At 45.2% G+C, this 57,671-nt stretch carries 41 protein-coding genes and 2 rRNA genes (2 of these 43 only partly in view); 15 read left to right on the top strand and 28 right to left on the bottom strand.

Annotation, left to right across the window (positions count from 1 at the left end; translation table 11 throughout):
- The 3 genes from pheA to gyrA all read right to left on the bottom strand — a co-directional run.
- On the bottom strand, positions 1 to 856 hold the 5' portion of the coding sequence (gene pheA / locus MY523_RS05265) for a prephenate dehydratase (protein ID WP_250657755.1). 242 nt of this gene lie to the left of the window's left edge; only the first 856 of its 1,098 coding nucleotides appear in the window; it begins with the start codon at positions 854 to 856; its stop codon lies beyond the left edge, outside the window.
- Positions 857 to 858: 2 nt separating this feature from the next.
- Positions 859 to 1,938, bottom strand: coding sequence for a 3-phosphoserine/phosphohydroxythreonine transaminase (serC, locus tag MY523_RS05260; RefSeq protein WP_250657754.1), 1,080 nt, complete (start codon positions 1,936 to 1,938; stop codon positions 859 to 861).
- 138 nt (positions 1,939 to 2,076) lie between these two features.
- On the bottom strand, positions 2,077 to 4,710 hold the full coding sequence (gene gyrA / locus MY523_RS05255; protein ID WP_250657753.1) for a DNA gyrase subunit A: 2,634 nt from the start codon (positions 4,708 to 4,710) through the stop codon (positions 2,077 to 2,079).
- A gap of 533 nt (positions 4,711 to 5,243) precedes the next feature.
- Here gyrA and MY523_RS05250 point away from each other — a divergent pair.
- Complete coding sequence (locus MY523_RS05250) at positions 5,244 to 6,494, top strand: diguanylate cyclase (RefSeq protein WP_250657752.1); 1,251 nt, start codon at positions 5,244 to 5,246, stop codon at positions 6,492 to 6,494.
- A 130-nt stretch (positions 6,495 to 6,624) separates the two neighbouring features.
- Here the strand turns inward: MY523_RS05250 and purU are convergent, their stop codons facing one another.
- The 5 genes from purU to MY523_RS05225 form a co-directional block, all read right to left on the bottom strand.
- Positions 6,625 to 7,479 carry a formyltetrahydrofolate deformylase gene (gene purU, locus MY523_RS05245; RefSeq protein ID WP_250657751.1) on the bottom strand — a complete coding sequence of 285 codons (855 nt, stop codon included), beginning with the start codon at positions 7,477 to 7,479 and terminating at the stop codon, positions 6,625 to 6,627.
- A gap of 202 nt (positions 7,480 to 7,681) precedes the next feature.
- Complete coding sequence (locus tag MY523_RS05240) at positions 7,682 to 8,032, bottom strand: 4a-hydroxytetrahydrobiopterin dehydratase (RefSeq protein ID WP_250657750.1); 351 nt, start codon at positions 8,030 to 8,032, stop codon at positions 7,682 to 7,684.
- Between the two features lie 31 nt (positions 8,033 to 8,063).
- The gene (locus MY523_RS05235) at positions 8,064 to 8,396 is read right to left on the bottom strand and encodes a type II toxin-antitoxin system PemK/MazF family toxin (protein ID WP_250657749.1); all 333 of its coding nucleotides are present in this window, start codon (positions 8,394 to 8,396) and stop codon (positions 8,064 to 8,066) included.
- Positions 8,378 to 8,584, bottom strand: coding sequence for a hypothetical protein (locus MY523_RS05230; protein ID WP_250657748.1), 207 nt, complete (start codon positions 8,582 to 8,584; stop codon positions 8,378 to 8,380). The genes MY523_RS05235 and MY523_RS05230 overlap by 19 nt, the downstream gene beginning before the upstream one ends.
- Positions 8,585 to 8,713: 129 nt before the next feature.
- Entirely contained in the window at positions 8,714 to 10,228 is a 1,515-nt protein-coding gene (locus tag MY523_RS05225; protein WP_250657747.1) for a fumarate hydratase, read from the bottom strand.
- Positions 10,229 to 10,788: 560 nt separating this feature from the next.
- Between MY523_RS05225 and MY523_RS05220 the strand changes: the two genes are divergently transcribed.
- The gene (locus MY523_RS05220; protein WP_250657746.1) at positions 10,789 to 13,557 is read left to right on the top strand and encodes a hypothetical protein; all 2,769 of its coding nucleotides are present in this window, start codon (positions 10,789 to 10,791) and stop codon (positions 13,555 to 13,557) included.
- A gap of 111 nt (positions 13,558 to 13,668) precedes the next feature.
- Here the strand turns inward: MY523_RS05220 and MY523_RS05215 are convergent, their stop codons facing one another.
- The 4 genes from MY523_RS05215 to MY523_RS05200 all read right to left on the bottom strand — a co-directional run bounded on the left by MY523_RS05215 (position 13,669) and on the right by MY523_RS05200 (position 18,672).
- Positions 13,669 to 14,349: a protein-L-isoaspartate(D-aspartate) O-methyltransferase gene (locus MY523_RS05215; protein ID WP_250657745.1), complete on the bottom strand. Its 681-nt coding sequence runs from the start codon at positions 14,347 to 14,349 to the stop codon at positions 13,669 to 13,671.
- A 1,583-nt stretch (positions 14,350 to 15,932) separates the two neighbouring features.
- Complete coding sequence (locus tag MY523_RS05210; protein ID WP_250657744.1) at positions 15,933 to 16,370, bottom strand: META domain-containing protein; 438 nt, start codon at positions 16,368 to 16,370, stop codon at positions 15,933 to 15,935.
- Positions 16,371 to 16,458: 88 nt separating this feature from the next.
- Positions 16,459 to 17,673 (bottom strand): argininosuccinate synthase, encoded by a 1,215-nt coding sequence (locus tag MY523_RS05205; RefSeq protein ID WP_250657743.1) that lies wholly within the window; start codon positions 17,671 to 17,673, stop codon positions 16,459 to 16,461.
- A gap of 99 nt (positions 17,674 to 17,772) precedes the next feature.
- Complete coding sequence (locus MY523_RS05200; RefSeq protein WP_250657742.1) at positions 17,773 to 18,672, bottom strand: OmpA family protein; 900 nt, start codon at positions 18,670 to 18,672, stop codon at positions 17,773 to 17,775.
- Between the two features lie 224 nt (positions 18,673 to 18,896).
- Between MY523_RS05200 and pyrC the strand changes: the two genes are divergently transcribed.
- Positions 18,897 to 19,928, top strand: a complete 1,032-nt coding sequence (pyrC, locus tag MY523_RS05195; RefSeq protein ID WP_250657741.1) for a dihydroorotase — start codon at positions 18,897 to 18,899, stop codon at positions 19,926 to 19,928.
- A 114-nt stretch (positions 19,929 to 20,042) separates the two neighbouring features.
- Entirely contained in the window at positions 20,043 to 20,645 is a 603-nt protein-coding gene (rnt, locus tag MY523_RS05190) for a ribonuclease T (protein WP_250658777.1), read from the top strand.
- Between the two features lie 154 nt (positions 20,646 to 20,799).
- Here rnt and MY523_RS05185 read toward each other — a convergent pair whose 3' ends face one another.
- On the bottom strand, positions 20,800 to 21,402 hold the full coding sequence (locus MY523_RS05185; protein WP_250657740.1) for a peroxiredoxin: 603 nt from the start codon (positions 21,400 to 21,402) through the stop codon (positions 20,800 to 20,802).
- Positions 21,403 to 22,109: 707 nt separating this feature from the next.
- On the opposite strand from MY523_RS05185, the gene MY523_RS05180 reads away from it, so the two are divergent.
- The 4 genes from MY523_RS05180 to MY523_RS05165 all read left to right on the top strand — a co-directional run bounded on the left by MY523_RS05180 (position 22,110) and on the right by MY523_RS05165 (position 27,480).
- Complete coding sequence (locus MY523_RS05180; protein WP_250657739.1) at positions 22,110 to 22,565, top strand: hypothetical protein; 456 nt, start codon at positions 22,110 to 22,112, stop codon at positions 22,563 to 22,565.
- A 193-nt stretch (positions 22,566 to 22,758) separates the two neighbouring features.
- On the top strand, positions 22,759 to 25,569 hold the full coding sequence (locus MY523_RS05175; protein WP_250657738.1) for a caspase family protein: 2,811 nt from the start codon (positions 22,759 to 22,761) through the stop codon (positions 25,567 to 25,569).
- 104 nt (positions 25,570 to 25,673) lie between these two features.
- Complete coding sequence (locus tag MY523_RS05170) at positions 25,674 to 27,020, top strand: serine/threonine protein kinase (RefSeq protein WP_250657737.1); 1,347 nt, start codon at positions 25,674 to 25,676, stop codon at positions 27,018 to 27,020.
- 127 nt (positions 27,021 to 27,147) lie between these two features.
- Positions 27,148 to 27,480, top strand: a complete 333-nt coding sequence (locus MY523_RS05165; RefSeq protein WP_250657736.1) for a PBPRA1643 family SWIM/SEC-C metal-binding motif protein — start codon at positions 27,148 to 27,150, stop codon at positions 27,478 to 27,480.
- Between the two features lie 53 nt (positions 27,481 to 27,533).
- Here the strand turns inward: MY523_RS05165 and MY523_RS05160 are convergent, their stop codons facing one another.
- The 3 genes from MY523_RS05160 to MY523_RS05150 all read right to left on the bottom strand — a co-directional run bounded on the left by MY523_RS05160 (position 27,534) and on the right by MY523_RS05150 (position 31,502).
- Positions 27,534 to 29,498, bottom strand: a complete 1,965-nt coding sequence (locus tag MY523_RS05160) for an alkyl/aryl-sulfatase (protein ID WP_250657735.1) — start codon at positions 29,496 to 29,498, stop codon at positions 27,534 to 27,536.
- Between the two features lie 291 nt (positions 29,499 to 29,789).
- A complete protein-coding gene (locus MY523_RS05155; protein ID WP_250657734.1) occupies positions 29,790 to 30,395 on the bottom strand; it encodes a nitroreductase family protein in 606 nt (201 codons plus the stop codon).
- A gap of 201 nt (positions 30,396 to 30,596) precedes the next feature.
- Entirely contained in the window at positions 30,597 to 31,502 is a 906-nt protein-coding gene (locus MY523_RS05150) for a LysR family transcriptional regulator (protein ID WP_250657733.1), read from the bottom strand.
- A gap of 149 nt (positions 31,503 to 31,651) precedes the next feature.
- Between MY523_RS05150 and MY523_RS05145 the strand changes: the two genes are divergently transcribed.
- The gene (locus MY523_RS05145; protein WP_250657732.1) at positions 31,652 to 32,572 is read left to right on the top strand and encodes a DMT family transporter; all 921 of its coding nucleotides are present in this window, start codon (positions 31,652 to 31,654) and stop codon (positions 32,570 to 32,572) included.
- 51 nt (positions 32,573 to 32,623) lie between these two features.
- Here the strand turns inward: MY523_RS05145 and MY523_RS05140 are convergent, their stop codons facing one another.
- The 7 genes from MY523_RS05140 to MY523_RS05110 all read right to left on the bottom strand — a co-directional run bounded on the left by MY523_RS05140 (position 32,624) and on the right by MY523_RS05110 (position 44,732).
- Entirely contained in the window at positions 32,624 to 33,910 is a 1,287-nt protein-coding gene (locus MY523_RS05140; RefSeq protein ID WP_250657731.1) for a sigma-54 interaction domain-containing protein, read from the bottom strand.
- The gene (locus MY523_RS05135) at positions 33,907 to 36,957 is read right to left on the bottom strand and encodes a peptidase domain-containing ABC transporter (protein ID WP_250657730.1); all 3,051 of its coding nucleotides are present in this window, start codon (positions 36,955 to 36,957) and stop codon (positions 33,907 to 33,909) included. The genes MY523_RS05140 and MY523_RS05135 overlap by 4 nt, the downstream gene beginning before the upstream one ends.
- Positions 36,958 to 37,000: 43 nt before the next feature.
- The gene (locus MY523_RS05130; RefSeq protein ID WP_250657729.1) at positions 37,001 to 37,810 is read right to left on the bottom strand and encodes a peptidylprolyl isomerase; all 810 of its coding nucleotides are present in this window, start codon (positions 37,808 to 37,810) and stop codon (positions 37,001 to 37,003) included.
- Between the two features lie 12 nt (positions 37,811 to 37,822).
- Positions 37,823 to 39,199 carry a beta-barrel domain-containing protein gene (locus MY523_RS05125; protein WP_250657728.1) on the bottom strand — a complete coding sequence of 459 codons (1,377 nt, stop codon included), beginning with the start codon at positions 39,197 to 39,199 and terminating at the stop codon, positions 37,823 to 37,825.
- 1 nt (position 39,200) lies between these two features.
- On the bottom strand, positions 39,201 to 41,783 hold the full coding sequence (locus MY523_RS05120; RefSeq protein ID WP_250657727.1) for an FHA domain-containing protein: 2,583 nt from the start codon (positions 41,781 to 41,783) through the stop codon (positions 39,201 to 39,203).
- 46 nt (positions 41,784 to 41,829) lie between these two features.
- The gene (locus MY523_RS05115; protein ID WP_250657726.1) at positions 41,830 to 43,245 is read right to left on the bottom strand and encodes an efflux transporter outer membrane subunit; all 1,416 of its coding nucleotides are present in this window, start codon (positions 43,243 to 43,245) and stop codon (positions 41,830 to 41,832) included.
- Between the two features lie 347 nt (positions 43,246 to 43,592).
- On the bottom strand, positions 43,593 to 44,732 hold the full coding sequence (locus MY523_RS05110; protein WP_250657725.1) for a pentapeptide repeat-containing protein: 1,140 nt from the start codon (positions 44,730 to 44,732) through the stop codon (positions 43,593 to 43,595).
- Positions 44,733 to 44,882: 150 nt separating this feature from the next.
- Between MY523_RS05110 and MY523_RS05105 the strand changes: the two genes are divergently transcribed.
- From MY523_RS05105 to MY523_RS05090, 4 genes are all read left to right on the top strand, one after another.
- Positions 44,883 to 46,298, top strand: a complete 1,416-nt coding sequence (locus MY523_RS05105) for an autotransporter outer membrane beta-barrel domain-containing protein (protein WP_250657724.1) — start codon at positions 44,883 to 44,885, stop codon at positions 46,296 to 46,298.
- A 74-nt stretch (positions 46,299 to 46,372) separates the two neighbouring features.
- The gene (locus MY523_RS05100) at positions 46,373 to 47,305 is read left to right on the top strand and encodes a PP2C family protein-serine/threonine phosphatase (protein ID WP_250657723.1); all 933 of its coding nucleotides are present in this window, start codon (positions 46,373 to 46,375) and stop codon (positions 47,303 to 47,305) included.
- Positions 47,306 to 47,340: 35 nt separating this feature from the next.
- Positions 47,341 to 48,450, top strand: a complete 1,110-nt coding sequence (locus tag MY523_RS05095) for an FHA domain-containing protein (RefSeq protein ID WP_250657722.1) — start codon at positions 47,341 to 47,343, stop codon at positions 48,448 to 48,450.
- Between the two features lie 125 nt (positions 48,451 to 48,575).
- Positions 48,576 to 48,743, top strand: a complete 168-nt coding sequence (locus MY523_RS05090) for a hypothetical protein (RefSeq protein ID WP_250657721.1) — start codon at positions 48,576 to 48,578, stop codon at positions 48,741 to 48,743.
- Between the two features lie 106 nt (positions 48,744 to 48,849).
- Here MY523_RS05090 and phbB read toward each other — a convergent pair whose 3' ends face one another.
- Complete coding sequence (phbB, locus tag MY523_RS05085) at positions 48,850 to 49,605, bottom strand: acetoacetyl-CoA reductase (protein ID WP_250657720.1); 756 nt, start codon at positions 49,603 to 49,605, stop codon at positions 48,850 to 48,852.
- A 273-nt stretch (positions 49,606 to 49,878) separates the two neighbouring features.
- On the opposite strand from phbB, the gene MY523_RS05080 reads away from it, so the two are divergent.
- Both MY523_RS05080 and MY523_RS05075 read left to right on the top strand, forming a co-directional pair.
- Positions 49,879 to 50,172: a hypothetical protein gene (locus tag MY523_RS05080; RefSeq protein ID WP_250657719.1), complete on the top strand. Its 294-nt coding sequence runs from the start codon at positions 49,879 to 49,881 to the stop codon at positions 50,170 to 50,172.
- A gap of 121 nt (positions 50,173 to 50,293) precedes the next feature.
- Positions 50,294 to 53,107: an insulinase family protein gene (locus MY523_RS05075; protein WP_250657718.1), complete on the top strand. Its 2,814-nt coding sequence runs from the start codon at positions 50,294 to 50,296 to the stop codon at positions 53,105 to 53,107.
- Here MY523_RS05075 and sbcB read toward each other — a convergent pair.
- From sbcB to MY523_RS05055, 4 genes are all read right to left on the bottom strand, one after another.
- Entirely contained in the window at positions 53,104 to 54,546 is a 1,443-nt protein-coding gene (gene sbcB, locus MY523_RS05070; protein WP_250657717.1) for an exodeoxyribonuclease I, read from the bottom strand. The genes MY523_RS05075 and sbcB overlap by 4 nt on opposite strands.
- 164 nt (positions 54,547 to 54,710) lie before the next feature.
- Entirely contained in the window at positions 54,711 to 55,649 is a 939-nt protein-coding gene (locus MY523_RS05065; protein ID WP_250657716.1) for a hypothetical protein, read from the bottom strand.
- Positions 55,650 to 56,321: 672 nt separating this feature from the next.
- Positions 56,322 to 56,437 (bottom strand): 5S ribosomal RNA (rrf, locus tag MY523_RS05060).
- Positions 56,438 to 56,636: 199 nt separating this feature from the next.
- Positions 56,637 to 57,671 (bottom strand): 23S ribosomal RNA (locus MY523_RS05055); it runs 1,858 nt beyond the window's last position.

Raw genomic sequence — 57,671 nt, 5'->3', positions numbered from 1 at the left:
GTATCGACGTTTTGTCATCTCCGCTAGGAGGCACATCTTCCATCCCAACAATAAGGAAGCGGGTTGTATTATCTGGCTGATCTTCTATATTTTTTGCGATATTTACCAGACCATAAAGCTCTGCCGCCATATCACCTGCGATCGCCGCTGAGTTAGGCTCTGCTTTGACTCTACGAGCCGCCTCTGCATTACTACTTACAGCCACACGCTCAACTTTTCGCCAATTCGAATCCAGCCAGCGCCTACATTGGGCTAATGATTGCTGATGAGAGTAGATTTTTTCGACTTTAGACAGGTCTGTTTCACTACCGGCCAATAAATGATGGTGAATACGTAGCTTAACTTCACCGCAAATTCTGAGTGGTGAAGAGACAAACATATCTAATGTGTGATTAATCATCCCTTCTGTCGAGTTTTCAACCGGAACCACCCCATAATGAGCTTCTCCAGCCTCTACCTCCCGGAACACTTCATCAATCGCCATCTGGGGCACACTAATAACAGAGTGGCCAAAGTGCTTTAGCGCTGCCGCCTGAGTAAATGTACCCTGAGGCCCCAGATACGCGATGTGCATAGGTTTTTCAAGCGCTAAGCAGGAAGACATAATCTCCCTGAACAAACGAGCCATCTCTTCATTATCAAGCGGCCCCTGATTTCGCTCCATCACTTTACGAAGCACTTGCGCTTCGCGCTCCGGCCTGTAGAAAATAGCATCATCACTCTTTTTGGCTTTCAGCTTTACATCCGCCACTTTTTGGGCGCACTTTGCTCGCTGATTAATCAGGGTCTGAATTTGCTGATCGATGCTGTCAATTTCATCCCTTATCTCACCAAGCGCTTTACTTTCATCACTCATGACTAACCATTATCTCTTTCAAATTCACCCATGAAATCTACCAGAGCATCAACTGCCGCTTCCGGTACCGCATTATAAATACTCGCGCGCATCCCCCCTACAGAACGATGCCCTGCCAGGTTCAGCAGACCACGCTGCTCCGCTTGCGATAAAAACAATGAATTTAGCTTATCATCCGCCAATGTGAACGGTATATTCATCAAAGAGCGGCTGTTAGCTGCAATAGGGTTGTTATAAAAGCCACTACCATCTATTGCGCTGTATAACTTCTGCGCTTTGCGACGATTTATTTCTTCCATCGCCGACAATCCACCTTGAGCCTTTATCCACTTAAATACCAGACCGGATAGATACCAAGCCAACGTAGGAGGCGTGTTATACATAGAGTTATTCTCTGCCGCCACACTGTAATTCATGCAGGTTGGAATATCTTCTCGTGCTCGCCCTAACAATTCATTTTTAACAACAACAATAACCAAGCCCGCCGGCCCAATATTCTTCTGAGCGCCTGCATATATGGCCCCAAATTTGTTTACATCTAGTGGCCTCGAAAGAATCGTGGACGACATGTCGGCAACTAATGGGGCTGCCGTATCCGGTATCCAGTCAAACTCCAAGCCACCAATTGTTTCATTTGGCGTATAGTGCAGGTAAGCGGCGTCATTGGATTGAGCCCATAAAGCTTGATCCGGAATGAACGTAAACTGATTATCTTGTGCAGTAGCTACAACATTAACCTCACAATACCGCTTTGCCTCTGCAATGGCTTTTTTTGACCAAATACCTGTATTTACATAATCCACCCGGTCACCCGGCGAAGATAAGTTGAGCGGAACGGAGGCAAACTGAGCTGTAGCTCCTCCCTGGAGAAATAAAACGGAGTAATCATCCCCAATCGAAAGTAACTCTTTAAAGTCACTTTGAGCCTCATTGGCAATAGACACAAACTCAGGGCTTCTATGGCTCATTTCCATCACAGACAGGCCACGCCCATTCCAATCTAACAGCTGCGCCTGAGCTTCAGCCAATACTTCGGTCGGCAGTGACGCAGGCCCTGCACAGAAGTTAAACGCTCTAGACATTAACTCGACACCTTTAACCATGCTTTTAAATTCAGAAACGGAAAAAACAAAGCCTCAGAGCTGCAACTCTCAGTGAGTTACAACATCTAAGGCCGTTAACCAAACAACAATAAACAATTTATCTAGCGACCTTAGTCACTACTCTTCTGCCGCTCCTTCGGCCCCTGCGCCCTCATCTCCACTATGTGGTGCCTCACCGGTATCTGCCTCAGAAGAACCTTCAAGAAGCTCATCTTCAGCGTCTGGTTCATCAATTCGCTCAACACCTACCAGCAACTCGTTTTCTTGAGATAACTTAATCAGCCTGACACCTTGGGTATTTCGGCTAACGATAGAGACCTCTTCCGTTCTGCTCCGAACCAGCGTACCTTTGTCGCTGATCAACATCATCTCATCGCCGTCAAACACTTGAACCGCTGAAACAAGCTTGCCGTTCCTTTCAGAGCACTGCATGGCAATAACACCTTGTCCACCACGTCCGTATACAGGAAACTCCTCAATACGCGTGCGCTTGCCGTAGCCATACTCACTTGCCAACAGCATCATGCTATCCTGCTGAGGTATAATTAACGATACGACACTATGCCCTTCAGGAACTTTGATACCCCGTACACCGCGAGCGGTACGCCCCATAGCACGAACATCACTTTCGTTAAAACGAATAGCCTTACCCGCACTACTCATGAGCATGACATCTTTAGTCCCATCCGTTAGCTCAGCACCAATCAGCGTGTCTCCTTCATCCAGACCCAGCGCAATCAAGCCGCTTGTTCGTGGGCGAGAAAAGTTTTCCAGAGGTGTTTTCTTAACGGTTCCACCCGCAGTTGCCATGAATATAAAGTGGTCTTCTTTATACTCCTGTATTGGCAGGAAGGTTGTGACCCTCTCCCCCTCGTCCAACGGCAAAATATTCACCATCGGGCGTCCGCGAGCTGTTCTGCTTGCCTGAGGAATCTCAAATACTCTCAACCAGTAGACTTTGCCCTTGTTGGTGAAGCACAAAATGGTGTCATGGGAGTTAGCAACCAGTAATTTTTCTATGAAGTCTTCATCTTTCATCGATGTCGAAGACTTTCCTCTCCCCCCTCTGCGCTGAGCTTGATATGCTTCAACGGGTTGAGTTTTGGCATAGCCGCCATGAGAAATGGTAACCACAAGGTCTTCTTCATTTATGAGGTCTGCAACTGTCAGGTCACGCTTAGACATCGTAATTTCTGTGCGACGCTCATCACCAAACTCTTCTTTTACCGCTGCAAGCTCTTCACGAATGACGTTCAACAGTTTTTCAGGATTACTCAATATAGCCAAAAACTCTGCTATCTTTTCGAGAATTTCACGATACTCTTCCAACAGCTTTTCTGTCTCAAGCCCTGTAAGACGGTGTAAACGCATATTCAAGATTTCTTGCGCCTGAACGGGCGACAAGTAATATTTCTGGTCACGTAAACCGTACTGGGGCTCTAAGTCATCCGGCCTGCACGCATCTTCTCCTGCCCGCTCCAGCATTGCAACAACATTGCCTGGCTCCCAGGCAGTTTCTAGCAAACGTTCTTTTGCAATGGCTGCGCTTGGTGATGCCTTAATCATCTCGATGACAGGGTCAATATTAGATAACGCAACCACTAACCCTTCAAGGATATGACCCCGCTCTCGGGCTTTGCGTAACTCAAAAACAGTCCTTCTGGTTACCACTTCCCTGCGATGCTTAATAAAGGCAGCCAGTACCTGCTTAAGATTAAGGGTCTTTGGTTCACCGTCAATCAGGGCAACCATATTAATGCCGAACACATTTTCCAGCTGAGTCTGAGCATACAGGTTATTCATAATCACATCGGGCATTTCACCTCGACGCAGCTCAATAACGATGCGCATCCCTTCTTTGTTAGACTCATCGCGCAGCTCTGTAATCCCTTCGATTTTCTTATCTTTCACCAGCTCAGCTATTTTTTCGATCAGTCGAGCTTTATTCACCTGATAAGGAATTTCGGTTATAACAAGCGTCTGCTTGCCATTTTTAGCGTCTGTTTCAACTTCGTGTCGGCCACGAAGGTAGATGCGTCCACGCCCCGTTCGATATGCCTCAATGATCCCCGCTCGGCCGTTAATAATTGCAGCAGTAGGAAAGTCAGGCCCAGGAATAAACTCCATTAGGTCATCGACGCTCAAGTCTGGGTTATCGAGCAGCGCTAAACAACCATCGGTAATTTCATGAAGGTTATGAGGGGGGATATTAGTCGCCATACCAACGGCGATACCGGACGAGCCATTTACTAATAAGTTGGGAACTCGAGTCGGCAGGACTTCAGGAATTTGCTCTGTTCCGTCATAGTTGGGAACAAAGTCTACCGTCTCCTTTTCAAGGTCAGCTAGCAATGAGTGTGAAAGCTTCTCCATGCGAATTTCGGTATATCGCATTGCAGCGGCGCTATCACCATCAACAGAACCAAAATTACCCTGGCCATCAACCAGTGTGTAACGAAGCGAAAACGGCTGAGCCATTCGTACAATCGTGTCGTATACCGCAGAATCACCGTGAGGGTGATATTTACCAATAACATCACCAACGATACGGGCTGATTTTTTATAGGGTTTATTCCAATCGTTGCTCAGTTCGCTCATCGCAAACAAAACACGACGGTGGACAGGCTTTAGCCCATCTCGAACATCCGGTAAGGCTCGCCCGATAATAACGCTCATCGCGTAGTCGAGATAAGACTGCTTTAATTCGTCTTCGATATTAACGGGTAAAATTTCTTTGGCCAGCTCACCCATATAGCTATAGTTCCTATTGTTCAGAAGTCTTTGGGCGGTTTATGCCGAGATCAAAACCTAATACGGCACTAAACCCCTTTTTAGTTGTTATATGGCAACTCATGACATGCCTGCATAATACTGGCATGTCATAAATCTATCTTTCATACCACTCTATGTCATATGACGTTCTTCCAGCATCTGGCTATTCAACCGAGTACCTAGCTATCACGTGGTTAATATAACCACTGCGTTACAATACGGTCACAATTACGTGGCACTGTAAAATCAGACAGTACAGCAGGTCTAGCCGACCTGAAGCACCGTAACCCCGCCTTAATTTAACAAAAGGCAATCACTTAAACTAGCCGCGTATCGAGTCGGGCAAGCCCATTCCCTAGCAAAAATAGTATCAGCGATTTAAAAACCCTAAATCATAACACACTTCATGGCCATTGCGCGTTACAAAACACGTGTTTTTCCTTGCTCATCAACTATCTCCATCTAAGCTTAGGGATAACTCTATTGCATATACAACCCCCCAGATATTACTTATGAAAAAATTTATAGTTGTAGAAGACAGCCCTATAGTCATTAAGATCATCAAACACATCGCAAAGCTTGACTCCTCGCTCAGGTTTGACACCGCAACATCATTCAAAGAAGCAAAAACACTGCTGGAAAATGAAGGTGGCAAGCAGTACTTGGCCGCTGTCGTTGATCTAAATCTGCCTGATGCACCTAACGGCGAAGTTGTTGATTACACGCTTGATTTAAAGATACCTACAATCGTACTAACTGGCAGCTACGACGAGCATAAACGAGATCAAATGCTTGAAAAACCAATAGTTGACTACGTTGTGAAAGAGAGCCGTTTCTCATACGAATATGTATTAAAGCTTATTCATCGCCTGCATAAAAACCAGCATATAAAGGTACTCGTCGCTGACGACTCAGCAACTTCAAGAAAATTCATTACCACAATGCTGCAACCTCACTTATATCAAGTCATTGAAGCAGAAGACGGGAAGCAGGCATTAAACATTATAGAGAAAGACCCCAACATTAAACTTCTAATAACAGACTACAACATGCCCGTTATGAACGGGTTTGATCTAGTGAAAAACATTCGTAGAGAGGTTGATAAGAATTCACTGGTTATCATCGGCCTTTCAACGCAAGGCAGCGGAGGACTGTCAGCAAAGTTCATCAAGAATGGTGCCAACGACTTTTTATCAAAGCCCTTTAGCCACGAAGAGTTCCACTGCCGGATTATTCACAATATCGAAACCATGGAACATGTAGAAACCATTCAGCACGCAGCCTACCATGACTACCTTACAGGCTTGTTTAATCGGCGACATTTTTACGAAAAAGGTGAAGAAGCGTTAGCCGTCGCACAGAAAAAGAGCATCCCCACTTGCCTTGCACTGATAGATATTGATCACTTTAAGAAAATAAACGATGTCTACGGCCATGATGCAGGCGACCTCGCACTCAAAGAAATAGCAGCACTTATCAATCAGGCCTTTGGACGTTTTGTTTTCGCCCGAATGGGCGGAGAAGAGTTCTGCGTATTACTGCCCGGACTCGACATAAAAAAGGCAGCAACACTGCTGGAGAATTTTCGGGAACTAGTAGAGGACCATATAATTATGCTGGATAATAGCAGCGTTACTATTACCATATCGGCAGGCATCGCCGCCGATCAGAACAACACACTGGACGGACTAATGAGCGAGTCGGATCGACAGCTTTATAACGCCAAACAAGCTGGCAGAAACCAAATATGCGTAGCGGAATAAACTTATTGAGGTGATGGAGTTTTCAAAACACCCCTCTCCTCGAAGGGTATAGCCGTCAGTAAATAGAGTGCGCAAGCGCCCTATTTATTGACGGGCGCAAATGACACTAACTTACGTAAGCGCCATCACATTAATTAAACACGACTGTTTTGTTCTCGTAGATAATAACCCTATCTTCCAAATGGCACCGTAGGCCACGAGAAAGAACCATTCTTTCAACATCCCGCCCCAATCGAACCATATCTTCCGTAGAGTCACGATGGCTTACTCGAATGACATCCTGGTCAATAATAGGTCCTTCATCGAGATCCTGCGTTACATAGTGGCACGTTGCGCCAATTAACTTAACCCCGCGATCATACGCTTTGTGATACGGCTTGGCTCCAGCAAATGAAGGCAAAAAACTATGATGAATATTAATCACCCTACCCGCGTACAACTCGCATAGGTCGGGGGGCAAAATCTGCATATAACGAGCTAAAACAATGACATCCGTTTGATACTCTTCAACCAGCTTAGTGACTTGTTCAAATGCTTCAGGCTTATTATTCTTATCAACAGGTACATGATGGTAAGGAATATCATGCCACTCAACCATGCGACGAAGGTCATTATGATTTGAAATCACAGCTACTATTTCTGCATCCAACTCATTACTGTGCCAGCGATGTAAAATATCCGCCAAACAGTGTGACTCTTTTGAGGCCATCAACACTACGCGCTTTTTAACATCCGAATCAGAGACACTCCAGCACATGGAGTACTCTTTCGCAATAGGCTCAAAAGCGATACGGAATGACTCAAGGTCAAACGATATCGAACTGGCCTTTATTTCATTCCGCATAAAAAACCAACCTGTTTTCTGGTCGGCGTGATGACTGGCTTCGGTAATCCAGCCATTGTACGTTGCCAAAAAGTTACTGACCTTTGCAACAATGCCCGTGCGATCCGGGCATGAAATGATAAGACGGTAGGTTCTTTCCATTAGAATTACTTAAGAATCAATGGGGTCAGAGTCGAATGGCACTTACTTAAGACATAATGACTCTGTACTGTCATTCCCGCGCAGGCGGGAACCCATTTGGAACGGAGTCTATAAGCCTTATGGATCCCCGCGTTCGCGAGAATGACAAGCTTAAGTCAGTGCCATTCGAGTCAGAGTCTCCGACTCTGACTCCATTGATTCACTATTCCTCTTCCAATAAATCTGTTTTAGCTGCCATAATGAAATCGTTTCGATGCAGCCCATTAATTTTGTGCGTCCACCAAGTGACCGTCACCTTACCCCACTCAGTTAATAACGCAGGGTGATGCCCCATACTTTCAGCCAGACCTCCAACGCGGTGCGTAAATGCCAATGCGTGCAGAAAGTCTTTAAAGTTAAACACTTTCTCCAGTTGCATCACACCATCTCGAACCTCAACATTCCAGTCTGGTATCTGCTTAATTAGAGCCTTTAACTCTTCATCTGTAACTTTTGGCGCATCAGCCTTACAGGCTTCACAGCGCTGCTCTATTAGTTTAGCTTCATTACTCATTTAAATACCTATTAACAGGTTATTTAACCATCTAAATTTTTATCATGTCTATAATCTTATCTATCAGCTTTTTATGCGTATCTAGAGATAAGGCTGCTGCCCGCTTAACAATAATTGATTCATGTGCCGTGAATATTTTACTCGGCCTGATATAGCTTGTAAGCTTTAACGTACCCTCATCAAGGTCAGCATCGCTTATTTCTAAGCTCATCGGATCAGCATAAGGTTTGCTAGTTATTTGGCACAATATCCAATCTTCATGTAGGGCATTAGATATAATCACTGCCGGGCGTAATTTTGAGTTACGCAAATCAGAGAAAGGAAAACGAACAAAAACAATATCCCTTACTGAAAACTGCTCCATGCTTCATCTTCCTCCTCATTCGCCCAGTCAGACATTGCCTGCTCACTAAGCATAGAAACTTCTATTTTTTCTTTTTGTGCCTTTGCTAATGTTCTTTCTTTTAGTTTTATAAAATCCAACACCTCTTGCTGAATTTCATCAGGTAGTTTACGACTATGTAACTCTATTTCTTTAAGTAATCGCTGCATAACCTCACCCTCTAAAAACCAAACCCGTAGCCGTGATGCAGCGAAGCGGAATCAAGGAACACCTTAACAACACCAAAACCCTGATTCCAGTCGTTCCGACCTTCATCAAGGCTACGATTTTACATTAAACTAACTAACCGACTTAGCCGCTATAATTTTGTCATGCCATATCTGTGGCGCAGTCTGGTGCACAGAGCTTCCTTTGGTATCAACCGCAACAGAAACCGGCATATTCTCTACATCGAACTCGTAGATCGCTTCCATTCCCAGCTCAGGGAACGCAACCACTTCTGCTGACTTAATCGCCTTAGACACCAAGTATGCAGCACCACCGACGGCCATCAAGTAAACCGCGCCAAACTCCTTAATCGCATCAATCGCAACCTGGCCTCGCTCTGCCTTACCGATCATCCCCATCAAACCGGTCTGTTCAAGCATTGTATGAGTAAACTTATCCATACGGGTTGCCGTTGTCGGCCCTGCAGGACCTACCGCCTCACCCTTAATCGGGTCAACCGGTCCGACGTAATAGATAAAACGATCTTTTAAGTCGACTGGCAGCTGCTCACCATTCGCCAGCATCTCTACCATCTTCTTATGCGCCGCATCGCGCCCTGTCAACATTTTACCAGACAGTAGGAGCGTATCACCGGGCTGCCATTCTGCAATTTCTTCACGGGTCACAGTATTGAGATTAACACGGCGAGTGTTTGCGCCCTCGGTCATGGTAATCTCTGGCCAGTCTTCCAAACTAGGCGCTTTCTGCAACGATGGGCCACTGCCATCCAGCACAAAATGAGCATGACGGGTTGCAGCGCAGTTAGGAATCATAGCCACAGGCAATGAAGCTGCGTGAGTTGGGTAATCCTTGATTTTAATATCAAGCACGGTCGTCAAACCACCCAAGCCCTGAGCACCAATACCCAACTCGTTGACCTTATCCATAATTTCAAGTCGAAGTTCTTCGACTCTGTTTTTAGGGCCGCGCTCGCGCAATTCATGGATATCAATGGGATCCATTAATGATTCTTTAGCCATTACCGCCGCTTTTTCTGCAGTACCACCAATACCTATACCCAACATACCCGGCGGGCACCAACCAGCCCCCATGGTAGGTACCGTTTTAACGACCCAGTCAACAATGCTGTCACTTGGGTTCAACATCACCATTTTTGATTTGTTCTCAGAACCGCCACCTTTCGCCGCTACCTGAACATCAACCGTATCACCGGGAACAATCTCGTAATGAATGACAGCTGGCGTATTATCTTTAGTGTTTTTTCGGGCACCTGCCGGGTCATCAAGAATAGATGCCCTCAGCACGTTATCTGGATGAGTATACGCTCTGCGCACACCTTCGTTGATCATATCATCAACGCTCATATCAGCGTCCCACTGGACGTTCATTCCGACTTTAACAAAGACGGTCACGATACCAGTATCCTGACAGATTGGGCGATGCCCTTCTGCTGACATTCGAGAGTTAATCAGGATCTGAGCCATCGCGTCTTTAGCCGCCGGAGACTCTTCCTTTAAATAGGCCTCATGCACCCCTTTAACAAAATCAACCGGGTGGTAATATGAAATAAACTGAAGCGCATCAGCTACGCTCTCTATAAGGTCATTTTGGCGAATAATTGTCATCTGTAATCTCTCTATTGGTAATCCCGTCAGGCGCGATCTAATATACGGCACGCACCGTTTAACCCTAGCCAGCCACAAAGGCACCCGTGCAGGCCAAACAGTGCACGCCTTAATATTATCACTTTTTGTTATACGGAGCGCGATTGTACAGGATTTTATATACGGTTACAGGTAGATCAATCGCTAGCCTGCTTGCCAAAAAAGGTGAGCAATAATCTATCATCTATATTTACTCTGTTTTTAAGACCATATTCTCACCCAATTTAGATGAATTAACGATTAACACGTTGAAAGCGTGCTAAAAACTCGACAAATTTTGGAATGCCGTCTACGTTTATACGAGGCAATAAATAGACAGCGAAACGTTAAAGCTTATTTTCAGACTGCGAATAAGCCCGAATAGCTGGTATGAGCTCGAATTAGTGGCAAATCATACTTTAGTGCGATAAAAGTATTGACGCAGCTTGGATATAGTTCAGGCTATAAGAATTTAGGTTTAGACACTCCATACGTCTACTCCGCTTCCAGAAAACATAATAATAGGAAAGAAGGTCCTACCTATGTATAAGAAAACCCTACTGAGTTTGGCAGTGGCGTCCTCCTTGACCCTAACTGGCTGTTTAGACGACGGTGACAATTTTAGAAATGCTAATCCGGAGTATGGGATAGTAGATACAACGTTCGACACAACCAAAACCAGACCGTTGTTCCAACCTAACCCTTTCTCCCCTAACGCAGCAATTCCATCAAACTATGATTTGCTATTGCTCGCGGGAGCATCAAAATCCAATTACGATTTCACCGGCAATATTACAGACACTTCTCCAGCAACTAATGCAATTAATGACTTTGACGGTTTTTCTACAACGGGCCAATTCGATATCAAATTCAATAATTCACTTAACCCTGCAACAGTTCTAAAGGGTCAGTCTGTATTTGTTATACCTCTTAACACGCTGCCAGTTAGTGCCCTTGCGCCTCTCGCTGTCCCTAAGGCTATTGATCCTTCAAATATAGACTTATCAGACCCATTTGATGTAGCCACATTAACCGACCCAACAAAACTGAATTACAGGGTTGAAGTAGCAAGTGTTGATAGTGGCACTAACAACGCAATAAGAATTACACCACTTTTACCACTTCCATCTCAGACCAAGTTTCTTGTCTTCATGACAGATGCTATTTTGGATGCCGATGGAGTAGCGATAGAGCCTTCCTCAGACTATTCATATTATTCAACAGCAGAAGATAACGAACTCGGCTCTTCCAACTTGATAGCAGTCAGAGACTTGGTTAAGGGGCACGACACGCTCGCAAAAGCATTTGCGGAGGCAAACAGCCTTCCTAACAGCGTTGTAATGTCACATACGTTCACTACAACTGACCCGGACACGGTAATGCATGCCATGGCCTCACCGGGTACAGCTATGACGCAAATAGGTCAACAGGTTGTTCTTTTGTCTGCTCTTCAAGTAGTAAAAGACGAAAAACCAGAACTAACCTCTGCCAGTGACCAGTTTGCTGCACTTAAAGATGCAATATCTGCAACTCCAACTGATACCGATCTTGCAGCAAAAGTAACCGCTGCCATAGGGCCATATATTGCCGACCCAACACTAGCTCCAAAAATAGTTGGCGAAGCGTTTGCGGCAGGCGCCTTTTCATACCCTCAGTCAAGAGACTCGGTGTTTTATAGCGATGTAAAAGCCAACACATTAGCCACTTTCGCCGCCTTACCAGATGGAAATGCTCTTAAAACGGCGGCAAGCGTTGTTGACGTTGCTCAAGGGGCGATTGAGCTACCTTATTACAGCCCTCTACCAGAAGGAAGCGATGGCACAAATCTTGTCACAGGCCTATGGCGCGGTGACGACGGTATCGAGACAATATTGAATGCTAGAATTACTTCTCGTCAAGGCAGCATCCCTACATTGTCAAACTTTAGTTTCTTAAGGGATTCAGACAACACATTTAATGTAACCTATTCATTTCCCTACGCTAAACAACAAGCAACAACGGCTGTGCCAGTAACAGTTATAAAGCCTAGCTCTGCAATTTGTACTAGCGGTACAGTTTCTCAAGTTGCCATATTTATGCATGGAATCACGGCAGACAGAAGTGTCTCACTAATCCCCGCAATCAATATGGCTGCAAACGGATGTATAGCGACCGTTGCAATAGATCAACCTCTGCACGGTCTCGGTGGAGCAACGACTGGTACAGTAGCAGGGCTTGATGTACTAACGGCTGACGATGTAACCGGCACGAGCGTATCTGATGCTGACTATATTGGTGAACGCCACTTTATGTTTACCGATGCATCAGGAACCTTGGCTCCAGAATTACAAACAGACATCACTAATGTGACCTCTGGCAGTCTGGCGATCAACATCAAGAGCCTGCAGACAACCAGAGACGGTTTACGTCAAGCAGCTTTAGACTTGCTTAATCTTAACGCAACACTTTCGGATATGAGTATCGGCGGAAGCACTATCCTCGCAGGGAAACCAGTACACTTTATTGGTCATTCTTTAGGTGGCATCGCTGGAACCCCGTTTGCAGCAATTAATAATAACGCAACAGTTCGTGGCACTTATGCAGCATCGCCATTATTTGCGGGCCCTCCATTTTCTGGCTCGCCACTCTTTGAAAGTTTGGAGTCGGTATCATTAATGAATACTGGTGGTCAACTAACCAAGCTGGCTGAAAATTCAAGCGTATTCTCTGGCTCTATCATTAATGGGCTTGCTTCGGCAGGCGTAAATCAAGGTACTTCTGATTTCGAGTCATTCCTATATACCTGGCAAGGAGCAGTTGACTCAATTGATCCAACTAACTATGCCAAAGACTTAGGATCAACTACTACTAAAATACTAGTATCTGAAGTTCTCAATGACCTCCGTGTTCCAAATCAGGCAAACGTAAACCCATTGGGTGACGCCGGCTCCGCCCCTCTTGCAGGAACAGAACCAATGATGGCACTTATTGATCTTGGCGCTGGCGGCACCAATCTAGCGGATGGTACAACTTTAGGCTTGATTACAAGCGACAGCACGGCAACGGCAGGTCTTGCTCCTCCGCAAGCATCCTTCTTTGCTAATAGCAACCCTTGTACAGATGCTAGCCATGTCACATTCATACTACCTCAGACCCCCCCATCAGCGACTGATACCATATGCCCTGGTGGCTCTGACACAAGCGGTGCGCACGCAGAGATGGTTACCGAGGTAACAACATTAATAGCTGGTGGAGTAATACCAATTACTGTAGCCGGTCAACCATTACTTGGTAAGAGCACCACTATCGATAAAGCATTAGATCAAAATTAGTAACACTTCTTGCAAGTATTGGTATGTTTAATTAAGCCCAGCTCACGCTGGGCTTTTTTATGCCTTTTAACAAACCAAAAGGGTCAGACTAACCCTTTTGAGATGCCCTTTTTAAAAGCACTCTACCCCACCCACCATCGGCACAAATGAAACCGGTAACACATCTTTTACTATCAACTCACCTTTTTCCTTAACCCCTCTTATAAGCGATTGCCCTCCAAGTAGACTTCCAACGGGCATCACAATTCTCCCGCCGTCTATGAGTTGGTCGACCAATGATTGAGGAACGTCATCGGGAGCAGCGGTAACAACTATGGCATCAAAAGGAGCATATTCAGACCAACCATCGTATCCGTCAGCAACTTTAAATTGAATATTGCTCAAGCTTAACCCTGTTAGAACATCTTTCGCTCGCTGAGCCAACGTTGCAATCCGCTCGACTGTATATACCTGGCCCGCCAACTGCGCCAAAATGGCCGTTTGATAGCCAGACCCCGTGCCGATCTCAAGAACTCGTTGCCCTGTTTTGACATCAAGCAAATCTGTCATCAAGGCAACAATAAACGGCTGGGAGATTGTTTGCTCGCAGCCGATTGATAAAGGGTGGTTCTGCCACGCCATAGACTTATACGAATGTGGTACAAACGAAGAGCGGTCAACCTTTCGTAGCGCTTGCTTAACGTCTTCTTTTAATTTGCACCGTCCTGTATATCGCTGAGTCTCTCTCATTTCAGCGTCAACAGCACCCCAAAGCCTATCGCTCTGTTCTAACTCGTGATTCCTTGTAAACATAATAGAACCTCCGCGCGCGCTCCAGCCTCAAATGAAATCACTCGCTTAACCTAAATATAGAGGAATATAAGCTAAAATGATTGGGGAGATATTGGCGAGATGCTGTTAAAGATGCCTGTAAGCTGCTTCGCATAGAACTGTGATATAGCATGGACAAAAATTAAACTGAGTAGCCCAAACGCAAAAAGGGCGCTGCAATCCATGCAGCGCCCTATCTGTTTGATGCTTCCTTTACCATTCCTTAGGTAACCGGCCGTCCTTGCTTACTTCCTTGTCCGCATCCTTACGTTATTGCGGTTAACGAGTCGATAACCCCATGTCGTCCTGACGAAGAGAATAATACGGAACCCTAGTAGTTAGAGATAGAGGTGATCTCTTAAAAGCGTGTAGGATATATCTCACATAACTAGAGCCAATATTCTAAATCTGCATTAACCTTAATAAGCCAATTGCTTAACTCCACTTCTTGATCAACTTTCTTGACCGGGATATAAATGAGCTGCTAGCATTTGGGCTTACAAACGCTTTAAGGATAAAAGCGAATCAGATTAACTCACACCACGACTTCATCATTCAAGGAAGATTAGAATGGCTTATTGCACTTCAGATAATGGATTATTTGGAACGTTCATAGATGAAAACATGGCCTCTCTCGGCCTGCCGATGCCCTCATCAGTATTTGAAACCGAGGATCAATGACCGCAATTGCTGCCAGTATCCTTGGCTTAACATCCAGAATATTAGCCCCCCAGAACTTTTGAACAAACACTAGCAGGCCTCATCAATGAACTCTGTTACTCAAAAGCTATTGTTTCTACTGCTTGCATTATTCTGTGCTTTAGTTGCACATTCCTATTTTAATGTTACCGGGGAATATGCCTTTTTACCATTCTATGCTGTGCTCCTGTGGCGGTTAATCAGATGGTTAAAAAGTAGAATCAGGCAAATTGAATAACCCCAAACGCAAAAAGGGCGCTGCAATCCATGCAGCGCCCTATCTGTTTGATGCTTCCTTTACCATTCCTTAGGTAACCGGCCGTCCTTGCTTACTTCCTTGTCCGCATCCTTACGTTATTGCGGTTAACGAGTCGATAACCGCATGTCGTCCTGACGAAAAGAATAATACGGAACCCTAGTAGTTAGAGATAGAGGTGATCTCTTAAAAGCGTGTAGGATATATCTCACATTTGTAGAGTTTCTATTCTAGAAACAGCCAAAGAAAGTCACCATTCGTGCGGTGATTCGTAGCCTTGATGAAGGGAGGCACGACTGGAATCAGGGTTAGATTTTAAGTATCCGCCTCCCCTTCCTTGATTCCGTTGCACTGCATCACGGCTACAAGTGAGTGATTCATCAAGGCAAAGAAACAAACTTATGGGTAGCCAAAGGAAGTCACCATTCGTAAGGTGATTCGTAGCCTTGATGAAGGGAGGCACGACTGGAATCAGGGTTAGGTTTTAAGTATCCGCCTCCCCTTCCTTGATTCCGTTGCACTGCATCACGGCTACTGAGACAAGTCCATGGAGGTCATCCAGGTTCATTGAACCGATAGATGGCAAGTGGAACTATAGACAATAGATAGTTCAATTCACCCAGTCTCGAAGTCTGAATCTCAGCACATGTTGCTGCCCTGTTAGGGTAAGACGCTCTTTCGTCAGCGAAATACCGCTCCATGATGAAAGCGTCTCTGAAACGGCCTGCTCTATCTCCATTACGGACTCTGGGCACATTTTTCTAGTGAGCCCCATCTTTTCAATACGAAACTCTTTCCCTTGTCTTAGTGAGGCCTGGCCAAAAAAGCTGTTGCAGCCTGCGAGGCCATTTGCTGTAAAGTTCTCGCCTATCTCTAATCGCGGCCGTTGATGGCTTTTGTGAACTGGAATTTCTTTTCCATCTATATGGGTTAGCTCCCAGTTGTGATGTTGCAGCGCTTTCACGGATACAGGTATGGGACTGTAGTCATAAGTGGAGCATGCCGCCACTAAAAACGAGGCAAGAATTAGCATCCATGTGCTTTTCATTGAGATCACCTATCATATTTGAAATACAAAAAAACCGGGACAAGCCCGGTTTTAAGATAGCACTTAAGCTGTCTAATTGAAGCGAAACCTACAGCAAACGCCCTTTTTCTGCCGCGATTCTCAAACGAAGCGCATTCAGTTTGATAAAGCCTGCTGCATCTTTTTGATCGTATGCGCCTTGATCTTCTTCGAAGGTGGCTATTTTTTCATCAAATAGAGAGTCATTTTCAGACATACGACCCGCAACAATGACGTTACCCTTATACAGTTTTAAACGAACTTTACCATTTACATACTTCTGAGTATCGTCTATTAAGCCTTGTAACGCTTCACGCTCAGGGGACCACCAGAAGCCGTTGTAGATCAGTTCCGCATACTTAGGCATCAAACTATCTTTCAAGTGAGCAACCTCTCTATCCAGAGTGATAGACTCAATTGCCCGGTGAGCTTTCATCATAATCGTGCCCCCTGGGGTTTCGTAGCAGCCACGAGACTTCATACCCACAAAACGGTTTTCTACGATATCCAGACGGCCTATACCGTTTGCACCACCTAATTCATTGAGCTTAAGCAGCACTTCATGAGGCTTTAGGCGCTCATCATCAATAGCGACGATATCACCATTCTCGTAGGTTAAGTCAATATAGGTCGCTTTATCAGGTGCATTTTCAGGAGACACACTCCAACGCCACATATCTTCTTCAGCTTCCGCCCATGGGTCTTCAAGGATGTCGCCTTCATAAGAGATATGAAGCAGGTTTGCATCCATTGAGTATGGCGATTTGCCCTTCTTCTTCTCTACTTCAATACCGTGTTTATCACAGTATGCCAACAAAGACTCTCGGGAATTCAGATCCCACTCTCTCCATGGCGCAATAACCTGAACCCCAGGCTTAAGCGCATATCCGCCAAGCTCAAAACGAACCTGATCGTTACCTTTACCCGTAGCACCGTGAGAGATTGCATCGGCATCGGTTTCATTTGCGATTTCAATTAAGCGACGAGCGATCAAAGGACGAGCAATTGAGGTTCCCAACAAGTACTCACCTTCATAGATGGTGTTTGCGCGGAACATCGGAAATACATAGTCACGAACAAATTCTTCACGAAGGTCTTCGATAAAAATCTGCTTAACGCCTAATGCTTCTGCTTTAGCACGTGCAGGCTCAACTTCTTCGCCCTGCCCTAAATCTGCTGTAAATGTAACGACTTCACAGTTATAGGTTTCCATCAGCCATTTAACGATCACTGACGTATCAAGACCTCCGGAATAAGCCAGAACGACCTTATTAACCTTAGACATACCGATGCTCCAGATGAGAAAATTTCAAAGGCGGCTATTTTACTTGCTAGGCGAGCTAAATCCCAGCCTGATTTGAATAATTGTCTAAATCAGGCCCGATTAGCCTTCTGGGGAGGCATTGCTGCTTGAACTAGAGGCCATTCTAGTGCCTCTTTCCAACCGAACGGTGGTACGTCTGTTCTTTGCTTTGTTCTTTTTGCTGTTATTCTTGGCAACTGGATAGCGCTCGCCATGATAGCGAGTCGTAATCATCTCTTCTGGAATGCCGTTCTCAATGAAATAGGTTCTCACGACTTCTGATCGCTCTTTCGACAGACGCCGGTTATAGATTCTTCGACCACTGCTGTCGGTATGCCCATCAATAACAATAGATGTCACGGTATTATCAGCCTTCAGGTAAATCACAACTTTTTCGAGAATCTTTCGATCATCTTCTGTTAGCTCAGCTTTATCCACTTTAAACAGCACTTTGGTGCGCTCCACCTGCCTGAAATTAACCGGCAATAAAGACGCGACACAGTTGAGGTAATCATTATAGAAGTCAGGGAAGTTAACCGAAGACACCCGTACTCTAATAGACTCGTCGTTATACCAAGACCTACGCGTGAATGTCGGGGTCATGCCATCCATTAGCCCCTCCATCATATTACGTGCTTTTGTGCGTCCAACTACAATTGGCTTACTAGACTCTGAAACTGGGACGTAACCTAAACTCTGCACATTGTTCCCCGGCCTCCACTGGGGTGCTTCTATCACCAATGCCGCCTTACCTGTTTTCATAGGATTTGCGTTTGCGTTCAAATAGAACGTTAGTTTTTCGCCCGCCTCATGATAGAAAACCCCCTTACCATATCGAGGGATCGGATGTGTCAGGCTGCATTCAAAAATAGAAGCTGATAAATACCACTGGCTATTACTCAAGTCAGCCGTATACGTTTTCGCAACACCCTCAACCGGTATCAAAACAAATAACAGTAATAGCTTACTTAATATGGCCATTTGTGCTCGCCAGACCTTAAAATGTATCGAACCCATGTTTCCCACAGTGAAACCGCCATAGTCAGGTTTATCGATGATGCAGAAATTATCCACAACATTATAAAATTTTGCTTTCTATAGTTAGCGTCCGCTTTGACGAAAACTTTACCCTAATCTCACGCTCTGTCTGGTATACTTTGCGAAATTTTGTAGTATTTTTGTAAGTTAAGCAGGGCTTTTAAATCATGACTGAATTGACCATTACTCGTCCGGACGACTGGCATCTCCACCTACGAGACAATGAATTTCTCACTCAAACCGTTCCTGCCTCTGCGCGGTATTTTGGCAGGGCTATTATTATGCCAAACCTGGTTCCCCCCGTGACAACAATGGATGATGCGATCGCGTACAAGGCCAGAATCACCGAGGCCACGCCACCATCAAGCCAGTTCAAGCCGCTAATGACACTATATCTGACTGACAAAACCACGCCTGCAGATATTCAAAATGCAGTAGACAGTGGTGTTGTTGTAGCCTGTAAGCTGTACCCGGCAGGTGCCACCACTAACTCTGACTCAGGTGTAACCGATATCGATAAAATTACGCCTACGTTAGAGAAAATGGCAGAACTTGGACTGCCTTTATTGATCCACGGTGAAGTAACAACAGATGATATTGATATATTTGACCGTGAAGAGGTCTTTATCGAGACCACTCTCGAACCGCTGGTTAAGAAAATTCCTTCACTAAAAATCGTGCTGGAGCACATCACAACCAAGCAAGCCGTAGAATTTGTCACTAATGCGCCTGAGCGGGTTGCGGCCACCATCACCCCGCACCACTTGATGTATAACCGTAACCATATGCTGGTCGGTGGAATCAGGCCTCACTTTTATTGCCTGCCCATACTAAAGCGTAATGTGCATCAATTAGCACTTCAACAAGCCGCCACCAGTGGCAACCCCAAGTTTTTCCTTGGCACAGACTCGGCTCCCCATGCCCAAAACAAAAAAGAGACAGCGTGTGGCTGCGCGGGTTGCTACTCAGCCTTTGCTGCCATTGAGCTTTATGCTGAGGCATTTGAATCACTGGGTGCGCTCGATAAACTCGAAGGGTTTGCCAGCCATTTTGGCCCCGACTTTTACGGGTTACCCCGCAATAAAGACACGATCACATTGATCAAATCTGAGTGGCAAGCCCCTGAAAAACTCTCTTTTGGTGATACTGAGGTTGTTCCGCTACGAGCAGGCACAAAACTGGGTTGGAAAGTTGCGTAAGCGGAACTTCACAAATTTAATAGACCAATATTATTTATCTACTTAAGAAAAGCTTACTAAGGATTTTTTGTGTCAAATTATTCAGATGATGACGAACTTAAGAATAAGAACCCGATGTCTTACCGGTTTCGAGGTTTTTTGCCGGTCGTCATCGACGTGGAAACCGCAGGATTTAACTCAGAAACAGATGCCCTGCTAGAAATAGCCGCCGTCATTATTGGGATGGATAGCAACGGCGATGTATATTGTAAGGAAACCATTAGCTGTAATGTTGAGCCGTTTAAAGGTGCAAATATCGAAAAGTCAGCACTGGACTTCACCGGCATAGACCCGACCTGCCCGCTTCGAAATGCGAAACCAGAAAGTGTTGCCCTGGAACGAATATTTAAAGCCGTCAGACATGAAATAAAAGAACAGGACTGCAACCGAGCAGTATTGGTTGGCCACAACGCCACCTTTGATCATAACTTTGTGTTCGCTGCGGCTGAAAGAACGGAAATAAAGCGCAACCCATTCCACCCATTTTCAACCTTTGATACGGTGACCCTAGCCGGGTTAGCATACGGTCAGACCGTGCTGGCAAAAGCGTGCGCCGCTGCCGGCATTGAATTCAATGGTAAAGCCGCTCACTCAGCGCGTTATGACACGGAAAAAACAGCTGAGCTATTCTGTAAAATAGTTAACCGCTACAAAGAAGCAGGTGCCTGGCCCTGCTAACGCCAAGCTTTTGCAAACGAGTGCAACCCGTAGCCGGTCATACACATTAAAAGCCCAAACAAAAAAGCCCCGTTGAACTTAGCGTCAACGGGGCTTTTTTGTTCAGTTATAAGAACGAAAGCGCGGTAGCTTCGTTCTTATAGACTAGCTCTGCTTACAGGTTATCTGCGCTTTCAGACAAGTACTTAGCAACACCGTCTGGAGAAGCATCCATACCTTTATCACCCTTGTTCCAACCAGCTGGGCAAACTTCACCATGCTCTTCATGGAACTGAAGCGCATCAACCAGACGAATCAGCTCATCCATGTTACGGCCTAAAGGAAGGTCGTTAACAATCTGCGAACGAACATTACCTTCCAAATCAATCAGGAACGCGCCACGGAATGCAACGCCACCTTCTGACTCAACATCATAAGCTTTACAGATGTCGTGGTTAATATCAGCAGCCAACGTGTATTTAACCTGACCGATACCGCCTTCGTTTACTGGCGTGTTACGCCATGCGTTGTGAGTAAAGTGAGAATCGATAGATACACCAATTACTTCAACGTTACGCTCTTTAAACGCTTCGATGCGGTGATCAAGTGCAATCAATTCAGATGGGCATACAAAGGTGAAATCCAGTGGGTAAAAGAAAACTAAACCATACTTGCCTTTTATTGCTTCGCTTAATGTAAGCTCATCAACGATTTGTCCGTCTGCTAATACCGCAGGAACTGTAAAATCAGGTGCTTTCTTACCAACGAGTACGCTCATTGTCATTTATCTCCGGTTAATGTTTATTTAGTGTTTAGAAAATAGTCGATCAACAGGCTAACTTCAAACCAGAACTGCACTATTCCTAAATTTGAATTAATGCCTTAGCCTGCCAGGTCAACATTGGTGGTTTGCACCCTGTTTCGAATATGCAATCCAGCCTACAACTTATTGATAAAGATATAGTACACAGGGATTTAAACCCCGACTAGCGATTGTTCATTAAAAAAATCTATAAGGTTAATAGTTAGTCCCTATCAATCACCTAAACAGCATAGATTTAGATTAATAATTAACCAACTCGCGCCAAGAATAGCTATTTTTGCATAACAATCGTTGCTAGGCATGAAACTTATAGAAAATTTTGTTCGGGATTATCCAACAACAAATATACCGCCTTTTCTTAAATAAAATCTGTTTTCGTGTTTTATCCATAAAATTCAATCTATTACCAATTTCAACTTCATTTGGCTATGTTGGCATAACAGCTGCAAATACAGATACCAGTAATAAAGTGAGACCTTTTCACGACGTTACGAGCGAAGTAAAGACAAGGCAAAAAATGAAGAAAAAGCGCAGTTTATGAGTAATAAGTCCCGGTCGACCCAGGAGAGCGCACAATTTTGAGTCATTTTTTAACGCTGTATTTGTAAGCGCAGTAGTCGTGCAAAGGTCTCAAAGTATTTTAGATAGCAGGAACGAGCACTATGCATACGATTTCAATCAACAACATCACTGAGGGCACTTCGCAGCAGCAAACAGCAGAACGCGTATTTGAGCCGCACTCGTTAATATCTTTCACAACATTAAGCAGCGTGCCCGCAACGGTGTCAAACCTGTGCTGCAAACGGCTTAGTGACGAAAACAAACTGTTCGCTGGCACTCTGGGGCTTAGCCAAAATAATGCTGAATATGGGTTTTGCCCAGCCTTTCGAAATGAAAAAACAAAACAAGTTCTGTTGTCCCGAACCGCGAATGGAAAAGTTTCACCAGTACACCTGCTAGAAGGCCTTCCTCAAAATTGGTTTTTTCCCAACACACAAGACGATCAGGCGCGGGTCTTATTAGATGAAATTACGTCTGGTTTTGTGCGACAGGGCATATTTTATACCCGTGAAGAAACCATTAACGCAATAAAGATTTTCAATCTAGACGATGAGTAAGTCAGGCTACTCAATGGGCAAGCAGCATTGACAGATAGATAAAAGCTAAATTAGCAAAAGTTATTAAAGCTGACATTTACATGAGTATTTAGACATGGCAGCGAAAGGCCAAGCGTTCTATTCTACAAGTATTAGACGATAAACATTCGGCTCATTCTGTCTGTATCATTCCTTGAATAAAACGGAGCTGGTCATGTTATATCCACACAGTCCTTACATAAGAGCTATCAACCGCCAAAACAGCCCAGCCGCTATACATCCGGTTAGTGCCTACTGCCTCAAACTATATCGAGACATTGCAGCAGACCTCGTCAAATCGACGCTTCCCTCTATGCGCTTGCTGGCAGTATCGCTTACTTGTCTTGTTGTTGCTTGCTCATCGGTCACACCTGAAGATCAATCCCCTCCTGCCGATGTAGCCGCCCAAACGGGTAACAATTTCTTTATTGTTGACTGCCTGTTACCGGGACAAGTTAGGAAGCTTGGGGGAAAATTTTCATATTTAACAGCCAAACGCCCGATAAAAACATCTGCCTCAAATTGTGAAATAAGGGGCGGAGAGTATGTCGCTTATGACCGTGCTGACTATGCAACTGCGCTAAAAATCTGGTTGCCGATGGCGAAAGAGGGAGATGCAGAAGCGCAAAATTATGTGGGAGAGATATACGAAAAAGGCCTCGGATTAACCCCCGACTACCAACTGGCCGCGATGTGGTATCAAAAAGCATCTGACCAACAGCTTACCAGGGCCCAAATTAATCTCGGGCACCTCTACGAGAAAGGCCTTGGTGTAGAAAAGAACATTGCAACGGCGATGAGTTTCTACCGGCTAGCATCCGGCTTGACCGATGATCAACTGACCTTTTCTTCTTCTCTGCAAGCGTCTTACGTTCCAAGAGAGCAGTTTCATGCCATATCACAACAGCTAAGACAGACAGAGACCAAACAGCAAGAACTCGAAGAGAAGGTTAATCTATTTCAAAACCAGTTAATGGCAAAAAATAGTTCCCTGAGAGCAAACGAACAACAGCTAAAGAATACCCAAGAGCAGCTGCAAGCGCTCTTGTTAAATGCGCCAGATGACGAATCAGGCCTGTCTACCGAGCGGGAGATTGAACTGCTTGACGAGCTAAAATCACTCGAACAACAACGCTCTGAGCTGGTCAGCCAAGTATCAACAATTGAAGACTCTGCCAGACTGCTCGCGGAAAAAAACCGATCATTGCAAAGCCAATTAGATAAAAGTATCGAATCAGAGGCCAACTACCGCACACAAATTGCCAAAACACAAATAGAACTTGATAGTTATGCACGGCAACTCAGCCAAACACAGCAGGAGGTTGCCCAACTGGAAGGCGAGCTTAATAAACAGAGAGCATCAAACAACGCATCAACTGCTGAAGGAAAAAATACTATTTCTTCACTCGAGCGAGCCATTGAAAAGAAAAATGCCGTATTAACGGTTCAAACCCAGCAACATAATACCTTGTTGGCGCAACACAATAGTAAGCAAAGCGAGTTAAAAGCATTAAGGGCCAAACTGGCGGAACAACAACGCGCGCTAGCACAACAAAATACCGCTGCAAGTGAGCAAGCGGAATATTATAGAAACGCGCTTTCACAAAAAGAGCAAGCACTGGCAGACATACGTGGCCAACTTCATGCAAACCAACAAAAACTTCAACAGGCTTTAGACGAAAAACAAAAAGAGATCGAATCACTATCAGCATCACACCAAACCGAAACAGGCGAATTTGAAGCTCAGGTCGCGAACCTGGCAAAACAACTGGAGCAGCAACAAAAACTGGTTGATAGCCAGCACCAGCAGATATCAATTCTTCAAAAAGACATCGACAACTACAATCTGGAAATAATAAAAATCGCCTCGCTAACGCCAACAGCTGCCGGGCCCGTAGTCGACGATGCGCCATCAATCGAGATCATTGATCCCCCTGTCACACTGACCCGAAGCACGCCTACCGTTAACTTGAGGTCTCGCCAAAATCATAGAGATGTTATCGGCAAGGTATCAGCGCCCGCAGGCCTTCTCTCGTTGACCATTAACGGAATCAACGAAGACCTCGAAGACAATAGCCTGTTCAAAGCTGAAGTCCCCATTACTGACGATGTCACCCCTGTAGACATTGTTGCTGTCGATACCAAGGGGCGACGCGTCGCAATCAGTTTCTCAATGCTGTCTGAAACCAAAAAAACAGACACAGTAAAAACAGAAACGAAACAACCATCCGGTAATCCGCCGAGCTTGGGAAATTACTACGCCTTGATTATCGGCAACAATGACTATCAGTCCATGTCGACGCTGGTAACCGCAATTAATGATGCAAAAGAAGCCGAAAAAATCTTGAAGGATCAGTATCAATTCAAAACCCAACTACTGGTAAACGCAACGCGCTATCAAATACTTTCGGCACTCAATAAACTTCGGGAAGAGTTACAGGAGAATGATAACCTGCTCATTTACTATGCCGGACATGGGAAGTTAGACCCAATCAACAAGCGGGGCTTTTGGTTACCTATTGATGCAGACGAAAACAATAGCGCCAACTGGATATCCAACATTGCGATCACCGATATTTTAAATGCAATGAAAGCGAAACATGTTTTAGTGGTCGCAGATTCCTGCTATTCAGGTTCATTGTCACAAACAGCTATAGCAAGAGTAGAACAGGACTTAGAGGCTGATGTTAAACAGCAATGGATAAAAGTCATGGCAAATACTCGCGCACGGATCATGCTTACATCAGGTGGCGTCGAGCCGGTTCTTGATGGAGGCGGGGGAAAACACTCAATATTTGCCAAAGCCTTTCTCGATACGCTACGCAATAATAATCAAATACTTGAAGGTTATTCGCTATATTATGAAGTGTTGACTAAAGTGATGAAAAAGGCATCACAATTAGATAGGGAGCAAGTACCACAATATGCCCCAATACACTTGGCTGGCCATGAATCAGGGGAGTTTTTATTCTCTCCCAAGATCTAATTCCAAACGGTATGTTTGTTTGGCCACTCCCAACTTGTCTGCCCCTTTAGATATTAGTGCGCCTTACTATTTGATACGCATCCCTTTATTAAAAGGAGGATGCGATGCCTGACAAAAATTTCGCAGGAAAATACCGTATTGACGGGATTCTCGGAGAGGGTGGCATGGGCGTTGTTTATAAGGGGTATGACCCTCTAATCGCACGCGTCGTCGCAATAAAAACAATTAGAGCCAACCTGTTAGAAGGACAATCCGGCCAGGAGCTATTAAAGCGCTTCCGACATGAAGCTCAAGCAGCAGGCCGTTTAACGCACCCGAATATTGTAGCGATCTACGAATACGAAGAGTGCGGAAAAGAAGGTTACCCATACTTTATAATGGAATATGTTGAGGGAAAAGAACTTAAGGATTACCTGAAAATGGGCGTACGATTTACCTTTGATCAGTCCCTGCATATTATTGAACAAGTACTGCAAGCGTTGGGCTATGCACATGCCCATGGAATTATTCACCGGGATATCAAACCCGCCAACGTTATCCTGCTGGACGACAAAAACGTTAAAATCGCCGACTTTGGAATCGCAAAACTGGATGACATGGATTTCACCCAAACCGGAAAAGTCATCGGCACCCCAAGCTATATGTCTCCCGAGCAGTGTAAAGGGTTGCATGTAGACGGGAGATCAGACCTCTACTCTACCGCGCTGCTACTCTATGAGCTGTTGACGGGCAAAAAGGCAACTGCGGTTAGCCATCAAGGCGGCTTCGCGCAAATAATGAAGGGGTTTTCACCGGACAAACCTGATACCTCTGATCCCAAAACAATTCATGTGTTTAACACACTCATAAAGAAAGCTTTAGCAGAAGAGCAAGATCAGCGATTTCAAAGTGCTGAGGAGTTTCTAAAAGAGATAAAGAAACTGCGAGCACAACATTCTGCACATACTCAGAAACCCCCTTACTGGGTTTTCGCAGGGCTCTTAGTCGGCGCAGTGTTTGTAGTGTCAGGAGTTCTATTATTCGAATCCAACAGCCAGACAGAAGTCCCCGCCCCCCCCTCAGAAAACACCGGCACGCCTTCATCAGAAAGTAACTCGGTTTCCAGTGGTCCAAAACCCATAGTGACAGTCACAACCGCCAGCAAAGAGCTTACGGCCGATGAAAAAAATAAAATAGACAAACTGCTTACCGTTGCTCGAACTCATAGGCTGGTTGGCCGCTTGATCACTCCCACCGGCAGCAATGCTTACTACAGTTACAAAATGGTATTGGCAATAGACAGTCAAAATACTGAAGCACTGGATGGCATAAAAGCCATTGAAAAAGAGATCGTCAGCAAAATAAAAGGCTATCAGGAAAGGGGAAATGTAGAACAGGCGAATCAGCTGGCAACGGTAGGTCAGCGCCTTTATCCGAACAACCAGGAATTACAGCTATTGGCCACCCAATAACAAATAGGGACAGCATGGCCGGGTGATCGTAGTTGGGCCTCTCTTCTCCCTTAAAAGCTAAACTTCGGGTGTGCCGCTCTCCTTCCTGTTAATATGGCCTCTTATTACATCTAAAAACAGGTTCTTTATGTCCAAATTTTTCTTCAAGGGTCGTCAGGATAAGCGCGAAGACCATGCAAGCGTTGGTTTCAGCACTAAGCGTAGCGAAAAACCTGGCTCCGATAATTATCCGTTGTCGCTGACGGTCGCCACAGATGAACGCAAAGTAGAAGTCGAGAGCATACTTAAAGAGCACGCGCTTTTTGCCAATATTGAAGTTAATGAGAACGCAGAAGAAGACATCTCACAACTGGATAGCCTGCTCAATACCCCAAAAACCATGGTATTCGACAAAACACCTAACCGTAATGACCCTTGTTCCTGCGGCAGCGGAAGAAAGTACAAAAAGTGCTGCGGTTAGAGATTCAGCTAAACAGATGCACAGAGTCAACTGCGCATCTGTCTTAAAAGGCCTCAAGGTATAACAATGTTAAACCAGAACGAATAGTCATCCAGCATTGCCATAAAATTATCAAATACTGCTTTATCGCCGGTTAATTTAATATCTCCAGATTTAATCGCCTCATCAAAAGTAACTTCCTTTAACTGAATCCGGTTCATTAAGCTCATTGTCATTACAAGACTAACGTCTGCTTTTTTCACTTGCTTTTGAGTATGGTTGAGCACTGAATTCTCAACAGTTAGGGTACGCTTACTATCAATATCGGTAAAATCCATATTAATACTAAATACCTTACCGCTCGCTTTTTCTGCATTTAAACGAACCGCCAGATAATCAAAGAGCATATCAGGCGTCATAGCTCGAATCGTATCTGGAGTTGCTGTTTGAGTTCCTCCCCCATCAGGTACCCCGTTGCGTAGTTCATAAGCCCCCTGTAGGTAGACTGATCGCCACGGGCCAGACTCCGCTTGATAACCTAGTTGTTCATAAGAATCTGCCAGCAGTTCTTTTGCCTCATGACTTTCTGGGTTTGCAAACACGGCATGTTTCATCACCTCAGCGACCCAGCGGTAATCTCCATCATTAAACGACTTTTGTGCTTTCTTAAGGACGTTATCTTCCCCGCCCATGTAGGCCATGTACTTATGCGCGACGACCTCTGGCGGTAAATTATTTAAATCAGAAGGGTTACCGTTATACCAGCCCATATAGCGTTGATAGATGGCACGGCTGTTGTGACGTAACGTTCCATAATATCCCCGCGTTGCCCAGTTGTTTTCAAGCTCTGGCGGTAGCTTAATCATCTCTGAGATCTCTTCACCGTTATAACCCTGGTTCATTAACCGAACAGATTGATCATGCGTAAACTTGTATATATCTCGCTGCTTTTTAAAATATGGAACGATTTTTTCGTTGCCCCAAACAGGCCAATGATGGCTTTGAAATTTAACCTCAACCGTATCCCCCCACCGCTCAATCGTCTCATTTAGAAAACTAGACCATTTAAGTGCATCACGCACTTGAGCCCCCCTTAAGGTTAATATGTTATGCATCGTATTGGTGGTATTTTCAGCCATCCAAAGGGCATTCCAAGCAGGGAACCAAGTGTTCATTTCAGCAGGCGCTTCAGTGCCCGGGGTCATTTGGAACTCCATCTTGACCCCATCTATGGTAATCACTTCGCCTGTCTTCTTCACTTCATGTGTAGGCAGTACCAGGCCTGCAAGCCCAGTCGAAACTGTCATGCCCAAACCGCCATTTACACCTCCACGCTCATTTCGCGGCAGCAAGGCACCATACATATAGACAGCTCGGCGGCCCATTGCATTCCCAGCAATAACATTTTCCGAAACCGCATGCTCAGTAAAGTGCTCAGGGGCTATTATCTTAACCTTACCTGCTTTTAGGTCTTCTTTTGAGATGATGCCAGAGGCACCACCATAGTGATCAATATGACTATGGCTATAAATAATACCTAGCACAGGCCTTTCGCCCAGTTCCTTGTTCACCAGATCAAGCGCAGCTTTAGCCGTTTCTGGCGAAATAAGTGGATCAAATACAATCCACCCCGTCTTGCCTTTAACAAACGTGATATTAGAAAGGTCATAGCTTCTAACTTGATAGATATTGGGAGTGACTTCAAATAGTCCATGTTGCATCACTAGCTGTGCGTTTCGCCACAAACTCGGATTTACCGTATCGGGAGCAGGCTTGTCCAGCTGGATATATTGCTTGTATTGCTCAAGATCCCAAACAGGAACCCCGTCTTTGGATTTAATCGTGAGCGTATCCGGTTTCGCGATAAATCCACGCTGAGCATCCTTGAAATCCTGCGTGTCACTGAAAGGTAATGCTTCTAGTACTTTTTTATTGGCTTCTATTGTATGTTTTGTCGCTGGCTTCGGATCTGTTCCTCCCATTACCGGTGTGACAAACAGTAATGTTAACGATACCGTCAACGCGAGTTTTTTACGCATGAGTTTCTCCACTAAGATTGTTTTATTACGATCGCTGGAGAACACAGGAGCCATAACTAGAGGAGCCTACACCAACTTTAGAATATGTTAAATAACGAAAAAGCACACTATTGAGTCGCAATTTCCCTATAGTTAAACTCCTGTAATGGTAGCCCTATCATTTATAACTAACCACTTTTTTATTTCAACCAGATGATTCCTGTTAGCCTTCTCTGAACTTACTCTGACATTACTCCCGTTAATCAACAAAGAGTGGGCGAACGTATCTATCTGATAGATACGTTATGAACTTCAAAACCGGTCTTCAACCAACGCTTCAGCTAACGACAGCTGTCCACCACGCACGTTGGCAGCCCGTGCAGCTTTGCCGATCGTTATAATCATACTGATAACATAACTTTCTGGCAGTTGGATAATATCTGCAACGGCGTGCTCGTCAAAGCCGATCATCGGGCATGTGTCATAACCTAATGCTTTGGCTGCTAACATTAACGTCTGAGCCGCCATCCCGCAGGAGCGCATCGCCTCATCTCGTTGAGTTTGCTCCTTGCCAGTGTAGAAGGATTGCAGCATTGGCAACAAAATAGACTGAGTGGTTTCGTCTGCATTGGCCCAGTAGCGCTCTGGCCGGTCTGCCCAAGCCTGCGTATCAGCGCATAAAACAATCACTTCTGATGCGTCTTCAACCTGTTGTTGTCCCCAGGCAGCGTCCTTAATTTTTAACCTTATGTCTCGGCTTTTAACTCTCACAAAACGCCAATGCTGAATATTGTAAGAGGTAGGTGAAAGCAAAACGGCTTGCATGATTTGCTGAAAGTCTGCCTCTGCAACGCTTGCATCAGTATCGTAATGTTTTATCGCTCTACGCTGTTCTACTGCCGAAAAAAGTTCCATCATCGCACCTCACGTTTATCTGTTCAGGAATAGCTGTCTGTTCTGGAATAGCTATCTGTTCAGGAATAGCTATCAGGTTCCGGGTTTGCCATCAGGTTATGATTGGCAAATGTTTATATGTAAACACTGAATAACAGATTAAAAGGTTTCCCGATAAATGATAATCCACCGATTTAGAAACTAATTGTCAACAATATCTCTACCTTATACCTCCCAATACGGCGTTTCCTCACCAAAGTATTCGGTTAAAAAGTCTAAAAACACCCTCACCTTGGCAGGCATGTATTGCCGTTCCAGAAAAACCGCATAAATGGTCGTCTGTGGCATACGGTAGTGCTCAAACACTCTCACCAGTCTACCCTCTTTGATGTCTGGGCCGGCAACGAAGGTGGGTAAACGCCCGATACCGACATCTTGCAGTATGGCCTCGCGCAGTGCTTCACTGTTATTAACCTGATAATTGCCAGTCACTTCAACGGAGATAGACTCAGAGTCGCCAATAAAGGTCCACTCTTTAATATCTCGGGAATAGCTGAACGACAGGCAGTTGTGATTAACGAGATCATCAACACTCTCAGGAAAACCATACTTAGCAATATAATCTGGCGATGCGCAAAGCACACTATTGAGTGGTGCCAGCTTGCGCGCAATAAGACTTGAGTCCGGCAGGTCTCCCGCGCGTATAGCCAGGTCAAAACCACTACCAACCAAATCAACAACCTTATCATCCATCACCATATCGATGCTGATCTTGGGGTAACGTTTTAAAAACTCGGGAATAAAAGGAGCAACATGTAAGCGGCCAAATGACATCGGCGTGTTAATGCGCAGTCGGCCTTGCGGTTCCCCTTGCAATTGAGCCACAGCATCTTCTGCATCCCGGGCTGCCTTATGCGCTTTGACGGCATGCTCATAGTAGTGCTCACCGGCTTCCGTTAAACTCAGTTTGCGGGTCGTACGATGAAACAGCTTCACCCCCAAGTGCTGTTCCAGAATACCGATTCGTTTACTGACCGCAGACTTGGAAACCCCCAATGACCTGGCCGCAGGGGAAAATCCGCCACACTTCACTACTTCAACGAACACGGGTATTGCACCAAAATCTTCCATAACACACTTACCGTCAACTTTAAGTTAACAGTTATTATCCAAACGGCCACATTAACAGTCAATTAGGAATCGGTTAGACTCCCCTACTCAATCCCCAACGAAGCATCGGCACCGTAGCGTCTATGTTCGATTCATCAACGGAGTGTAAGATGGCAAGCATGACACATAAAAACGCAAATTTTTACGTGCACGGCCTGATGGTTTTGATGGTGCTCTTAGCTGCAAGCTCCTTTCCTATCGGGGCTATCATCACAGACGCATTGCCACCCGACGTGATGATGTTTATCCGTTTTTTAACCGCAGCGGCGCTTTTTGCTCCTTACGTGTTTATAAAAAACGGACTCAATATCCCGCCATTAAAGTCACTGCTTGGTTACGCCATGATAAGCCTTCCGCTCGTGACGTTTTTCTGGTGCATGTTTGAAAGTCTACGTTATACCACGCCTTTAAATACGGGAGCGCTGTACACCACCGTTCCCGCGATAACGGCTATATTTGCATTCTTTATCAATAACGAGTCGCCTGGAAAGCTACGATCTTTAGGGTTATTGGCCGGAACAGCCGGCGCATTATGGATTGTTTTTCGGGGCGACATTAATGCCTTATTGAGTCTCAGCATTAATTATGGCGATATGGTTTTTCTCGTAGGATGCCTTTTTATGGGATTGTACAACCCGCTGGTAAGAAAACTCTATAATGGTGAGCCTATGGAACTGATGACCTTCTGGGTAATACTCATTGGCAGTGGCTGGCTATTTTTGTTATCGGCAAGTAAGCTCAGCAGTATCGACTGGCCAGTGGTAGAGACGAAAGTCTACGCAGGTATTCTTTACTTATCTTTTTTCACCACGCTCGTAACATTCTTTCTGGTGCAGTTTGGTACCGTCAAAATAGGCGCTACCAAAGTCGCCTCATATAGTTTTTTAGTGCCTTTGTTTGTAATTATACTTAGCGTGGTGGTCGGTATGGGGTCATTTGACGTCGCTATACTACCCGGTATCGGCTTGGTACTCGCTGCAATACTCTTAATTCAAAGTGAAAATTTACAGGCACAGAAGCGCCTCTCCTAACCCTGCAGGCACTTCAAACGGCAATAAAAATAAGTCGCACTTAAAACCCGCTTATTCAGGCTCATTGCTTTTGTTTGTGCGTTTAAACTCTTTTGAATGAATGCCATGTTTTTTAAGCAACGTTTGCAGGTAAGAGCGATTCATGCCTGTGATGGCTGCCAACGCAGAGACCTTTCCGTTCACGGTTTTAAGCCCCTCTTTCAAATAGTGTTTTTCAGCGTCATCGCTTGCGGCTTTCTTTATATCTGCCAATGACATTTCAGCGCCCTTACCCGTGCTTTCGGGCCGGTCTTTCGGCTTAATCGCCTCAGGAAGATGGTAAATTTCTGCCGTTTCGTCTGCCAGGCACGACAAACGATAGATAATATTCCGTAGCTCCCTGATATTCCCTGGATATTGGTAATTTTGCAAAAAATGATAAAGCGTCGGTGAGATGTTAATGGGTCGGCGTTCAAGACTTTCTGCTGCCTCATCACAAAAATACTCAATCAATACGCTGATCTCGTCTTTTCGCTCTCTCAATGCGGGGAGCGTTACATGAATCACCCCTAACCGATAATACAAGTCTTCCCGGAAGGTTCCCTCCTGGGACATTTTTAATAAGTCTCTATTCGTTGCTGCGACGATCCGCGTATCGACTTTGGTAATTTCATCAGACCCTACACGCTGAATTTCGTTCGCCTGCAAAACCCGGAGTAACTTAACCTGGCCAATGAGCGGCATTTCACCAATCTCATCCAGGAAGATCGTGCCGGTATTGGCGCTTTCAAATTTACCACTTCGGTCTGATGACGCCCCGGTAAATGCTCCTTTTTTATGGCCAAATAGCTCAGACTCCAATAAGTTTTCGGGTATCGCCCCACAGTTGACCGAAACAAAAGGTTTATCACTCCGCTTTCCATTGGCATGTACCACTTTGGCCATCAACTCTTTGCCGGTGCCGCTCTCTCCCTCGATGAGCACAGGTAAATTGGTCGGCGCTGCTTTTTCTGCAATTTCGAATGCATCCAGCAGTTTTGGGCTATCCCCAAATACACCTTCAAACACGAAATTCCGCTCTAGCAGGGACTCTCTGCGATAGGTTGTTGTTTGAGTCGTCTTTGGCGTTTTTTTCGATTGAGCGCGAGCCTTATTCAGCAAAGGAGTGGTGTCTGCCCTTTCTTTACGAGAAAGTAACATCAACTCTTCCCGAAGTTCCGCCACCTGCCGATTGAGTGTTTGTTTCGCTTCGCTGGTCAGACCCGGCGTGAAGCGAATTGAAGAACGAAGCACTTCAATTTTCTCAATCAGCCCACCATAGGATGCTGACGACATATTTTTTAATGAGAACGCTTTCATGACGACTGACTAATCTGTTTCTGAATTAATTGATAGTACATTCCCTGGCGCTCGATTAATTCCTGGTGTTTGCCCTCTTCAATGATTGAACCGTTATACAGCACCAGAATTTTATCGGCATTCATAATGGTGCTCAGGCGATGGGCGATAATTATTGCGCTTCGGCCTTTTAAGACATCTTGTAGATTATGGAGAATATTGCTCTCTGACTGCGTATCCAACGCAGATGTGGCCTCATCAAAGATAAGCAACCTCGGATCATGATAAATGGAACGTGCAATGCAAATGCGCTGTATTTGCCCACCCGATAACCCCGCCCCGCGCTCACCAACCAGCTGTTCATACCCCAGAGGCATTTTGCTGATAAACCCATGAGCATCGGCCATCGTCGCCACTTCGATAATGCGCTTTCGATCAGGATTGCTTTCGCCAAACGCAATGTTTTCTGCAATGGTGCCCGAGAAAAGTAGATTTGATTGCATAACATAGCCAATTTGCGGGCGGAAGTACTCTTTATCGATTAACGAAAGGTCATAACCATCGACAAAAATTTTGCCCTCTGTCGCCGGGTAGAACCCCACCACCATTTTGGCCAGCGTCGACTTACCTGACCCACTATGGCCCACCACCGCTACGGTTGAGCCCTCTTCTATTTCGAAACTGATATTCTCCAACACATAAGCGGTTTCTTTACCTCCGTAACGGTAATAGACGTTCTCGAAACGAATATTGCCTCGTAAATCGGGGATCGCAATTCTTGAGGCAATATTGTCAGGCGTCTCTTCCGGCTCCATGTCTAACACATCACCCAGGCGCTCCATGGCGACACCCGCTTCATGCAGTTCATCCCACATCCCAACTAACCCCATTAGTGGAGACATGACACTGCCCATCAACATATTGAACGCAATCAGTTGGCCAATCGTAAGCTGTTGCTCTAACACCAGTGTTGCCCCTAACCATAGGATCAACACCGTCGTTGCCGCATTTAAAATCTGACTGGCAGCGCCGACTAGTAACGTAAATGTTTCGGATCGATACTGGACATCAAGCGCGGCAGCGTATTTCTTTTCCCACTTTAAGCGTAACGGGCGTTCAACCCCCATCGCTTTAATTGTCTCGGCACCTGAAATAGTTTCCATTAGTGTCGATTCAGCTTCGGTGGTCGACTCAAATGTTTTCCGCGCATAGTCTTTTATTTTGGGTGTCACTAATACCGTCAAAATCAAAATTGGGAATACCAGGGCAATCAATAAAAGGGATAACATAGGGCTGTAGGCAAAGAGAACGGTAAAGTAAACAAACACCATCAGCAGGTTAAGCAATGTACTAATCGTTGATTCAGTGAGAAAGTCACGAATCGTTTCATTCTCTTGAAAGCGGGCAAATACATCCCCGGTCTTACGGCGGTTAAAGAATGTAAGAGGCAAAGACATTGTGTGCTTAAAGAACTGCGACATCATTGCGAAGTCGAGGTTTCTCACCATAAAGTTTGATAAATAACCGCGCAAAACGGTGGTGATTTGCCGGAACAGGTGTGAAATCACCAACCCAACAATCAATACTGTCAGCAGTGATACATTGTGGTGAACCACGACTCTATCAAGAATATTCTGAACAATGACCGGGGGGACAATCCCCATTATTTCAATCACCAGCGTCGCGACCAATAGATTCAGCAGCAGTTTTTTATAGGGTTTCAGGTACGATACGAACCGCACCCAGGGAGAGCGAGTGGCCGCCAGCTGAACCATATTTGCACCTGGCGTAAAGACCAGGCAGATGCCGTTCCAGCCTTTTTCAAATGCCTCGCGAGTTAGCTTCCTGAACCCTTGAGCCGGGTCCGCAACCCACACATGTTGTGATGAGATGCCGTAAATAACAACATAGTGATACCCTTCCCAGTGGGCAATGAAAGGCATTTCAAGGCTTTTCAGCGACTGATAGGTACACTTCAAGCCGCGAGTGGTAAACCCAAGCGTTTCACCTACTTTTGCCAAACTATCCAACGTCGCGCCTTCGGTTGTCACGTTAGCCATTTCACGCAGTTTTCCGAGGGTTAAGTCGATATTATGGTGCTTACAGATCATGGCAAGACAGGCTGCGCCACAGTCCATCTCCTCTGCCTGTTCAACTAACGCAAACCGCTTAATAACATTTTCACCACGCCCCGGCTTTGAAATCAGATCCAGCAGCACCCGTTTATTTCGACGCTCTGCCAACTTCATTTGGCGCTGGAGTTCTCGCTCGTGAAAACTGATGCGTTCCTCAAGTACCTCTTTTAATTTTGCATTGTGCTCAAGTAAAAAGCTGACCGTTGCTTCCGGGATAACCAGCAGTATCACGTCGGTTTTGGCAATGGCCGACGCGGCCTGTTCCTGATTTAACAAACACGCTTTTTCACCAAAAACTTCGCCCTGAGATAGTGTCGCCAACGGGTATTCAACCTCTTGTTCCTTCCTAACAATACTGACATCGCCATGGCGAATAACATAAAGCCGATGATCTTCACTCTCCCCTTGTTTGAGGATAGTTTTACCCGCCGCTATTTTTTTAACCCCCAGACTTTTTACATGCTGCTCCAGGGCCTCCTTATCAATTTTTCCTTTCAGGTTAAACAAGCGTCGAACCACACCACCGGCCGCACTTAATGCGGCAAAACGTGCAAAATAGGACTCGGCCTCTTTATTGCTTTTAAACAGCTCGGTAAAAGGTTCGCGAGGTAAAAAATAGAGCACCGTTTTAGCAGATGCCCTGACAGAATATTCTGTTTTAAAGTCTCGCAATGCCGCGAGTTCTGCAAATATCTCACCCGCTTTTCGAACGCCCAGGCTGACTTCATGCCCCTTGCTTTCGCTAAACAGACGCACTGCACCGCTCTTAATTAGATATACCCCTTTGCAATGGCTGCCCTCAGAGAGAATCGCATCACCAAACTCGTACTGCTCTGTCTGTATATTGCTTGCAAGTATTTCTCGCTGGGCATCATCAAAGCAGGAGAACAGCTCGATTTCAGCTAGAAATGCATTATGCGCTGGGTCACTCATCTGCATGGTTCCTCATTTTCCTGGCGTGCTCATTACATCGGCACTAATAAACCTCGATACGAAACTCCCCAACACGATCTTCTAACCACTTTCTAAACACTTTCTTCTTAACCTCTTTAAGCGTTTTCGGATTTAGAGAAGCGGGTATTTTGGAATCCACCATAAATATTTCAAACGAGCGGCCATCCTCATTTCTGAAAGGCCCAAGAGGTTCGTGCTCTTCAGCGTTGAATATCTTGGCTTCTATTTCATTGCTTAAGGTTCCCCGCAACACTTTGCCAATACAGCCCCCCTGATAGCGGGTATCTTCTGCCAGTGAGTGCTCCATTGCCATATCAGCAAAACTATCGGGATCTTCTTCAAGCAGCGCAAAAACTTCACTCGCCTTACCTTCTGAGTCCAGTAAAATATGGCTCACTTCAACGCTGTCAAATGACGGCGAGTGGAGCCTGAAATACTCATTCACCGCTTCTTCTGTGCAGACCTTTGCTTCCATTTTTTCCCGATACAGGCTTTCGACGACATGTTGCTCAAACTCTTCAATTGAAAGCCCCAAGTTGTTCAGGTATTCCATCGTATCCTGTGCTCTATGAAGCCCTTCAATCCGTCGAATATCGTCTGCCCTGGCTTGTATTTCTTCGGCGCTAACGGTCATACCACTTCTCTTGGCGGCATGAACCGTTAACTTATCAGTGACCACGGTTTCGAGCAGCGCATCCAGCTTGTCATTGACTTTTAATAGCTTTACAAAACTCTCAGCACTAATTTCTTCATCATCGATTTTTACGACAGTTAACATAATGGGTTGCCTCCATGTCAGTTTTTCGGTGCCAGCTTTTGCAGGCAAAACCATTTCGATTCCCCTCTACCTTTTCAGTCGGCGGAAAGGGTCTAGCGCCAGATCTATCAAACGCCGTTTATGGGTCACAATTTCTGCGGCTGCGACCATTCCGTATCGTAGCGGCATTTTTACACCATCGACTTCGTAGTAGTCCCGGTCTAATGAGACACGGCCTTTATACACCGGCTTTTTGGTTGCGGGCGATATCACCGTAGAGGGTGCAATGTACTGTAAGGTTCCGCTGATAAACCCGTAGCGTTGAAACGCAAACGCATTGAACTTCATTTTTACCGGTTGGCCGACCTTGATAAATGCACGGTTATTTTCGGGAATATCGATATGCAGAACAGAACCAGACTGCTCTGGAACAATATCAGCCATAGGTCTGTTGGACTCCACTTTGTCACCTGACTGTGTATAGGCAATGCTGGCCACTACACCACCCACCGGTGCTTTGATAACCAGAAAGCCATCCTCATCAATGTTGTCAAACGTGATGCGCTTTGAGGCCTCCAGCTCTAAACGAGCAGCTTCCAGTTTTACTTTGACCTTGTGTTCGTTGCTCTCAATGGCATTCAGAGAGGTTTCATAATTCACTCTGGCCTCTTCAAGCTTTGTGGAGCCGAGTTTTATCTCTTCACTTAGCCTGAAGTACTCACCGTTTAGTTTCTCTTCCAACTCGTTTAGCTTCGCGGCCGCTTGCTCAAAATTTGCCTGCGCATTACGATATTTGGACTTCTCTTCATTCACCTGTTTTAGAGATATGCCTCCCCCTCCCGGGCTGTTGAAGAGCCGTTGGAAACGTTCCCAGTTTTTCTTTGCGGCATCTCTAACCTGGGCGGCATTCTTTAATACTGACTCCTCTTTTGCCAGCTGCTTGCGGTGTGAGCCAGCCAACTTTTCAAGACCATCTGCCACTCGAATTTTGTGTTTCTCCTCTTCTATTTCGAGCTTTGCTTTAATGGCGGCGACCTTTCGTTCCAGCAAGCGTTTTTGTATCGGGAACAGCTTCATTTCACGCTCTGCTTCCGACAGTTTAAGCTGCGCTTCCATCGCTTTTGATGCCAGCGCGACGGCATCTCTGGCATTAATTCGCGCCAGCACATCATCTTTTGCAACGGGTGCACCCTCTGAAATATAAATATCAACCAACTCGCCTTTGACAGGGGCATAAACCCGGCGGATAGTTGCCTCAGGAGAGAGCACACCCGGCGTTGTCACTATCACATCTGAGCGTCCAAAAAATGACCATATACCCCAAACAAAAACCAGTGAGAACAGCAGGTAAATAGTTCCAATGGCAAAGCGGGACGGTTCTGAAGTGAGAATATCGACGCCTTCAGGACTATGATCCTCGATGGCATGAGACAATGAATGCAGCGTTGGTTTTGGCGCGGTCATCTCACTCCCCCCCTTCTTGTGGAAGCTGGCTGACTTTCTCATCACGTATTTTTTGATCAAGTACTAAGTGCAGGTCATTAATCCACTTTCGCTGCCTTTTGGCTTCGCCTTTTACCTGGTCTTCAAACGCGGCCAAGGGCTGATCTTTGGGTATATCCATTGAGGCCAATAACGCAGCCCCTTTCGACACTTCGTTGTATGCATCAGAGAGCAGCTTGGCCTGAGTTCGGTAGGTCGAAGATATATCAGTTTCCAGCCTCAGTGCGCCCCATATTCCGCCGTTGTCCAGGTATCTGGCCCAGTTATCACGAGCCAGTTCATAGTGTTTGTCCGCCTGCTCAATGATCGTTGACTCAATTAACTTAAATTGACTCTCAAGTAGCGACCACAAATACACATCTTTTTGCTTCTCTAAAAGGGGGTAAATTTCAATAAGCTGGCTTTGTGTATAGTTGCCTCCCTCTCCCCCCATTCCCTTCCAGTGCGTCAAAATGTTCTGATAGCGCTCAATCAAGGTGCTAACCAGCTGCGTTTCGGATTTGTCATTGAGTGCCTGTAGCCTCTCGATCGCTTGACTCAGCTCTCCGTCCGCCCACAATTTGTCTGCTTGTCTAATTTGTTGAATAAACTCATCCGTTGGAATATTTACCAGTAACGACTGTACTTTCTGCTTAAACGGCGGGGTGTTAAAACCAAGGTGATCAGCCAACTCCTTTAACGCGATAGGATCACCTTTGTCAGCCGCCGCTTTAATCAAAAGGTAGCTGTTGAGGTCACTTCTCAGCTCTGCCACACCACCTAAGTCCGGGTATTTTTCAATAAAGCGATTAATTTCTGTTTTTAGTTTTTCTGCATCCGCAGCATCAAGATAGGTTGTGACTTTTTGGGTGAGGGCTCTGATGGGGCCGCTATATAGATCATGCTCTGAGCGTAACGCCCTTAGTTGGCTATAAAACAGAGTGTGACGTTTTTTAAACTGATCGACAGAAGCGGATACCCGATTCATAATTTGCCGATACTTGTCCGCATCGGCATCCCATGTTGATATGAGTGAACTAATCTGCTCTTCCGTCTCATACATATGAGTAAGTGGCTGACCATTCCTACTGAAAAAGAACCTCTCATAATCCCCCACTAATTGAAGTAACCGTAACGCCTGTACACCATAGCGATTGTGAGGGTTGTCTCTAATGGCTTGCTCAAGCCGCCTTTCAGAGTCGTCAAACCGGCCTTCGTCTAACAAGTGCTGCCATTCAGGAATGACTGACCTTAACAGGGCTTCGTATGCTAGAGGAATGACAAACTGATCTTCAGGATTGTCTTCAAGGTATTGGTTTGCGATGGTGGCAGCCTGCTGAAACTGCCCTTCGGCAATCAGCCGTTGAATATCCCGCTCAGCGGATTCTCGGGTTAGCAGAATCGTAATCAGCACCGCAGCACCTGAAATCACTAAAAGACCGATAACAAACTCTTTTTTGCTCTTCGAACGGGACGATTCTGCCCCTCCCGAACCATCCCCTTTTAACGCCGACGTTAACTCAAAGAAAAATATCGATAGGCGGCACCAAAATGTTGATTTTTCCCCGCCTGATGCTGGCTCAGCAGGATGACTTTCGGCTGCATTTTCAGCATCTTCCGACGGCTCATTCTGTTGGCCCTCTGCGCAAAAAATATCAAGAAATGGGCTCGCCTTATCCACTAGTATCGTGCCCGGTTCAACATCAAAGTCACTAAATTGTGATCTCGAAATATCACCTTGCGCGTCTTGATTGGCAATAGAACTTTGCTTCGATATCGAACCCGAAGTCGATGCAGATTCAGCATCATCTTTAGGCGCAATACCCTGATCTTCGTGCACTGAGGTTACATCTTTATCTTCGCTCTGCACTGCGGCTAAACTGGGGCTATCTGTAAGTTGTTTATCAGGCTGTACCAGCTTTACGTTAAACCTGAGTTGGCCATTGCCAAATGCAATGCTGTCCCCGCTAATTAATTCCACAGGCTCATCTTCAAGCTTTGTATCGCCCTTGAACGTTCCATTAGTACTATTGAGGTCTTCAAGGAAAATGCGCCCCTCTTTCAAAAACAGGTAGGCATGTCGTCTTGATATATATTTAAATACGGATGAAAACCGTGCCTTGTTGTCGTAAAACACACCTTCTGATTTGCTGACAAGAAATGGAAAGTCAGTCACCAATATAGGTTTTCCATCACGCTCATTTTCAGGTGTCAATACCACAGCGATATCATCATTCACCGCTTCATCAGGCTCGTTTGTTTGCCCTTCGATCTCAACCGTGAATGCCATTCCGGCAAACTCGACCCGATCTCCGTGTGCCAATGTTTGAGGTTCACCTGACACCGAATGGCCGTTGAGTTTAGTCCCATTCATGCTACCCAGATCAACAACATAAACCTTCCCATTCTCTTCGAAGATACGGGCGTGCTTTCTTGATAGCTTGGCGACAGACGCATCTCCGCAAGCACTAAACGGTGGCTCTTTCCGCCCGACTGCGAACAAATGATCCTGAATATGTATATCTTCTATATCCAGCTCACCAACAGGTTTTAAATATAAGTTCATTTTCTTTCACTCATTTGAGTATCAAGAAATGGTGGTTTGAAATTGGCTAGCGAATGTCAGTTTCGGACCAGCCCCCTCCTAACGCTTTATAAAGCTTCACGGTGTCAGCCAGAATTTGCTGATCAACATCTAATACACTCTGTTTTGCCGATAAAAGTGTTCTTTCAACTTCAAAAACCTCTAGCTGGGACACCAGCCCTTCTTTCAATTGTGTATTGGTATTTCGATTGACCACTTCCAGATTTTCGACCTGCAGTAACAAGCTATTGCGTTGCTCTTTTCGTGACGCAATATTAACCAGTGTGGTCTCGACCTCTTCAAAAGCCTTGATCACGGTTTGTCGGTATTGATCTTCCGCCAGCTTTACCTGAGCCTCGTTACTTCTGATATTGGCGCTGATAGATTTATCAAAAATCGGGATCGAAACTGAAGGAGCCAAGCCCAACGACCACTTATTCAATAGTTGACTTAGCGTATTACTCGAAACACCCCCATCGGCGGTTAAACTGAACTTGGGCAGTTTTTCCAGTTTCGCCTGCCCCAATAATTGATAAGCCGCCAGTACCCGGTATTCCTGAGCGATAATATCTGGTCGCCTTGATAGAAGCGTTGACGGCAAGCCAACCGGCACTGCGGGTATCACAATCTCGTTTTGAGTCACATCGGTAGGTACGTTAAACTCCCCTGATGGCACACCCAACAACGTGGCCAGTTGATTCTCTGCGACATCCCGCTGCCGTTTAAACTCCAACAACTCTTTATGCTTGCTAAACGCTTCGGCTTCTTGCTGTAATACTTTGGACTTCGACACTAACCCTTCAGCAATTTGAAATTGGTAGATGGCCAAGATTTTATCGTTCTGTTCAATGGATTTTTTCTGTTGCTCAATCTGTCTATCAAGCTTTCTAATCTCAAAGTACTTACTGGAAACATCGGCAACCAGCTTGAGGTAACCTGCCACCCAATCAGCTTCCGTGGCTCGGAACTCGGACTCTTTAGATTCGATACCTTTTTGCACACGCCCCCATACATCAAGCTCCCAGCTTGAGCTGAAACTCAGAGAGTAAGTGTCGCTGTCTCCTGTTGGGTCACGCTGAAACCGCTTACTTGCATCAGGTGAGAATTTAGGAAGCGCATTGGCACGCTCAACACCTGCCGCCGCTGCTGCAATTTCTATTCTTGTTGCGAGTAATTTCAAGTCATAGTCACCTGCTACCGCTTGATCAACAAGTTGGTTTAGGTATGCGTCCTCAAAGCCCGCCCACCAGTCTGGCCTGATAACATCCTGTGAGTCAGGAATACTTGCTTTCCACGCTTCTTTCTCAGGCACAGCCGGTTGAGTGTACTCAGGTTGATAGGGAGAGGCACAAGCAGCCAAAAGTGTAATGAGGCTCATTTGCCCTAGGCGAAAGATATGTCTGAGTGCTGACAACTCAGAGATGACTAAGTGCAGTGTTTTCATGAACAGCGACCTGGTTGTAATTTAGTAGCAACTGCTTTAACAAAGCAGGAATTGCATTAGCTTGAGCAAATGCAGTGCCACCAGATATTCACGTTCACCAAGTATTTTGAAATCGCCTGATTCCTATAGGCTATAGCCTAGTTGCAAAAGGAAGGATACACACAACTAACGATTAGACTATTTTCTTATTGCAGGAATTTTTTGAAAACTGTTACGTATAAACAAACAAAAACCCGGTAACTGTCAGCCATGCCCAACTATTTTTTGGCTTGCTCTGCCACAGATTTCTGACGAGCTAGATACTGATACTGCATTAGTTCCATCAATCGGTCGGCATCGGCAACCGGTTAGCTTCGCCTCGCCACTTTGTCAGCCAAAATTGAAATAAGTATGCCCAACATCAAGTAGCCAACGACCACTTCGATCATGACCACTGCTGCAGACAGCGGCGTTGTCGGCGTAATGTCGCCAAAACCCAGCGTAGTAAACGTTACAACACTGTAGTAGACCATCGTGAACAGGCTCCAAGGGAGTGTGGTTTGGTTAGCTATGTCAAACGCCGATTCGCCTAATGAATAAAATATGCAGCCAAATAATATTGCAAAACCAATTGACCAGCTGACTACACGGGTCATTGATCGCCCACAGTCTGTCAGCGCGAGCCAAAAGCCGTAATAGACTGGGTGGGCCTCGCGGAACTCTTCAATAAAGTCCTGATCTTGTGCGAATCGTCTAAAACGGCTACTGCCATAACATGTGGCTACACGTGATCCGCGATAAATTCCTTTTCGGTCATATTGAATGCCTTCCACCTGCGCATTATCCAGATTGGCTCCTTTCAGGTTTGCGCCCTTCAACGAAGCCTGGCTCAATGTGGTATAGCTTAAATTTGCATGATCTAACACAGAGTGAGTGAAGTCGGCATGCTGCAGGTTCGCATAACTTAGATCTGCCTTTGACAGCACCGCCATATTGAACGGGTTATGTTGAAGATCCAAATGTGAAAGGTTTGCTCTTACCAGATAACTTTTATTAAACAGGCAATCTGTAAGTTTTGCGCCAGAGAAGTCAGAAATATAGCAGTACGCCCCTGATAAATTTGCCCCGGTCAAATCCGAATCTTTGAATCTAGGCCCTCTTCGGGTTCTAACCAGCGCAGTATCCAGGTTGGGGGTTGCATCCGTCAGGTTAGCCCCTTTCAAATTAGCGCCGGTAAAGTCTGCCAACAGCAGGTCTGCTTTTGATAAATTAACCCCCGCCAAATCGGCTCCAGTGAACTTCGCGTGAACCAATCGAGCACCTGATAAATCAGCCCCCACTAACGACGCCCCTGAGAAATCGACGCCACTCAGTGTTTTACCCACTAGATTTGCACCATCGAGTGATGCACCCGACAAGTCGGCTCGACTACCATCGCGCTCTTCAGACTCAAGCCATCGCTGATGCCGGGAAAGGATCATTTCCAGTTCTTCATGCTTACCCATCATACTCACCCGATGTTTAGTCACTTAATTTACATCTTAGAAGGTGATCATTATTTAACCATTTTTCTTGCAAATAGTGAGTCTGTTAACTATATAAACTCTCATTAACGCATTCGTAAGTTATTTCTTAATAACACCCTAAGGGGAAATACGATGAACCTACAAACCGATTCGCAACCAACTGATCTAAAACGTAAAAATTCCCTCTATCACTGCTCGGCAATTGCTCTTTTGATAAGCCCAAATGTTTTGGCTACCAGTCTGGGCACTATAGATTTCGGCAACGAAGTTCAAAATTCAATGGCAGGTGCAATTGATGTTGTCTGTCCACAGTTAGGCGCTCTTAACAGTAACGGCCAGCTCAGCGGTAATGAACAACAACTTTTTTTTCGTTGCAGAGAGATGGTCAATACTTCAAATGAAATAACCGGGACACCAGGCACGGGTAATTCGCTAAGTTTAACTCAAGAAGAACTAGGCGACGCCATGGGGCAACTTGCGGATGAAGAGGTCGGTGCTCAAGGAGACTGGGCTACGCGTACGTCAAATGAACAGCTTTCCAATATTCAGACGCGATTTTCTGACATTCATGCAGGAGCCAGTGGAGTCAGCTTGAGTGGACTTCAACTCCAGTCTGGTGATGATGAATTTAGTTTTGCCGAGCTGAACAATGCGCCGACTGGGGGCAGCGCCGGTGATGCATTTGGCCCTTGGGGTGTGTTCATCAGTGGGGTCTACTCTACCGGGGAACGCGACGCAACCGGCAGGCAGACAGGCTTTGATATTGATAGTCTAGGCCTAACCGCTGGAATCGACTATCGATTTACTAACACCTTGGTGGGCGGTGTTGCGCTTGGTTATACAGACGCAGAGGCTGACTTCGACAACAATGGTGGCTCTCAGGATGTAGACGGATACAACTTCACGCTATACGGAACCTACTATATCAACAATCTGTATATCGATAGCTCACTCGGCTATGGCATTTATGATTACGATTCCAAGCGCTCCATCGTATACAGTTCAAATAACCCTGCTGTTGCAAGTGTCAATTCAACCGCTAGCGGCAGCACAGATGGAGACCAGATAAATTTTTATGTGGGTTCAGGGTACACCATCAATCAAGGGTCAATGGACTATACTCCCTATGCCCAGCTGCGCTACCTCGACGTGGAAGTAGACGGATATTCGGAAACCGGCGGTGCCAGCCCAGAGCTTAACATGGCTGTGTCTGACCAGTCAGTTGACTCATTGCAAACGGTCATCGGAGGCAAAGCAGCCTATAACTCCAGCACCAGCTGGGGAGTGTTTATTCCTTACGCCAGAGCAGACTGGCACCATGAGTTTAAGAATGATTCCAGAGCGCTATCATTTCAATATGTATTCGACCCGCTTAATACGACCTATACACTCAATACAGACGAACCTGATGAAGATTTTTTCACTGTTGGTTTAGGTTTCACAACAGTATACAGGGATGGTCAGGCTTATTTTGATGTTGAAACCCCTGTCGGTTTAGACAACGTAGACAATACTATCTTTACCTTTGGAGCCAGGTTGACGTTTTAACATATTTAGAAGCAGCGCCGTTGCAACAGTTTACCAACCCCACTTTGCTTCATGGCGTACTTGAGGCACACCATATGTCCAGATTCAGTTTTGGTGGTGGGACGAATGTTGGTAAGAAAAGGAAACAGAACGAAGATAACTATAAGTCAGCCCCAGAAATAGGGCTATGGGTTGTCGCTGATGGGATGGGTGGCGCCAAAGGAGGCGAAGTCGCAAGCCGTATTGCAGTACAGGAAGTTGTATCCAGCATTAAACGTAACCGGCCTTTAACCGAATCAATATTAGCCGCTCACAAATCGATTATTAAGGCTGCAGAAAACAATCAAGAGCTTACTGGAATGGGCTCAACAATCGTTGCGCTCAAGTGTAACGATCAATCGAGTTATGAAGTCGCCTGGGTAGGCGACAGCCGAGCCTACATTTGGGATAAATCACTCACTCGCCTAACTCAAGATCACTCCTATGTACAGCAGCTCGTGAATAACGGAGAGCTCTCTGCTGATGCGTCGTGGGGGCACCCCAAGTCGAATGTCATTGTGCAGGCATTGGGCATGGTCAACAAAGAGATTAAGGTTGATGTCCGTACCGGTCAATGGCGTCAAGGGCAAAAAATCCTGCTGTGCAGCGATGGGCTGCATGGTGAGTTAAAGGACAGTGAAATTGATAATATTGTTAGCCGAAGCCTACCCGCCCAAGACATCGCAGACTTGCTAATTGACGCAGCATTGAGTCATGGAGGAAGAGACAACATTAGCGTATTGCTCATTTCGTACTTAGGCACTCAAACAGCACAGAACCCTACCGATGATCAAACAATACCTCACGATCACGCTCCCCTCCATGACAACACCTCCAGCCAGACGGCTTTCGCAATAAATAAACGATCACAAAAAGGGGGCGATAGAACAGGTAAATCTGAAGGAAAAAAGATAGTTCGAAACATTGTGCTTTTCGCTTCGCTGTTGTTGCTATTAGTCTGCTTGTTTGTACTTTTATCGACGACATAAGAAGCGTTTAAATAGCTATCCGATAAGGTATCAATATGTTGTTATTACAGTTTCTCAACATAGACAAGCCTCCAGCCAAAATAACCGGAGGCACCCTTTCACTGGGCCATGATAAAAGCAATGATATCGTCATTGACGAACCCGGCGTGTCCGACTTTCATGCTGAACTCTCGATAGAAGAAAACCGCATAACGCTCTCAGATTTACTTAGCAAGAACGGTACTTACGTTAACGGCAGCCGTATTTCAAGGAATAAAGAACTACAGCCGTGGGATCGGATAAAGCTTGCATCTGTTGAAATTGAGATATCAGAGCCAGAAAAGTACCGTCCGGGCGACTGGGCTTTAAAAAAGGAGTCTGATCTCTTAAACAGTCAGCACGTTCCTCTTCAAGAAGAAACCACTGTTGGACGAAGCCCGGATTGCGACCTGGTTATTCTTGATGGGCTATTGTCGAGAAAGCATGCAGTGTTGACCATTGAAGGTGACCAGCTGAGAGTTTTGGATTTAGACTCGGCCAACGGCACCTTCATTAATCAGCAAAAGGTAAAGTCTGCTCTCGCCAGGCCTGGCGACGAGATCATGTTTGATAAAATCTCATTTGAATTACTCGGGCCATCGTCAGCAGAGCTCACTGTTGAACCTGAGGAAAGCACGGTATTCAGAGATGACGAGCAAGATATAACCCAACTTCACAGCACGACTCATTCGGAGTTCTCGCAAATCCCCCCCACTTCGGAACCTAACATTGAAGGCAACGATGAGACTATTCTAGATGATAACACGTCATTGCTAGAACCTTCAGATATTGACCAGACACAGCTATTTGAAACCGATGACAATTCACTGGCTGAGCAGACCGTGCTAATGGCAGCGCCCAGTGACAGTAACAAAGGCAACCAAGAAGACAAAGAAGACAAAGACGACAAAGGCGACAAAGGCGACAAAGGCGACAAAGGCGACAAAGGCGACAAAGGCGACGTAGACAAGACGGTACTCTACTCCCAACCTGAAGAAACATCAGAGTACACCATAAAAGGATCTACCGAAGAACACGCCCATAACCTGCCCCCTTGGGCCTGGCTAACGATAGGTTTTTTATCATCACTATTGTTAGGCATACTGGCCTACTCATTTCTTAAATAACAATACCGCGAGAATTGACTATACTTAAAGTGGTGATTGGCTGACTTATTATGTCGTCAGTTGGAGCCATGCAGGATCGCTGTTGCCAGCTTACTGAAGGGTACAATTGCTGCGAGGAGGGACGTATGTCAACCTTAACGATTCACGATTTAAATGTGAGCAAAGAGCTCGATGATCAAGCATTGAAAAAAATTATGGGTGGGGTAAGAAACCGAGAAACAACACCTATTCTCTTACGCAAAGGGTTTGAAAAGGAAAAACAGGCATTCCTTGATCTAATCAGGCAAAACTGACACAAAGGAATTTATCCAAATGAATTCTGCTGCAGTGGTTCAGGGCAGTGGCTTAAAGTAGATAAGGAACTCCTTTTATAGAGTTCCTTATTTGTCAGCAGCAGGGCTAAAACATGTGTTGGCCGCCATTAGCCGAAATATTTGACCCTGTAATAAAACCAGCATCTTCATCCGCTAGAAACGAAACAACTCGGGCAATTTCTTCTGGTTGACCAAATCGACCGATAGGAATCTGCGCCTCAATTTTATCTCTTATGCTCTCCTCAATCGCCATGATCATGCTTGTCGCAATATATCCAGGCGATATAGTGTTAACCGTAATCCCTTTCCTGGCAACTTCCTGAGCCAACGCTTTAGTAAAACCATGCATTCCGGCCTTGGCCGCAGAGTAGTTAACCTGACCAAACTGCCCTTTTTGCGCGTTTATTGACGAGATGTTGATCACACGGCCATACTGTCTTGCAATCATCCCATCAAGAAATTGCTTAGTGATATTAAACACACTATTCAGGTTGGTTTGAAGCACTGAGTCCCACTGTCCTACGGCCATCTTTTTCATCACGGAATCTCGGGTAATCCCGGCATTATTGACGACAACATCAACATCCCCAATACGCTTGGCAATGTCTGCTGCAGCCAGTTCGCAAGAGTTAAAATCTGCCACATTCACACAAACCAACTCGACATCGTACCCTAGTTCTATTTGTTCAGACCGCCACTGCTCTGCCTGATCTTTCTTTTCTGCCCTGCTGTACGTTGCGATTACTTTCATACCATCAGCTGCCAACCGCTGACATATGGCAGTTCCAATGCCACCTGTGCCACCTGTTACCAATGCGATTTTTTTATCCTTATTGTCCATAGCCATAACCTCTGTTTTCGTCCAGTTTGATTGATTTAGTGAGAACTTATTGGCACCACATTATCCTTTCCCTCTATGGTTTTTATAGCAATATGGGTAAGGCCTTATGCTGACTCATATCAATAAAAATCGCTGTTTATTTTTCATTCAGAATGAGTATTCCAGCCCCCTTTATAAGGCGTTAAAATTATTACTAATCTTTCACTAAACTATCCGTGAAAATTTACCTGGCAGTTGCCATAATAAGCTTTTATCCATCATTAGGATTTACTCATGGCATCCAAGCAAGATCAGCGCTACATCCAAATCGCCAAAGCCTGTTTGAGAGCATTAAATCAAGCAGCAAATAACCCTGCCGAAAAAGAGAAGAGTATTCAGGATGTTTATGACGCCATTGACACTGCGTTTAATAAACAAACTGCCGTTATTCAAAGAGAACTTCAGACTGCTAATCAGGCACTGGAGCAGATTAGGGACAATACAATTAATCTGAATGATGCACAGCGAATTGCGGCGGAAACACTAGAATCGCTGACGGCAGTTATTCCGGGAAAGGGTCTGCACTAAAACGCCAGTAACAAAGCCCTCTCTTTTTCGTCAATAAAACGTGAGATGACGTATGTGTATTAGGAAAAGAATCAGTTTCTTTATTAGCTTTATAATTTTTGCTTTCGCTTATCAAAGTGCGATGGCGAGTCAAATAGTTCAAAGCCCCAATGATGACAGAGCTTACAAAGCGATCACGCTTCCCAATGAACTTGAAGTGTTACTGATTTCTGACAAAAGCACAGACAAGGCAGCGGCTGCATTAGACGTTAAAGTCGGCAGTGGTTCTGATCCAGAAAACTATGAAGGGCTGGCACACTTTCTAGAACATATGTTGTTTCTTGGAACAAAAAAATATCCACATGCAGGAAGTTATCAAGCCTATATTAATAGGCATGGTGGAAGTCACAATGCCTATACATCATTCGATAACACTAACTATTTCTTTAATATCAATGCGGACTCGCTGGAACCGGCACTTGATCGCTTCTCTCAACAATTTGTAGCCCCTACATTTACGCCAAAATACGTTAATCGTGAAATTAACGCCGTCCACTCTGAGTACTCTGCAAAACTGAAAGATGATTCACGCATCTACTTTTCAGCGCTAAAAGCAACCCTCAACCCTGAACACCCATATCACAACTTTTCAGTCGGTAACCTTACAACATTATCTACGCGTAATAACAAAGATATTCGAGATGTTCTCATTGAATTTTATGATAGCCATTATTCAGCAAACCAAATGAAGCTTGTGGTTCTCGGCAAGGAACCTATCTCACAGCTAGAAGCATGGGTATCAGAAAAGTTTTCTCAAATACCCAATAAGAATACGAGTGCCCCCAAATTTGATATGCCGATGTTCAAAGAGGGTTCGCTTCCTTCTTTGCTGCAAGTATCGCCCATCATGGACAAACGAACGCTATCTTTGACCTTTCCTATTCCTTCAACCAAAAAAGACTATCGAAGTAAGCCTGCTTATGTTCTTTCTAACCTGATAGGCCACGAAGGTAAAGGGAGCCTGTTTGCATCGCTTAAACAGCAAGGTCTGGTGGAAAGCCTGTCGGCTGGAACCGGTGTAGATACCGGCTCAGAAGCGACCTTTAACATTACTTATCGCTTGACGACAAAAGGGTTAAACGAATGGAAAAAAATTGTCGCAGAGACCTTTAGCTATATCGAATTGATTAACCAACAAGGCATTGATAAACGCTATTTCGACGAGCAGAAAAAAATGTTGTCGCTGGCATTTGAGTTCAAGGAAAAAAGCGAGCCTATGCACTATGTTAGCAGCCTGGCATCAACGTTACAGCAGGTCGAAACCGCTGATGTTCTGCAAGCAAGTTATCTGATGGATTCTTTCGACCCTGACGGTTACAAAAAAATACTAGAACGACTAAATCAAGACAATGTTCAAATTTCCTTAATGGCAAAATCAGTTGAGACCGACAAAAAAACCAAGTGGTATAACGCCCCCTACTCTTACCGTCAGATCTCGCCCGAATTAAAAGCCGCATTTGCTCCAGCAACAAAACCTTATCTCCAGCTACCTGGTAAAAACCAGTTCATCCCAGAGAATATTGAAATTCTCAAAGAAACCGCGATGCCCTCACCGGAACTGCTTGAAGAGTCAGACGGATTCTCCCTTTGGCACTACTATGACACAAGCTTTGGCACACCAAAGGCCAATATCTATGTTAACTTACGTTCCCCAGTTGCCAATAACACAGCCAAACATGCCGTACTCACCTCACTCTTTGCCTCAATGATTAAAGACGAGCTGAATGAATACTCATACCCAGCCTACCTCGCAGGACTAAGCTACGATTTATACAGCCATATTAGGGGTATATCGATAAAAATCGGAGGCTATAGTGAAAAACAACCCCTTCTTTTAGAAAAGATATTAAGGACTGTAAAAACCTTAAGCCTTAAGCAAGACAGATTTGATATTTATAAAGAAAAAATGGTTAGATCCTTGGAGAACGCAGCCAGGCAAAAGCCCTACCAGCAAACCACAACCGAAATAAGAAAACATTTACTCAAGCCCCAGTGGACTGAGAAAGAAAAACTTCAAGCTATCAGTAGCATATCTCTAAATGAGCTGGATAGTTTTAAAGATAAACTTGTTAGTGAGCTTGAAGTAGTCACCTTATCTTCCGGCAACATAAGCAGAGCAGGCTCCCTTAACATAGCCAACATTATCCAGTCTTGGCTGCTCGGTAGCGAGACAAATAAAGTTAACGTGAGTCGAGGCAAAGTAGCTCGTTTACCTGATAACAAGTCATATAGCGTGGAGCTCGACATAGACCATCCAGACACAGGCTACACCCTTTATATTCAAGGAAAAGATAAATCCTATCAGGAGCAGGCTCGCTTTTTACTCCTTTCCCAAATTCTATCTTCACCTTATTACGAAAGGATTCGTACAGAGAACCAATTAGGCTATATTGTTTTCGCTACCAATTATAGTTTTCTGGAAGTACCGGCAATCGGTTTTATTGTCCAGTCCCCTGTTGCGACAGCGAGTCAATTGGAAGAAGAGACACAGCAATTCTTAAATGAATACACGATGCAGTTAGAAACGATCTCCCAGAAAGAGTTTGACCAGCATAAAGCCGCCCTCTTGTCGCGTTTGTTTGAGAAGGACAATACATTGGGAGAAAAGAGCGATCGACTCTGGCGGGAAATTGACCGGGAAAATTATTCGTTTGATACAAGGAAAAAGCTTTCAAAGGAGATTAACAGACTATCTCCCAAGAACTTCACTGCTTTTTATAAGGCTCTTGTAACCTCGCAGGGGAAAAAGCTGCTTGCCTACAATACAGGAAAAAACATTAAGGCAGGCGCTGATAAAAATGAACAAAATACGCTGAGCGCATATGAGGAGTTAAAAACCCCAGCTTTGTTATGGTCCTTCAAAAAGCCGTTTGCCCAAAGCGCCCACACAAATTAGAGATACGGGATAATTGATTCACCATAATATTTTAGATCTTCAATGATAGATAACTTCTCAGCCGAAGTGTTGGCATCCTGTGCCAACACTTCTAACCGATCAAAATACTCCTGAAAACAGATTGAACTAAGTTTATTGTCGGTCAGGCGCTGGTAACGAAATCGCTCCCACTGCTCCTGCTCGTCACTCGTTAAGGTTTCACGGAAGTTCCTAGCTTTGTACCTGAATAGCATTTCGGGTAGCCTTGCGTCTTCAAAGTGAAAATCATCTTCTGCCAGTTCAATCACAGACGCTTGCCTAACTCTCTCCATCGTAGTTTTGTCATTCGACGAAAAAAATCCTCCACTGTATATCATTAAATCAGGGTCAGAGCTTTCATCAAATTCTGACTGAGAAAAAACCTCGCAGAGCTTATCTTTTAGTCCATTAATAGCCCTAAGTTTACTTAGGTTTTCCCGTAACACATCACCATTCAGTTTCAGCCTCTCCAGCTTTTCTGAGTCCAGAGACTTAAGCATTGTTGCCGGCGCCACAACAGGGCATTTATTAATATGAATGGTTTTTAAAGGAATCCGCTCGACGCCTTCAGGTAAGTCTGAGGCTTTAGTGAATATTCTATCTCTAATATCCTGAGCACTTAAGTGATTTAGCTCAGTAGGGTCACACCGCAGGTCATAAACAATGATACCGTTACTATTTGTAGGGTGAGGTGCAACAGGCGCAACTAAGGCGCAACACCCAATGGATGCAGGAAAACGTGATGAAACGTGGAAAACCGGCTTCATAGAACTCACATCAAGCAATGAAGAAACTTGCTGCTTAACTCGATGAGTATAAACATAGTCGTATAGCTTTGGCTGCTTATCTTTAATTAGCTTGGCAATGGCAATAGTTGCATAAACGTCTGACATCGCATCATGGGCTGCTTCATGCTCAATGCCATTGGCTAGAGTAAGCTCTTCCAACCTAAAACTAGGAGTACCATCTTCTTTTAACGGCCAATTAATTCCTTCCGGCCTTAAAGCGTAGGCAAGCCTTACCATGTCAATAATATCCCAACGAGAGTTTCCATTTTGCCACTCCCTCGCGTAAGGATCGAAAAAGTTTCGATAAAGCGTATTTCTGGTTACTTCGTCATCAAAGCGAATGCTGTTATAACCTGCGACACAAGTCCCTGGGACAGACATCTCTTGATGAATCCGACTAATAAACTCTACCTCGTTAACACCATATTCATTGGCCACCTGCGGGGTAATCCCGGTAATTAAGCAGGCCTCTGGCACAGGTAGCATGTCATCTGAGGGCTTGCAATAAAGTGTTATCGGGTCACCAATAATATTTAGGTCATTATCGGTTCTAATACCTGCAAACTGACACGGCCTATCCCTCTGTGGGTCAGCACCAAACGTTTCATAGTCATGCCATAATATTGATTGCACGATATCAAGTCCCCAAAATATTAATTCAATTAAAAACAAGCAGATATTACAGTAGGTCGGGGCCAATTTACAGAACGGATGGTTTAATGTCTTATAATGACAAAAGCCTCGGCAATGCCGAGGCTTCATCATTCACGTTCAAATATTTTATTAACAAGGACGATCTAGAAAAGACCTGTACCGCGATCTATGTATTCCGTTCTCACTCTTTCTGTCCCATATGTACCACCATTGGCTGTAATAGTCGCAGCATCAATGACCATAGAGGTAGGCAAGTTAATAAACGCGCCGGCCTCAGCGGTAATACTTCCAGCAGACGTAGACCAGGCTACATTTTCTTTTTGAATTGCTATGAAAAAATCTTTTGTCATATCGGTACTGCCATCCACTGCATTGCGCTCACCAATATCCAAGGTTTTAAACTGGGACATATCGTAGCAATAGGTCGCAACGGTACAACCCGCCCCTGTATTGCCACTTGCATTAGCATCAATACCGATGTGGGTAGACCGGGTATTGTCAGCAAGTCCGTTTTGATCCAACAAGGACGCCTGATGAGTCGTCCCCGAGTTATCAATAACTTCCATTCCCACATTTCCGGATAGGCTTTCGAAATCCCCCGACAGCTGCCCTCTTGCTTCGTTAAAGCCGACTCGAAAGCCTACAAGCTCACCTGCTGAATTTTCGGTTATTTCAAAATAAGGGTCATTGGCTACAAAAGGGACAATATCCCCAACAGCATAGGTCTTACCATCTAATTGCACCTTAGATGCATCAGTTGAAATGCTTCCGTATGACATATTGCCAACATTGACATCCGATGTAAGCGTATCAGCAGTACTGTAGTTACCTAGCTCAAAATCATTAATATTGACCTGAAACTCAGTATTCAACCCCATAGTAAACCTTGTGGTTGACGGGTCTGCCGCCGTTGCACCTTCTGTAGAGTCAAATGCAATCATTGCCTGACCAACATGCTCGCTAAGCTCAACATCTCCCATAGGCTTCAGCTCTGCATTTGCTGCAGACGAAAAAGCACCCATGGCGGCAATCGCCATGCAGGCTAAGGGAGATAGCTTACTAAAGTTAGCTACCTTGCTCATTTTGTGTCTCTGAAATTGATAAGTGTTCGGCTTTATTTTTAGCTCTTTTACTTATTTTTATTCTTGCTTTTTTATACTTACGCTTGCTTTTTTATTTTTGTGTTTCTTATTGTTGTTTTAGTAATAATTTGTAACTCGAAGCAACTATACAATGAACAGGTGTTGGCTAATGTGATTGCTATCACACAGAAGAAGTAATAAGGCATTCTTATCGGGAAATGAGAACCGTTAACTCTTTCTTATATTTCAATAAGTTAGAGCTTTTATTTTATACTTTTGTACCACTACTATAAGAGCACATTTGTGCAGGTTTTAGAATCTCACTGGGTGCTTTGCTTTTACTGAGCTTCGTAACAGTCTATTGGTGCATCAACATGCATTAGTTGAGAGTAGCGTTAATGAGGGTTACCCTGATTTCGCTTTTCAGCGTCGAGCTACAGGTGTTATTGCTATTTTTGCAGTCGACCAGCCCAACCCTGCTGATATTTCTATCTATTATTGGCAAAAGCTAACTGAGCCCATTTAAACTCATTATTAACCACTGCCCCTGATTCCGCTTCTTTGCTGCATCAAGGCTGCGATCCGCTCTTTTGACTTGCACCCGGAGTTTCGCTTTCATCCAGGCAATAAAAAACCCCAGCAAGTTGCCCTGCTGGGGTTTCGTATTTAGATGCCTGACGATGACCTACTCTCACATGGGGAGACCCCACACTACCATCGGCGCTGAACCGTTTCACGACTGAGTTCGGGATGGGATCAGGTGGTTCCAGTTCGCTATTGTCATCAGGCAAAACCTTGGTCGGCTGATTGTTTAGCTATAAGTTTCAGGCTTATATCGTTTCAATCAACCCACATCAATTCTGCGATGTCTTTAACATTCAGTAAGCAATTAAGTCTTCTAACATTTCGGATCATAATCACATTATCCGGTAATACTGTTTGTTTTTAGTCTCTCTATTGAGAGACTCAAAACTATTTGGGCGTTATATAGTCAAGCCTCACGGGCAATTAGTACTGGTTAGCTCAACGCCTCACAACGCTTACACACCCAGCCTATCAACCTCATAGTCTTTAAGGGCCCTTTAGGGAGCTCGAAGCTCCAGGGAAATCTTATCTTGAAGGGGGCTTCCCGCTTAGATGCTTTCAGCGGTTATCCTGTCCGAACATAGCTACCGGGCAATGCTACTGGCGTAACAACCCGAACACCAGAGGTTCGTTCACTCCGGTCCTCTCGTACTAGGAGCAACTCTTCTCAAATTTCCAACGTCCACGGCAGATAGGGACCGAACTGTCTCACGACGTTCTAAACCCAGCTCGCGTACCACTTTAAATGGCGAACAGCCATACCCTTGGGACCGGCTTCAGCCCCAGGATGTGATGAGCCGACATCGAGGTGCCAAACACCGCCGTCGATGTGAACTCTTGGGCGGTATCAGCCTGTTATCCCCGGAGTACCTTTTATCCGTTGAGCGATGGCCCTTCCATACAGAACCACCGGATCACTATGACCTACTTTCGTACCTGCTCGACGTGTCTGTCTCGCAGTTAAGCGCGCTTATGCCATTACACTAACCGCATGATGTCCGACCATGCTTAGCGCACCTTCGTGCTCCTCCGTTACTCTTTGGGAGGAGACCGCCCCAGTCAAACTACCCACCACACAGTGTCCTCGATCCGGATTACGGATCTGAGTTAGAACCTCAAACATACCAGGGTGGTATTTCAAGGATGGCTCCACCCGAACTAGCGTCCGGGTTTCAAAGCCTCCCACCTATCCTACACAAGTAGGCTCAAAGTTCACTGTGAAGCTATAGTAAAGGTTCACGGGGTCTTTCCGTCTAGCCGCGGATACACTGCATCTTAACAGCGATTTCAATTTCACTGAGTCTCGGGTGGAGACAGCATGGCCATCGTTACACCATTCGTGCAGGTCGGAACTTACCCGACAAGGAATTTCGCTACCTTAGGACCGTTATAGTTACGGCCGCCGTTTACCGGGGCTTCGATCAAGAGCTTCGCCTA

The organism is Alkalimarinus coralli (assembly GCF_023650515.1).
GTDB classification, from domain to species: domain Bacteria; phylum Pseudomonadota; class Gammaproteobacteria; order Pseudomonadales; family Oleiphilaceae; genus Alkalimarinus; species Alkalimarinus coralli.
The sequence above is the reverse complement of the archived record's forward strand: the minus strand, read 5'-3'. Positions and strand labels throughout refer to the sequence as shown.

Coding starts and splice junctions, on each gene's coding strand:
- MY523_RS05210 (WP_250657744.1), bottom strand. CDS start 16,370: ATGAAAAGCACATGGATGCTAATTCTTGCCTCGTTTTTAGTGGCGGCA.
- MY523_RS05075 (WP_250657718.1), top strand. CDS start 50,294: ATGGCGAGTCAAATAGTTCAAAGCCCCAATGATGACAGAGCTTACAAA.
- MY523_RS05095 (WP_250657722.1), top strand. CDS start 47,341: ATGTTGTTATTACAGTTTCTCAACATAGACAAGCCTCCAGCCAAAATA.
- phbB (WP_250657720.1), bottom strand. CDS start 49,605: ATGGACAATAAGGATAAAAAAATCGCATTGGTAACAGGTGGCACAGGT.
- MY523_RS05220 (WP_250657746.1), top strand. CDS start 10,789: ATGTATAAGAAAACCCTACTGAGTTTGGCAGTGGCGTCCTCCTTGACC.
- MY523_RS05230 (WP_250657748.1), bottom strand. CDS start 8,584: ATGCAGCGATTACTTAAAGAAATAGAGTTACATAGTCGTAAACTACCT.
- MY523_RS05170 (WP_250657737.1), top strand. CDS start 25,674: ATGCCTGACAAAAATTTCGCAGGAAAATACCGTATTGACGGGATTCTC.
- MY523_RS05145 (WP_250657732.1), top strand. CDS start 31,652: ATGGCAAGCATGACACATAAAAACGCAAATTTTTACGTGCACGGCCTG.
- MY523_RS05130 (WP_250657729.1), bottom strand. CDS start 37,810: ATGGTTTTGCCTGCAAAAGCTGGCACCGAAAAACTGACATGGAGGCAA.
- MY523_RS05080 (WP_250657719.1), top strand. CDS start 49,879: ATGGCATCCAAGCAAGATCAGCGCTACATCCAAATCGCCAAAGCCTGT.
- MY523_RS05155 (WP_250657734.1), bottom strand. CDS start 30,395: ATGATGGAACTTTTTTCGGCAGTAGAACAGCGTAGAGCGATAAAACAT.
- MY523_RS05185 (WP_250657740.1), bottom strand. CDS start 21,402: ATGAGCGTACTCGTTGGTAAGAAAGCACCTGATTTTACAGTTCCTGCG.
- MY523_RS05150 (WP_250657733.1), bottom strand. CDS start 31,502: ATGGAAGATTTTGGTGCAATACCCGTGTTCGTTGAAGTAGTGAAGTGT.
- MY523_RS05175 (WP_250657738.1), top strand. CDS start 22,759: ATGTTATATCCACACAGTCCTTACATAAGAGCTATCAACCGCCAAAAC.
- MY523_RS05200 (WP_250657742.1), bottom strand. CDS start 18,672: ATGGCCATATTAAGTAAGCTATTACTGTTATTTGTTTTGATACCGGTT.
- MY523_RS05115 (WP_250657726.1), bottom strand. CDS start 43,245: ATGAAAACACTGCACTTAGTCATCTCTGAGTTGTCAGCACTCAGACAT.
- MY523_RS05215 (WP_250657745.1), bottom strand. CDS start 14,349: ATGTTTACAAGGAATCACGAGTTAGAACAGAGCGATAGGCTTTGGGGT.
- MY523_RS05135 (WP_250657730.1), bottom strand. CDS start 36,957: ATGAGTGACCCAGCGCATAATGCATTTCTAGCTGAAATCGAGCTGTTC.
- MY523_RS05110 (WP_250657725.1), bottom strand. CDS start 44,732: ATGATGGGTAAGCATGAAGAACTGGAAATGATCCTTTCCCGGCATCAG.
- gyrA (WP_250657753.1), bottom strand. CDS start 4,710: ATGGGTGAGCTGGCCAAAGAAATTTTACCCGTTAATATCGAAGACGAA.
- MY523_RS05160 (WP_250657735.1), bottom strand. CDS start 29,498: ATGCGTAAAAAACTCGCGTTGACGGTATCGTTAACATTACTGTTTGTC.
- MY523_RS05120 (WP_250657727.1), bottom strand. CDS start 41,783: ATGAACTTATATTTAAAACCTGTTGGTGAGCTGGATATAGAAGATATA.
- MY523_RS05250 (WP_250657752.1), top strand. CDS start 5,244: ATGAAAAAATTTATAGTTGTAGAAGACAGCCCTATAGTCATTAAGATC.
- MY523_RS05125 (WP_250657728.1), bottom strand. CDS start 39,199: ATGACCGCGCCAAAACCAACGCTGCATTCATTGTCTCATGCCATCGAG.
- MY523_RS05225 (WP_250657747.1), bottom strand. CDS start 10,228: ATGACAATTATTCGCCAAAATGACCTTATAGAGAGCGTAGCTGATGCG.
- MY523_RS05105 (WP_250657724.1), top strand. CDS start 44,883: ATGAACCTACAAACCGATTCGCAACCAACTGATCTAAAACGTAAAAAT.
- rnt (WP_250658777.1), top strand. CDS start 20,043: ATGTCTTACCGGTTTCGAGGTTTTTTGCCGGTCGTCATCGACGTGGAA.
- MY523_RS05100 (WP_250657723.1), top strand. CDS start 46,373: ATGTCCAGATTCAGTTTTGGTGGTGGGACGAATGTTGGTAAGAAAAGG.
- MY523_RS05065 (WP_250657716.1), bottom strand. CDS start 55,649: ATGAGCAAGGTAGCTAACTTTAGTAAGCTATCTCCCTTAGCCTGCATG.
- MY523_RS05090 (WP_250657721.1), top strand. CDS start 48,576: ATGTCAACCTTAACGATTCACGATTTAAATGTGAGCAAAGAGCTCGAT.
- MY523_RS05180 (WP_250657739.1), top strand. CDS start 22,110: ATGCATACGATTTCAATCAACAACATCACTGAGGGCACTTCGCAGCAG.
- MY523_RS05165 (WP_250657736.1), top strand. CDS start 27,148: ATGTCCAAATTTTTCTTCAAGGGTCGTCAGGATAAGCGCGAAGACCAT.
- MY523_RS05240 (WP_250657750.1), bottom strand. CDS start 8,032: ATGAGTAATGAAGCTAAACTAATAGAGCAGCGCTGTGAAGCCTGTAAG.
- purU (WP_250657751.1), bottom strand. CDS start 7,479: ATGGAAAGAACCTACCGTCTTATCATTTCATGCCCGGATCGCACGGGC.
- MY523_RS05205 (WP_250657743.1), bottom strand. CDS start 17,673: ATGTCTAAGGTTAATAAGGTCGTTCTGGCTTATTCCGGAGGTCTTGAT.
- MY523_RS05140 (WP_250657731.1), bottom strand. CDS start 33,910: ATGAAAGCGTTCTCATTAAAAAATATGTCGTCAGCATCCTATGGTGGG.
- serC (WP_250657754.1), bottom strand. CDS start 1,938: ATGTCTAGAGCGTTTAACTTCTGTGCAGGGCCTGCGTCACTGCCGACC.
- pyrC (WP_250657741.1), top strand. CDS start 18,897: ATGACTGAATTGACCATTACTCGTCCGGACGACTGGCATCTCCACCTA.
- MY523_RS05235 (WP_250657749.1), bottom strand. CDS start 8,396: ATGGAGCAGTTTTCAGTAAGGGATATTGTTTTTGTTCGTTTTCCTTTC.